The sequence below is a fragment of the Pseudomonas sp. RA_5y_Pfl1_P24 genome (assembly GCF_963970945.1).
In the GTDB taxonomy this organism is placed as follows: Bacteria; Pseudomonadota; Gammaproteobacteria; order Pseudomonadales; family Pseudomonadaceae; genus Aquipseudomonas; species Aquipseudomonas tritici.
This window is the reverse complement of the sequence record NZ_CAXAOJ010000003.1, coordinates 170,391-227,000: the sequence shown is the minus strand read 5'-3', so window position 1 is coordinate 227,000 and position 56,610 is coordinate 170,391. Positions and strand designations below refer to the sequence as shown.

At 60.1% G+C, this 56,610-nt stretch carries 49 protein-coding genes, 1 other RNA gene, 4 pseudogenes and 1 riboswitch (2 of these 55 running past the window's edge); of the genes and pseudogenes, 32 read left to right on the top strand and 22 right to left on the bottom strand.

Annotated features, from left to right (window positions below; translation table 11 throughout):
- A protein-coding gene (gene mqo, locus AACY30_RS05725; protein ID WP_339468491.1) for a malate dehydrogenase (quinone) crosses the window boundary here: on the bottom strand, nt 1-547 show its 5' portion. It extends 962 nt beyond the left edge of the window; only the first 547 of its 1,509 coding nucleotides appear in the window; its start codon is at nt 545-547; the stop codon falls past the left edge of the window.
- Nucleotides 548-1,273: 726 nt separating this feature from the next.
- Entirely contained in the window at nt 1,274-1,507 is a 234-nt protein-coding gene (locus AACY30_RS05720; protein WP_339468492.1) for a hypothetical protein, read from the bottom strand.
- A 194-nt stretch (nt 1,508-1,701) separates the two neighbouring features.
- Between AACY30_RS05720 and AACY30_RS05715 the strand changes: the two genes are divergently transcribed.
- Nucleotides 1,702-2,289, top strand: a complete 588-nt coding sequence (locus tag AACY30_RS05715) for a YajG family lipoprotein (protein ID WP_065875075.1) — start codon at nt 1,702-1,704, stop codon at nt 2,287-2,289.
- A 54-nt stretch (nt 2,290-2,343) separates the two neighbouring features.
- On the opposite strand, the gene AACY30_RS05710 is transcribed toward AACY30_RS05715, so the two are convergent.
- Nucleotides 2,344-2,553, bottom strand: coding sequence for a hypothetical protein (locus tag AACY30_RS05710; protein WP_049709958.1), 210 nt, complete (start codon nt 2,551-2,553; stop codon nt 2,344-2,346).
- A gap of 183 nt (nt 2,554-2,736) precedes the next feature.
- Here AACY30_RS05710 and AACY30_RS05705 point away from each other — a divergent pair, with 183 nt between their 5' ends.
- Nucleotides 2,737-2,994 carry a hypothetical protein gene (locus AACY30_RS05705; protein WP_339468494.1) on the top strand — a complete coding sequence of 86 codons (258 nt, stop codon included), beginning with the start codon at nt 2,737-2,739 and terminating at the stop codon, nt 2,992-2,994.
- Nucleotides 2,995-3,113: 119 nt separating this feature from the next.
- Here the strand turns inward: AACY30_RS05705 and AACY30_RS05700 are convergent, their stop codons facing one another.
- Nucleotides 3,114-4,277: a 1-acyl-sn-glycerol-3-phosphate acyltransferase gene (locus AACY30_RS05700; RefSeq protein WP_339539988.1), complete on the bottom strand. Its 1,164-nt coding sequence runs from the start codon at nt 4,275-4,277 to the stop codon at nt 3,114-3,116.
- 133 nt (nt 4,278-4,410) lie between these two features.
- On the opposite strand from AACY30_RS05700, the gene AACY30_RS05695 reads away from it, so the two are divergent.
- Genes AACY30_RS05695 through AACY30_RS05685 form a run of 3 tightly spaced genes read left to right on the top strand, consistent with a single transcriptional unit; the run spans nt 4,411 to nt 5,522 of the window.
- Nucleotides 4,411-4,593, top strand: coding sequence for a CPXCG motif-containing cysteine-rich protein (locus AACY30_RS05695; RefSeq protein ID WP_339468496.1), 183 nt, complete (start codon nt 4,411-4,413; stop codon nt 4,591-4,593).
- Between the two features lie 11 nt (nt 4,594-4,604).
- The gene (locus tag AACY30_RS05690; RefSeq protein WP_003171843.1) at nt 4,605-4,865 is read left to right on the top strand and encodes a putative signal transducing protein; all 261 of its coding nucleotides are present in this window, start codon (nt 4,605-4,607) and stop codon (nt 4,863-4,865) included.
- A 36-nt stretch (nt 4,866-4,901) separates the two neighbouring features.
- Nucleotides 4,902-5,522, top strand: coding sequence for an SOS response-associated peptidase (locus AACY30_RS05685; protein WP_339468498.1), 621 nt, complete (start codon nt 4,902-4,904; stop codon nt 5,520-5,522).
- 59 nt (nt 5,523-5,581) lie between these two features.
- Here the strand turns inward: AACY30_RS05685 and AACY30_RS27345 are convergent, their stop codons facing one another.
- Nucleotides 5,582-6,325, bottom strand: coding sequence for a methyl-accepting chemotaxis protein (locus AACY30_RS27345; protein ID WP_445261418.1), 744 nt, complete (start codon nt 6,323-6,325; stop codon nt 5,582-5,584).
- 114 nt (nt 6,326-6,439) lie between these two features.
- Nucleotides 6,440-6,640: pseudogene (locus tag AACY30_RS27340) on the bottom strand (HAMP domain-containing protein); the annotation flags it as partial.
- A 1,322-nt stretch (nt 6,641-7,962) separates the two neighbouring features.
- On the opposite strand from AACY30_RS27340, the gene AACY30_RS05675 reads away from it, so the two are divergent.
- Nucleotides 7,963-8,781, top strand: coding sequence for a M48 family metallopeptidase (locus AACY30_RS05675; RefSeq protein ID WP_339468501.1), 819 nt, complete (start codon nt 7,963-7,965; stop codon nt 8,779-8,781).
- Nucleotides 8,782-8,856: 75 nt separating this feature from the next.
- On the opposite strand, the gene AACY30_RS05670 is transcribed toward AACY30_RS05675, so the two are convergent.
- The 3 genes from AACY30_RS05670 to AACY30_RS05660 all read right to left on the bottom strand — a co-directional run bounded on the left by AACY30_RS05670 (nt 8,857) and on the right by AACY30_RS05660 (nt 11,697).
- Entirely contained in the window at nt 8,857-9,441 is a 585-nt protein-coding gene (locus AACY30_RS05670; RefSeq protein WP_339468672.1) for a TMEM165/GDT1 family protein, read from the bottom strand.
- An 88-nt stretch (nt 9,442-9,529) separates the two neighbouring features.
- Nucleotides 9,530-9,651, bottom strand: a riboswitch (yybP-ykoY riboswitch).
- Nucleotides 9,652-9,702: 51 nt separating this feature from the next.
- Nucleotides 9,703-10,701: a class I SAM-dependent methyltransferase gene (locus AACY30_RS05665; RefSeq protein WP_339468502.1), complete on the bottom strand. Its 999-nt coding sequence runs from the start codon at nt 10,699-10,701 to the stop codon at nt 9,703-9,705.
- A 30-nt stretch (nt 10,702-10,731) separates the two neighbouring features.
- Nucleotides 10,732-11,697 (bottom strand): 2-hydroxyacid dehydrogenase, encoded by a 966-nt coding sequence (locus AACY30_RS05660; protein ID WP_339468503.1) that lies wholly within the window; start codon nt 11,695-11,697, stop codon nt 10,732-10,734.
- A gap of 84 nt (nt 11,698-11,781) precedes the next feature.
- Between AACY30_RS05660 and AACY30_RS05655 the strand changes: the two genes are divergently transcribed.
- The 5 genes from AACY30_RS05655 to AACY30_RS05635 all read left to right on the top strand — a co-directional run bounded on the left by AACY30_RS05655 (nt 11,782) and on the right by AACY30_RS05635 (nt 20,773).
- Nucleotides 11,782-12,414, top strand: a complete 633-nt coding sequence (locus tag AACY30_RS05655) for a LysE family translocator (RefSeq protein WP_339468504.1) — start codon at nt 11,782-11,784, stop codon at nt 12,412-12,414.
- A 175-nt stretch (nt 12,415-12,589) separates the two neighbouring features.
- Complete coding sequence (locus AACY30_RS05650) at nt 12,590-14,272, top strand: fatty acid--CoA ligase (protein WP_339417557.1); 1,683 nt, start codon at nt 12,590-12,592, stop codon at nt 14,270-14,272.
- A gap of 331 nt (nt 14,273-14,603) precedes the next feature.
- Nucleotides 14,604-16,463 (top strand): DUF1302 domain-containing protein, encoded by a 1,860-nt coding sequence (locus tag AACY30_RS05645; RefSeq protein ID WP_339539987.1) that lies wholly within the window; start codon nt 14,604-14,606, stop codon nt 16,461-16,463.
- A gap of 29 nt (nt 16,464-16,492) precedes the next feature.
- Entirely contained in the window at nt 16,493-17,857 is a 1,365-nt protein-coding gene (locus AACY30_RS05640) for a DUF1329 domain-containing protein (protein ID WP_339417560.1), read from the top strand.
- A gap of 186 nt (nt 17,858-18,043) precedes the next feature.
- On the top strand, nt 18,044-20,773 hold the full coding sequence (locus AACY30_RS05635; RefSeq protein WP_339539986.1) for a LuxR C-terminal-related transcriptional regulator: 2,730 nt from the start codon (nt 18,044-18,046) through the stop codon (nt 20,771-20,773).
- Nucleotides 20,774-20,785: 12 nt separating this feature from the next.
- On the opposite strand, the gene AACY30_RS05630 is transcribed toward AACY30_RS05635, so the two are convergent.
- The 4 genes from AACY30_RS05630 to AACY30_RS05615 are packed head-to-tail and all read right to left on the bottom strand — an operon-like array spanning nt 20,786 to nt 24,231.
- On the bottom strand, nt 20,786-21,346 hold the full coding sequence (locus tag AACY30_RS05630; protein WP_339468508.1) for a PqiC family protein: 561 nt from the start codon (nt 21,344-21,346) through the stop codon (nt 20,786-20,788).
- 17 nt (nt 21,347-21,363) lie between these two features.
- Nucleotides 21,364-23,019, bottom strand: a complete 1,656-nt coding sequence (locus AACY30_RS05625) for a PqiB family protein (protein WP_339539985.1) — start codon at nt 23,017-23,019, stop codon at nt 21,364-21,366.
- Nucleotides 23,000-23,644, bottom strand: coding sequence for a paraquat-inducible protein A (locus AACY30_RS05620; RefSeq protein ID WP_339468511.1), 645 nt, complete (start codon nt 23,642-23,644; stop codon nt 23,000-23,002). Before AACY30_RS05620 ends, AACY30_RS05625 begins: the two co-directional genes overlap by 20 nt.
- On the bottom strand, nt 23,641-24,231 hold the full coding sequence (locus AACY30_RS05615) for a paraquat-inducible protein A (protein ID WP_012722281.1): 591 nt from the start codon (nt 24,229-24,231) through the stop codon (nt 23,641-23,643). The genes AACY30_RS05620 and AACY30_RS05615 overlap by 4 nt, the downstream gene beginning before the upstream one ends.
- Nucleotides 24,232-24,393: 162 nt before the next feature.
- Between AACY30_RS05615 and AACY30_RS05610 the strand changes: the two genes are divergently transcribed.
- The 3 genes and pseudogenes from AACY30_RS05610 to AACY30_RS05600 all read left to right on the top strand — a co-directional run.
- Nucleotides 24,394-25,008, top strand: coding sequence for an MBL fold metallo-hydrolase (locus AACY30_RS05610; RefSeq protein WP_339539984.1), 615 nt, complete (start codon nt 24,394-24,396; stop codon nt 25,006-25,008).
- A gap of 191 nt (nt 25,009-25,199) precedes the next feature.
- Nucleotides 25,200-25,973, top strand: a complete 774-nt coding sequence (locus AACY30_RS05605; protein WP_339417569.1) for an OmpA family protein — start codon at nt 25,200-25,202, stop codon at nt 25,971-25,973.
- Between the two features lie 188 nt (nt 25,974-26,161).
- Nucleotides 26,162-26,797, top strand: a pseudogene (locus AACY30_RS05600) (IS4 family transposase); the annotation flags it as partial.
- A 126-nt stretch (nt 26,798-26,923) separates the two neighbouring features.
- Here AACY30_RS05600 and AACY30_RS05595 read toward each other — a convergent pair.
- The 4 genes from AACY30_RS05595 to AACY30_RS05580 all read right to left on the bottom strand — a co-directional run bounded on the left by AACY30_RS05595 (nt 26,924) and on the right by AACY30_RS05580 (nt 30,370).
- Nucleotides 26,924-27,505 (bottom strand): BON domain-containing protein, encoded by a 582-nt coding sequence (locus AACY30_RS05595; RefSeq protein WP_065875057.1) that lies wholly within the window; start codon nt 27,503-27,505, stop codon nt 26,924-26,926.
- Nucleotides 27,502-28,095, bottom strand: coding sequence for a phosphoheptose isomerase (locus AACY30_RS05590; RefSeq protein ID WP_007904374.1), 594 nt, complete (start codon nt 28,093-28,095; stop codon nt 27,502-27,504). Before AACY30_RS05590 ends, AACY30_RS05595 begins: the two co-directional genes overlap by 4 nt.
- Before the next feature lie 92 nt (nt 28,096-28,187).
- Entirely contained in the window at nt 28,188-28,559 is a 372-nt protein-coding gene (locus AACY30_RS05585; RefSeq protein ID WP_339468512.1) for a YraN family protein, read from the bottom strand.
- On the bottom strand, nt 28,559-30,370 hold the full coding sequence (locus tag AACY30_RS05580; protein ID WP_339539983.1) for a penicillin-binding protein activator: 1,812 nt from the start codon (nt 30,368-30,370) through the stop codon (nt 28,559-28,561). Before AACY30_RS05580 ends, AACY30_RS05585 begins: the two co-directional genes overlap by 1 nt.
- Before the next feature lie 176 nt (nt 30,371-30,546).
- Between AACY30_RS05580 and rsmI the strand changes: the two genes are divergently transcribed.
- From rsmI to lpxC, 18 genes are all read left to right on the top strand, one after another.
- Nucleotides 30,547-31,452 carry a 16S rRNA (cytidine(1402)-2'-O)-methyltransferase gene (gene rsmI, locus AACY30_RS05575; protein ID WP_339539982.1) on the top strand — a complete coding sequence of 302 codons (906 nt, stop codon included), beginning with the start codon at nt 30,547-30,549 and terminating at the stop codon, nt 31,450-31,452.
- Between the two features lie 96 nt (nt 31,453-31,548).
- Nucleotides 31,549-31,902: RNase P RNA component class A (rnpB, locus tag AACY30_RS05570), an RNA gene on the top strand.
- A 354-nt stretch (nt 31,903-32,256) separates the two neighbouring features.
- Nucleotides 32,257-32,712, top strand: a complete 456-nt coding sequence (gene mraZ, locus AACY30_RS05565; protein ID WP_003171868.1) for a division/cell wall cluster transcriptional repressor MraZ — start codon at nt 32,257-32,259, stop codon at nt 32,710-32,712.
- Complete coding sequence (gene rsmH, locus AACY30_RS05560) at nt 32,709-33,656, top strand: 16S rRNA (cytosine(1402)-N(4))-methyltransferase RsmH (protein WP_445261416.1); 948 nt, start codon at nt 32,709-32,711, stop codon at nt 33,654-33,656. The genes mraZ and rsmH overlap by 4 nt, the downstream gene beginning before the upstream one ends.
- Entirely contained in the window at nt 33,653-33,946 is a 294-nt protein-coding gene (gene ftsL / locus AACY30_RS05555) for a cell division protein FtsL (protein ID WP_339417576.1), read from the top strand. Before rsmH ends, ftsL begins: the two co-directional genes overlap by 4 nt.
- Nucleotides 33,946-35,688, top strand: coding sequence for a peptidoglycan D,D-transpeptidase FtsI family protein (locus AACY30_RS05550; protein ID WP_339468674.1), 1,743 nt, complete (start codon nt 33,946-33,948; stop codon nt 35,686-35,688). The genes ftsL and AACY30_RS05550 overlap by 1 nt, the downstream gene beginning before the upstream one ends.
- Complete coding sequence (locus AACY30_RS05545; protein ID WP_339539981.1) at nt 35,688-37,151, top strand: UDP-N-acetylmuramoyl-L-alanyl-D-glutamate--2,6-diaminopimelate ligase; 1,464 nt, start codon at nt 35,688-35,690, stop codon at nt 37,149-37,151. The genes AACY30_RS05550 and AACY30_RS05545 overlap by 1 nt, the downstream gene beginning before the upstream one ends.
- Entirely contained in the window at nt 37,144-38,517 is a 1,374-nt protein-coding gene (locus tag AACY30_RS05540) for a UDP-N-acetylmuramoyl-tripeptide--D-alanyl-D-alanine ligase (RefSeq protein ID WP_339539980.1), read from the top strand. The genes AACY30_RS05545 and AACY30_RS05540 overlap by 8 nt, the downstream gene beginning before the upstream one ends.
- On the top strand, nt 38,517-39,599 hold the full coding sequence (mraY, locus tag AACY30_RS05535; RefSeq protein WP_065875052.1) for a phospho-N-acetylmuramoyl-pentapeptide-transferase: 1,083 nt from the start codon (nt 38,517-38,519) through the stop codon (nt 39,597-39,599). The genes AACY30_RS05540 and mraY overlap by 1 nt, the downstream gene beginning before the upstream one ends.
- 6 nt (nt 39,600-39,605) lie before the next feature.
- Nucleotides 39,606-40,952, top strand: coding sequence for a UDP-N-acetylmuramoyl-L-alanine--D-glutamate ligase (murD, locus tag AACY30_RS05530; protein ID WP_339539979.1), 1,347 nt, complete (start codon nt 39,606-39,608; stop codon nt 40,950-40,952).
- Nucleotides 40,949-42,172, top strand: a complete 1,224-nt coding sequence (gene ftsW, locus AACY30_RS05525; RefSeq protein WP_339417582.1) for a putative lipid II flippase FtsW — start codon at nt 40,949-40,951, stop codon at nt 42,170-42,172. Before murD ends, ftsW begins: the two co-directional genes overlap by 4 nt.
- Nucleotides 42,162-43,232 (top strand): undecaprenyldiphospho-muramoylpentapeptide beta-N-acetylglucosaminyltransferase, encoded by a 1,071-nt coding sequence (murG, locus tag AACY30_RS05520; RefSeq protein ID WP_339468519.1) that lies wholly within the window; start codon nt 42,162-42,164, stop codon nt 43,230-43,232. The genes ftsW and murG overlap by 11 nt, the downstream gene beginning before the upstream one ends.
- A complete protein-coding gene (gene murC, locus AACY30_RS05515; RefSeq protein WP_339468520.1) occupies nt 43,225-44,685 on the top strand; it encodes a UDP-N-acetylmuramate--L-alanine ligase in 1,461 nt (486 codons plus the stop codon). Before murG ends, murC begins: the two co-directional genes overlap by 8 nt.
- The gene (locus AACY30_RS05510; RefSeq protein WP_339539978.1) at nt 44,682-45,638 is read left to right on the top strand and encodes a D-alanine--D-alanine ligase; all 957 of its coding nucleotides are present in this window, start codon (nt 44,682-44,684) and stop codon (nt 45,636-45,638) included. Before murC ends, AACY30_RS05510 begins: the two co-directional genes overlap by 4 nt.
- Nucleotides 45,639-45,641: 3 nt before the next feature.
- Entirely contained in the window at nt 45,642-46,511 is an 870-nt protein-coding gene (locus tag AACY30_RS05505; protein ID WP_339468522.1) for a cell division protein FtsQ/DivIB, read from the top strand.
- Between the two features lie 15 nt (nt 46,512-46,526).
- Nucleotides 46,527-47,789 (top strand): cell division protein FtsA, encoded by a 1,263-nt coding sequence (ftsA, locus tag AACY30_RS05500; RefSeq protein WP_339468524.1) that lies wholly within the window; start codon nt 46,527-46,529, stop codon nt 47,787-47,789.
- Nucleotides 47,790-47,919: 130 nt separating this feature from the next.
- A complete protein-coding gene (gene ftsZ, locus AACY30_RS05495) occupies nt 47,920-49,116 on the top strand; it encodes a cell division protein FtsZ (RefSeq protein ID WP_339468525.1) in 1,197 nt (398 codons plus the stop codon).
- A gap of 112 nt (nt 49,117-49,228) precedes the next feature.
- The gene (gene lpxC, locus AACY30_RS05490; protein ID WP_003171886.1) at nt 49,229-50,140 is read left to right on the top strand and encodes a UDP-3-O-acyl-N-acetylglucosamine deacetylase; all 912 of its coding nucleotides are present in this window, start codon (nt 49,229-49,231) and stop codon (nt 50,138-50,140) included.
- Nucleotides 50,141-50,334: 194 nt separating this feature from the next.
- Here lpxC and AACY30_RS05485 read toward each other — a convergent pair whose 3' ends face one another.
- The 5 genes and pseudogenes from AACY30_RS05485 to AACY30_RS05465 form a co-directional block, all read right to left on the bottom strand.
- Complete coding sequence (locus tag AACY30_RS05485; protein WP_339539977.1) at nt 50,335-51,837, bottom strand: GGDEF domain-containing protein; 1,503 nt, start codon at nt 51,835-51,837, stop codon at nt 50,335-50,337.
- An 84-nt stretch (nt 51,838-51,921) separates the two neighbouring features.
- Entirely contained in the window at nt 51,922-53,244 is a 1,323-nt protein-coding gene (locus AACY30_RS05480; RefSeq protein WP_339539976.1) for an OprD family porin, read from the bottom strand.
- 312 nt (nt 53,245-53,556) lie between these two features.
- Nucleotides 53,557-53,904 (bottom strand): annotated as a pseudogene (locus AACY30_RS05475) (histidine kinase dimerization/phospho-acceptor domain-containing protein); the annotation flags it as partial.
- Nucleotides 53,904-53,993 (bottom strand): annotated as a pseudogene (locus AACY30_RS05470) (DNA-binding response regulator); the annotation flags it as partial. The pseudogenes AACY30_RS05470 and AACY30_RS05475, both read right to left, overlap by 1 nt.
- Nucleotides 53,994-54,024: 31 nt before the next feature.
- Nucleotides 54,025-56,610, bottom strand: the 3' portion of a protein-coding gene (locus AACY30_RS05465) for a multidrug efflux RND transporter permease subunit (protein WP_339539975.1). The gene runs 513 nt beyond the window's last position; only the last 2,586 of its 3,099 coding nucleotides appear in the window; its start codon lies off the right edge, out of view; the stop codon is at nt 54,025-54,027.

Genomic DNA, 56,610 nt, shown 5'->3' with positions numbered 1-56,610 from the left:
AGTTGACGTCGGTGCCGTTCATGACACGGGTCGCCGCGATTTTTTCGTCGAGCGGGCGGCCTGGCATCATCAGCGGCATCCACTCGGCCATCTCGCTACGGTCTTCGGTGTAGTGCATGTCCGAAAACGCGTGGTGCTGGCTGAGGGTTTCAAAGCGCTTCTTGAGGAAGGACACGCCTTTTTCGCCCTGTACGAAGCTCAGGTGCGGCACCGGACTGATAAAAGACTTGGACGAGCCAAAGGTGCCCTTTTTGGTCAAGTACGCCCAGAACTGCTTCGACACCTCGAACTGGGTATTGATGTGCACGGCTTTCTTGATGTCGATGGAGCCATCGCCAGCCTGCGGTGTGTAGTTCAGCTCACACAGCCCGGCGTGGCCGGTACCGGCGTTGTTCCACGGGTTGGAACTCTCCGCGGCACCCGAATCCATCAGCTCAACGACTTCCAGCTTGAGGCCGGGGTCGAGCTCTTTGAGCAGTACGGCCAGGGTGGCACTCATGATGCCGGCCCCTACCAGTACTACGTCGACTGTTTCGTTATGCGCCATTTAACGCGTCTCCAAAATCTGCAGCACCAAATTGACGGCATGGCTGCCAGGAGTGACGGGGCGGTTCACGTGTTGCCCCAGGTTACCCATGGCCAGGATCGCCATGTCCGTTTCGCAATTCTTTGCAACTTCAGCACACGCTTCTTACCGGGCTAATCTGCCTATGAACGCATTCATGGGCGCCTGTGGCAATTCGACTTATGGTCAAAGCGTGTGATTCGTGCAATCAATCCGTAGCGGACAGGCTCAAGCTCCGATTTTTAAGGCGTACTCGGTCCTGTGTGGTTGGGCTGTTCCAGACGCTGATGGTGCTTGTACAAACGCCAAACTATTCATTTGCTCGCCACACTCTTGTGAAGTTGTGAAAACCCGTTTTTTCACGCTCTTTTGAAGACGTGAACCTCAAAAAAGGGCTGCCCCAGCCTGGCACCTGGCCCGGAAAACCTTGCCGACATGCGGCAAAACGGGCAAACAACTCAAGTGGCCGAGCGCAATGGCAGCTCTGGCAGATTCGGTAAAGACGGGTGGTTTGCAAAGAAAACAGCAAGCGCGCCAGCTTCACTCGATCTGTGTGGGCGGCTCTCTGTGGGCGATTCTTGGGGTTAATACCGAGGCATTAACGATGCTGCGAGGCCCGATCAGGAGACGTCCTTATAATCGGGGGGAGATTGTAGCGAAGAACGCTGGGGAAATGGGCGTGTTTTATGACTTTTATTAGGCGTTCGGTCAGGCAGCCAACGGCTGATGCCGTGACGACCGCGCTGGGCGTGGGCTGACGCGGGCGCGAGCGGGCAGTGGGTGATGCATCCAGCTCAGGCGAATCTCATCGATTTCCACCCAGCCGTCGCCTACGGGCGGCTCGCAGCACTCTTTGAAGGCCTGGCAACGACCTTGTGCATCGAGCAGGGCGAACTGACGAAGGGCCGGCTTGCGCGTAAACAATGACCAAAGAAACTGCATGACGATTGACCTCCTGAGATTGAGGCCAAGCATGCCTGCGCTGGATGACGAGCCCATGTAACGGGTGTGACATCTCGGTGACAGCGAACCGCGCTCCACACGTGGGGTCACAGGTTGTAACTGATGCTAGTTCCCCGCAGTGGCGCCCCGCTATACTGCCGGCCTGTCGGATCCTGATTTCTGGAGAGAAGCGCATGTTGCAACGCCTGTTGTTCGGTTTGATCACTGTGACCAGTTTGACCCTGGTGGGCTGCGCCAACAGCCCGCAACAACTGACCCCGGAACCGAAACTCACCACGCAGCTGGCCCCGGTGGGCCACGGCCAGGCGGTGTCGGTGCGGGTGGTGGATGGTCGTCCATCGCCTACGCTCGGCTCACGCGGCGGCCTGTACCCGGAAACCGCTCTGATCTCGGTGAACGCTCAAGACGTACTGCCCAAGCTGCAGGCCCAGGCTGAAGCCGCCGTGCGCTTGCTGGGTTTCACCCCGAGCGCCAATGCACCGGGTGCTCCGCAATTGACGATCACCCTGGCTGAATTGAAGTATCAATCGCCTAAGGACGGGCTGTACGTGACCGAAGCTTCCATCGGTGCGACGTTCAAGTCTGACGTCACCGCCGGTACCCGTCGCTACAGCGGTCGCTACGGCGCCTCCCTGAACCAGCGTTTCGGCATGTCGCCGAACCAGGAAACCAATACCAAGTTGGTCAGCGACGTCCTGAGTGACGCCTTGACCCGACTGTTCAAAGACCCAAGCATCGGTTCGTTGCTCAGCGCGCAATAAACGATTGTTAAAAAACCGGGCTCAGTTGAGTCCGGTTTTTTTTCGCCTCCTGTTTCACGCGGCGGTGTCGATGCAGAAGTCCAGCAGGCTCACCCCCGTTAACAGATCGGTCTCCGGAAGGTCCGCATGCTGGTGCCCGCCAAGGGCGCAATACACCAGCCAGTGGCGATCCTGGACGTTGAAAGCCAGGCCGCCGATCAGCGCTTCCTGCTCATCGCTTTGGGCGACCAGATACAGCCGATCCTGGTTTTGCGCGTGCAACATGACAAGCTCCTGAGGCGTCAAAGGGCAACAGAGTGGACTGTTAAGGTGACGTTCAGGTGACGCCGTAAATTACTGGATACATTAGACGTCAATGGGGGAGGGAGCATTTCAGGCGCCGGACGCCACTATCGTTCAGGTTGGTAACTGAGCTGATACCAAGACACTGTTCCACTGAGGTTCGCCATGGCGCTGTCCGCACTACTGATCAATGTTGTAGCGTTAGCGGTAGCGTGCCCGGGAGCGGCACTGTTGTTCATCACCCGCCTGCGCGAACAACGCGCGATGGCCGACCTGACCGCGAAAAGCGAAGACCGCACCATCGACCAGCCGATGCTGTTTCTGGATGTGCGCACCGAGCGCGCGCATCGGGTGGCTTACCGTGTTGGGTTTGCCTGCCTGGGGATGGCGCTGGCTATTTCCTGGCTCAGTACCCATTTGTAATTACGGCGCAGAACACATGTGGGGGTGGGTTTGCTCGCGGAGGCGGAGTGTCAGTCAACACATGATTGACTGACTAACCGCCTTCGCGAGCTAGTCTACCCCCACATTTTTGGTCTGTATTACAAAGGTATGCCGGCCTTGACCCGATACTGATTACGCACCGGCGTAGCGTATTGCACCAACAGGAACGGTCGGTGCTCGGCGGGGCACTCGTTCAAGCGCCGCTCCCATTCTGCTTTCGCCTTGGCCAGTTCGTCGGCCGGGAATACCTCGGCCGCCGTCGGCACCTGCAATTGCGGGTCGGCGTCGCTCCATTGGGCATACGCCAGGTAATGCACCGGGAACAGCCGGTAACCGCCGAGAATCTGCCGGTCCATTTCCACGGCCAGCAGCTTGGTGTCTTCGAAACGCTCGGTGATCGGCGGTGCGAAGTTGATGTGCACCCGCCCCTTGTAGCCCGTGATGCCAAGGGCGATGCTCACGTCATCCTCGCCCGGCGCCTTGCTGTAGGTGCCGGTGGTGGCGCGGATGTACAGCTCGCGAGCCTTGGCGGTATCGCACGGGTCGTATTCATAACTGATCGACACCGGCGTCAGGTTCAACGACTGGATGACCTCGGCAAACGGCTCATCCTTGCGGCTGACGTGGAACATCTTGAGGATCGCCGACTCGGTGCGGTCATCCCCATCCTTGGCGCGCCCTTCGGCCTGGGCAATCCAGATCGATTGGCAGTCGTTGCGGATCGAATGGTTGATGTAGGCTGACAGCAGGTTGAATGCCGCCATCTTTTCCTTTCGCCCGGTGATCGAGCGGTGCACGATAAAGCTCTTGTTCAGGCGCATCAGGTCGCTGACAAACGGCTTTTGCAGCAGGTTGTCGCCGATGGCGATGCGCGGCGTCGGCAGGCCGGCGTGGTACACGGCGTAGTTGACGAAGGCCGGGTCCATCACGATATCGCGGTGGTTGGCGAGGAACAGGTAGGCGGTGCCGGACTTGAGCTGCTCGACGCCGGTGTAGGTCACGCCGTCGGTCGCCCGGTCAATAGTGTGGTCGACGTAGTACTCGACTTTGTCCTGCAGCGTAGCAACGGTGGTGACGCCGGCGAATTCACGGCGCAGTTTGCGGGCGATCATCGGCTTGAGCAGCCAGCCCAGGGCGCCGGCAAAGCGCGGGAAGCGGAAGTGGGTCAGGATGTCCAGAAAGGCCTTGTCACTGAACAGGCGTGCCAGCACTGCCGGGACTTCGCTGTCGTTGTAAGGTCGGATGGTATCGAATTCGCCCATCATGCTCTCTTGTTAGAAACGGCTAGGGTAAGTAAAGGAAATACCAGGGTGCGGCCTGAGTAATGGGCTCAGCCGAAATATAACCCTGTAAATAGACCGGCGATTATACGCACAAGTCACCTTGGAGGCTGCGATGCTGGAAACTGCGACGTACGATTGTCCTTATTGTGGTGAAGAGGTCGAGACAACGGTGGATTTGTCCGGCGGCGATCAGACGTATATAGAAGACTGTCAGGTGTGTTGCCGGCCAATCAGTTTCAATCTACAGGTGCATGGTGGCGAGTGGATGCTCGAAACCCGTAGCGAAAACGAATGACAGGTACGCCCATGCAGCGAATCTACGAACCGGAAAACCTGATGGAAGGCGAGTTGCTGCAACAGATGCTCGCCAGTGAAGGTATCGAGGCCCACTTGGTGGGCCGGCATTTGCTCGGCGGCACTGGCGAACTGCCCATCTTCGGTCTGCTGGGCCTGGAGGTGGACAACGACCGGGCCGTTGACGCGCGTGAGCTGATCACCGCCTACATCGGCGCGCAACCCCTGCCGGGTGACGAACCTGACAGCTTCCCCGACGTGCTGGTCTGTTAGGCTGTCGGTCGGTTTACCCAAGAGTCATGTTGCCCCATGTGTGGACGTTATGCCCTGTTTCGCTGGAACCCCGCTTTTGCTGCCTTGCCGGGTTTCCCGGCCGACCAGCAGGCCCAGTGGAACATCTCCCCGAACGATTCGGTGCTGATCCAGCGCACCGCCGAAGGCCAGCTCACCCTGGCGCGGGCCCGCTGGGGCCTGACACCGCCCTGGCTGACCGACCTTTCGCGCACGCCGGCCCATGCCCGCGCCGAAACCCTGGCCGAACAACCGATGTTTCGCGAAGCGTTCCGCCTGCGCCGTTGCCTGCTGCCGGCCAATGGGTTCTACGAATGGCGCGGCACCCAGCGCAAGCGTCCGTACTGGCTGACGCCAGGAGAGGGTTCCACCTTGTTTTTTGCCGCGATCTGGGAAGCGTATCCGGTACAGGAACAGGTGTGGCTGAGCACCGCGGTGGTGACCCAGGCTGCGCAGAGCCAGCGTCGGCCGCTGATCCTGGATGCGGCGGGGCAGGCGGCCTGGCTCAATCCCGAAACACCGCTGCCGGTGTTGCAGGCTTTACTGGCCAGTGAGCCCACCGCGTTGCGCGAGCGGGTGTTGGCCAACATGGTCAATGATCCGAAGCTCAATGGGCCGGAGTGCTTGACCCCGGCTTGAGCCTATTGGCTATCTGTTGCCTTCACTGGTCTCTTCGCGAGCAAGCCTGCCGCAAATCCCTAAACCTTGAACTGATTGATCAAGCGCCGCTGCTGCTCCGCCAGCTTGGTCAAATCCGCACTGGCCGCGCTGGATTCATCCGCGCCGCCCGCCACTTCATTGGCCACCTGGCCGATGTTGATCACGTTACGATTGATGTCCTCTGCCACTGCGCTCTGCTCTTCGGCCGCACTGGCGATCTGGGTGTTCATGTCGTTGATCACCGACACCGCCTGGGTGATGGTTTCCAGCGCTTCGCCCGCCTTCGCCGCGTGTTGCACGCTTTCATCGGTGCGGCTTTGGCTGTCCTCCATCACCCGTACCACGTCCCGCGTGCCTTGTTGCAACTGCTGGATCATGGTCTGGATTTCTTCAGTGGCTTTTTGAGTCTTCTGCGCCAAGTTGCGCACTTCGTCAGCGACTACGGCGAAACCTCGGCCTTGCTCGCCAGCACGTGCCGCCTCGATTGCAGCATTGAGCGCCAGCAGGTTGGTCTGCTCGGCGATACCGCGAATCGCGGTGAGGATGGCGTTGATGTTCTCGCTGTCCTTGGCCAGGGTTTGCACCACGCCCACTGCCTTGCCAATTTCTGCGGCCAGCGCGCCAATCGAGATCGACGTGTCGCGCACAATGCGCATGCCCTGGCTCGCGGCCTGATCGGCATGGCTGGCGGCTTGCGCGGCCTGGGTGGCATTGCGCGCAACGTCTTGCGCAGTGGCAGTCATCTCATGCACGGCGGTGGCCACCTGGTCGATTTCCACCATTTGTTTATGCACGCCCTGGTTGGTGCGAATCGCAATGTCAGCGGTGTGCTCCGACGAGTCACTGACCTTCTGCACTGAACTCACCACCTGGGTGATCATGCCTTGCAGCTTGATCAGGAAGGTGTTGAAGCCGTTGGCGATCGCGCCCAGTTCATCGGCGCGATCGCTGGTCAGGCGCCGCGTCAGGTCGCCTTCGCCCTGGGCGATGTCATTGAGCATGGCCACCATCTGCTTGAGGGGGCGGGCGATGCCGTGGCCCACCAACCAGATCACCAGCAAGCCGGCACCGGCGATCAATAGGCCGGCAATGGTCATGCCGAAGATATCGGTCTCGCGCTGGGCTTCCAGGTCGCTTTGCAATTTCTGCGAGTCGGCCATCACTGCGCCCAGTGGCAACTGCATCATCAAGGTCCAGCGCGCGTCGGTCTGGCCGATGCTGAAGGGCAGGAACAGCTCGATATGCCCGTGTTCCCGGTCGATGTCGTAGCGTACTTCACCGGCTTTGAGTTGGCCGAGGTTGGCCAGTTCGTTGCCGTCGAGCAGGTCGCTGGCTTTTTCACCGAGTTTGCTGGCGTCCTTGGTATAGGCCACAAGGCGTCCGTTACTGGAGATCAGTGCCAGTTCACCGGCACCGTCGTAGAGTTTCTGATCGGCGCTGGTGAGCATGTCCTGGATGAAATTGACTGAGAGATCGGCACCGACGATGCCCTGGAAGCTGCCGTCGATCAGGATCGGCTCGATAAAAGAAGCCAGCATCACCATCGCATTGCCCACCTTGTAAGGGGCCGGGTCGATGGCGCAGGCTTTTTTGCTTTCCCTGGAGCACAGGTAGTACTCGCTGGCACGTACCCCGGTGGAGAGGATTTTCTGGTCGGCCACGTCAGCGAGTTTATCCAGCCCCAGGCTGCCATCCGCGTTGCGGTACCACCACGGCAGGAAACGTCCGTCTGCGCCCATACCGAGAATGGGGCTGTTCACGTAGGCCGTGTCGTTGTGATCAATGGCATTGGGCTCCCAGCCAATATAGGCACCGAGGATCTTCGGGTTGCGCACCACGGTTTCATGCAGCAGGTTGATCAATTGTTCGCGGCCGACCTGCAGGGCAGGTTCGCCCTTGGTGTCTTTCATGCCGAGCAGGGCGTTGGCGGTGGCCAGGCTCTTGGCGGTCACCAGCGGGGCTTCAAGCTCACGCTGGATCAACGTGGCCTGGGTGTGCGCCAGGGCGGTGAGGCGTTGCTCGACGATCTGTTCGAACTGAGCCTGGGTGCGCTCCTGCACCATCGCCTGGGTTCGTGCGCCGGCAAACAAGGCGTAAAGCACCAGCACTGCGACCACACTCAGGACAATAGCGCCAGCCAGTGCCGCGACAGAAAATTGAATCGACTTGAATTTCATGAAAACTCCGGGCACTGAGGGGAGGGACCGCCTTTTTGTATCGGCCACGGCCGCGGTGGGCATGAGCATTTTTCCGACAAAAATGTCAGGGGTGTCGCGAATGGAATGCCCGCCGCCGTTGATGGGATAGGTGAGATGTATCCGAAAATCGTTAGTTACACGTCTGGTGTATCTGGCGCAGATACAAATGTGCGCCTACGATACGCGCCATGTTTCAGGGCGTATTTTCAGGGAGAGTGTTCATGAAGAAGTCATTGGTGATAAGTGGTTTGGTTGCAGCGATGCTGCTGGCCGGGTGTCAGTCGGTCAATACCACCAGCGGCGGCGCCGTTGGGGTGGAGCGCAAGCAGTACATGTTCAGCATGCTGTCGAGCCAGGAAGTCGACCAGATGTATGCCCAGTCCTACCAGCAGACGTTGGGCGAAGCCAGCAGCAAAGGCCAGTTGGACAAGACCAGTGCCAACGCCAAGCGCGTGCAGGCCATTGCCAAGCGTTTGATCGCCCAGGCGCCGACCTTCCGCCCCGATGCTGCGCAGTGGCAGTGGGAAGTGAATCTGATCAAGAGCGACGAGATGAACGCCAACTGTGGGCCTGGCGGCAAGATCTTCGTGTACAGCGGGTTGATCGATAACCTCAAGCTCACGGATGACGAACTGGCCGCCGTCATGGGCCATGAAATCGCCCACGCCTTGCGTGAGCATGGCCGCGAAGCCATGTCCAAGGCCTACGGGATCGAGATTGCCAAGCAGGGCGCCGGTGCGTTGTTCGGTCTCGGCCAGGACAGCCTGGCACTGGCCGACACGGTAGCCAACTACGGCATGACCTTACCCAACAGCCGCAGCAATGAAAACGAAGCGGACTTGATCGGCCTGGAACTGTCGGCCCGCGCCGGCTACAACCCGAACGCGGCCATCACGCTGTGGAACAAAATGGCCAAGGCCTCGGAAGGCGCACCGCCGGAGTTCATGAGTACTCACCCGGCTTCCGACAGCCGGATTGCCTCGTTGCAGGCGGCGATTCCGAAGGTGATGCCGCTTTACCAGCAGGCCAGGAAGTCTTAGGGTTTTAGCGGCAAGCTTCAAGCTGCAAGAAAAGGTACTGCTACCGTCTTGCAGCTTGCAGCTTGCAGCTTGTAGTCAGACCCATCCGCTGCTTTGCATGGCCTTGTACACTGCCACGATAGCCAGGATGAAAAACGCCGTAGCTGCTAACCGGCGAATCAAGGTCAACGGCAGTTTCTCCGCCGCAAAATTACCCGCCAATACCACCGGCACGTTGGCAATCAGCATGCCCACGGTCGTCCCGATAATCACCAGCCAGAGTTCCGGATACTGCGCCGCCAGCATGACCGTGGCGATCTGCGTCTTGTCTCCGATCTCGGCGAGGAAGAACGCAATCAGCGTGGTCAGGAACGGCCCGAATTTGCGCGTGGTGCTGGCTTCGTCATCGTCGAGTTTGTCCGGCACCAGGGTCCACAGGGCCGTGGCGCAGAAGCTTGCCGCCAGGATCCAGTGCAATACCGCGTCCGAGAAGAAACTCCCGAACCAGGCGCCAACGGCACCGGCGGCCGCGTGGTTGGCCAGGGTCGCGGCAACGATGCCGGCGATGATCGGCCAGGGCTTGCGAAAGCGAGCAGCAAGGATGAGCGCGAGCAGTTGCGTCTTGTCGCCGATTTCGGCCAAGGCAACGATTGCAGTAGGAACGAGTAATGAATCCAGCATCAGGTAGGTTTCCAGGGGCGGGTCGACACGGCTATGACACGTACAGCCTTCCCGCCCCGGGTAAGGTGTGCGTGTCATAGGTCTTGTCAAACCCCGGTCCGTCTGTGCGGACTCCTGGGTCGCATACGCCATGGTCTGTTGACCAAGTATGTTGACGTATGCCGGACGAGCGTGGCGCTCGTGGGAGACTACTCCCCTAGGACGGAGCGGATTCTGCCTAGGCAAAATCCATTCGGCAAGTCTTCTTTTTCCAAACGCCCGTCAGCCGCGCTTGGCACGGTAGATGCGAAAACCATTACCTTCGGCCTTGACCGCACAGATACCCAAGTGCTCTTCAATCAAGGGTTGGTACTTGAGGAAGCTGTTCGCGACTACGCGCAGTTCGCCGCCTTTTGCCAGATGTTTGCCGGCTTTTCGCAGCAGGTTCTCTGTGGCGAAGTAATCGGTGTGCACCCCGACATGGAACGGCGGGTTGGTCAGGATCGCGTTCAAGCCCATCGGCGCTGCGTCAATGCCATCACCGGTCAGCACCTCGGCTTCCAGGCCATTGGCGGCCAGGGTCAGACGACTGCTGGCGGCGGCAAACGCATCCACGTCGAGCATCGTTACGGTGTTGTGCGGGTAGCGGCGTTTTACCGCAGCACCCAGCACACCGGCACCGCAACCGAAGTCCAGCAGATGGCCGCTCGGCAGTTTATCCAGGTGCTCCAGCAACAGCTCGGTGCCGCGATCCAGGCGACCATGGCTGAACACACCGGGCAAGCTCACCACCTTGAGTGGCCCTTCAGCCAAAGGCACGTCGAACACCTGAGCCAGGCTCTCCAGCTCGACCGCTTGTGGGGCATTGGCCACGGTGACTTGCCACAGTTGGCAATGCCGCGCGTTGTCGAGCTTGCGCGGTTTGCCAAAGGGAATCATCTGCTTGGCGGCGCTTTCGATACCGCCTTTTTTCTCCCCCACCAGATACACCTCGGCGCCGGGCAGGCGCGCGGCCACGGCGTTAAGCAGGTAGTCGGTGAGGTCCTTTGACTTGGGCAGGAAGATCACCGCCGCGTCGAATTCGCGCTCAGGCACATTCACGCCAAATTGGCAGCGCTCGGGGAAGCGTGCGTCCAGCGCCGCTTGGTCGCCGGCATGCCAGCACCAGCCGTGCGCGTTGGGCAGGCGACCGAGCAGGTCGTCGGCGGGCAAACCTACCAACAGCAGGTTGCCTTGAAAAAGTTCGGCCTGACGAAGCAGTACTTCACTGCGCGGATCCATGGTCTGCTCCTCGAAAAGGGGCGCAGTTTATCAACTCACGACGCGCAGCGGGGCGCCGCTGAAAAAGCCCCGGGCGTTTTCCGCCAACTGGCCGACAATGCGCTGGCGCGCCTCGCGACTGCCCCAGGCATTGTGCGGGGTCACGATCAGCCGGGGAATATCGCCGGCCAGCAGCGGGTTGCCGTTCACCGGCGGCTCTACGCTCAGCACATCGGTCGCCGCGCCGCCCAGGTGGCCGTTACGTAACGCATCGGCCAAGGCTTGCTCGTTGATCAAGCCACCGCGCGCGGTGTTGACCACAAACGCGCCGGGCTTGAGCAGCGCCAGCTCGCGGGCGCCGATAACGTCACGGGTGTGGTCGTTGAGGGGGCAGTGCAAGGTGAGCGCGTCAACCTGCGCCAACAGCTCATCCAGGGGGACGCGATCAGCGCGGGCCGGGCGGCCCGGAATGGCTCCCAGTAACACGCGCATGCCAAAGGCTTCAGCCAGGCGCGCGACCGCGCTGCCCAATTCACCGTGACCGAGCAAGCCAAGGGTTTTACCTTCCAGCTCGACAATCGGATGGTCCAGCAGGCAGAACTGTTTGGCTTGCTGCCACTGACCGGCGCCCACATCCCGTTGATAATCCTTCAAGCGCGTCGCCAGGTTGAGCAACAGCATGATCGTGTGCTGCGCCACGGACGGCGTGCCGTAGCCCTGGCAGTTGCTCACGGTAATGCCATGCGCGCGGGCGGCCTCGAGGTCGACGTTATTGGTGCCGGTGGCGGACACCAGGATCAGCTTGAGCGCCGGGCAGGCCGCCAGGGTTTCGCTGTTGAGGGCGATCTTGTTACTGATCGCAACCTGAGCGCCTTGCAGGTGTTCGATCACGTTCAGCGGCGTGGTGTCGCTGAACAAGTGCAGGTCGCTGAAGCTGTTGCGCAGTTCGCTGAGGTCGAGGTCCCCCAAGTCAAGGGACGGGTGATCAAGGAAGACGGCGCGGCGATTGTTCGTCATCAACTGTACCTTTTGCGACAGGGTTTGAAGGCGTAATCTGCCGAGACTATCAGATGAAATAATCCGTTACTTAATGGAGTGAGTATGTACGCCACCGAGTTTTTAACCGTAGCGCTGATTCACTTATTGGCGGTGGCTAGCCCCGGCCCGGATTTCGCGGTGGTGGTGCGTGAGAGCGTGACCCACGGCCGTCGCGCCGGGACCTGGACTGCGCTGGGCGTGGGGTCGGCTATTTTCCTGCATGTGGGTTATTCGTTGCTCGGTATCGGCTTGATCGTGTCCCAATCCATCGTGCTGTTCAACGCGCTGAAATGGGCCGCGGCCGCCTACTTGCTGTACATCGGCTTCAAGGCCTTGCGCGCGCAGCCAGCCAAGCCCGCGGCCGAGGGTGAATTGCATCGCGAAGCGGGCGAACGCACGCCCCGTGGCGCGTTTACCGCAGGTTTTGTGACCAATGGCTTGAACCCCAAGGCCACGTTGTTCTTCTTATCGTTGTTCACCGTGGTGATCAACCCGCACACGCCACTGGCGGTCCAGGCCGGTTACGGCGTGTACCTGGCGGTGGCCACGGCGCTGTGGTTCTGCCTGGTGGCGATGTTGTTCAGCCAGCAGCGGGTGCGTGCAGGTTTTGCGCGGATGGGGCATTGGTTTGATCGGACCATGGGTGCGGTGTTGATTGCGATTGGGGTGAAGCTGGCGTTTACCAGCATGAAGTAAACGACATTCTCGAGTGAGCACCGCCACATTGGATCTTAGTAAGGCTTCAGTGCTGGCGCAAAGCTAGCATTCATTGGGCGCTGCAAATCATTCCTTTGGCTGATTTGGCTGAAACATAAGGTCTCTAAAGTGCAGGTCTTCAAGCCAAGACCGTACAGTCATAAAAGGGATTCGTATGTTGCAGACCCGTGTCATTCCGCCCGCCGAAGGTGCGTACCAATACCCGCTGCTGATCAAGCGCCTGCTGATGTCCGGGACCCGCTACGAAAAAACCCGGGAAATCGTCTACCGCGATAAATTGCGCTACACCTATCCAACCCTGATCGAGCGGGTCGCGCGCCTGGCCAATGTGCTGACAGAAGCCGGGGTCAAGGCCGGTGACACGGTGGCGGTGATGGACTGGGACAGCCATCGCTACCTGGAATGCATGTTCGCCATTCCGATGATTGGTGCGGTGATCCACACCATCAACGTGCGCCTGTCGCCGGAGCAGATCCTCTACACCATGAACCACGCCGAGGACCGCTTTGTATTGGTCAACAGCGAGTTCGTGGGGCTTTACCAGGCCATTGCCGGGCAACTCACTACCGTCGACAAGACGTTGCTGCTCACCGATGGCGAGGCCAAGACCGCCGAGCTGCCAGACCTGGTGGGCGAGTACGAAACCCTGCTCGCCGCCGCCAGCCCGAAGTACGACTTCCAGGACTTCGACGAACACTCCGTCGCCACCACCTTCTACACCACCGGTACCACCGGCAATCCCAAGGGCGTGTATTTCACCCATCGCCAACTGGTGCTGCACACCATCGGCGTGGCCACCATCATGGGCAGCGTCGACAGCGTGCGGCTATTGGGCACGAATGATGTGTACATGCCGATCACGCCGATGTTCCACGTACACGCCTGGGGCCTGCCGTATGTGGCGACCATGCTTGGCCTGAAGCAGGTCTACCCCGGCCGCTACGAACCGGAATACCTGGTGGAGCTGTGGCGCAAGGAAAAGGTCACTTTCTCCCATTGCGTGCCGACCATCCTGCAAATGGTGCTCAATGCCAAAGCCGCCCAGGACGTGGATTTTGGCGGTTGGAAAATCGTCATTGGCGGCAGCGCGCTCAACCGCACTTTGTATGAAGCGTCCAAGGCCCGTGGCATTCAACTGACCGCCGCCTATGGCATGTCCGAGACCGGGCCGCTGGTGTCCTGCGCGCACCTCAACGAAGAGCTGATGGCGGGCACCGAGGATGAGCGCACCACCTATCGCATCAAGGCCGGCGTGCCCGGGCCGTTGGTGGAAGCCGCGATCATCGACGGCGACGGCCATTTCCTGCCCGCCGACGGCGAGTCCCAGGGCGAACTGGTATTGCGTGCACCGTGGCTGACCGAAGGTTATTACAACGAGCCGCAGAAAGGCGCCGAGCTGTGGGCGGGCGGTTGGATGCACACCGGCGACGTGGCGACGCTTGACGCCTTTGGCGTGATCGATATCCGCGACCGCATCAAGGATGTGATCAAGACCGGCGGCGAGTGGATCTCTTCTCTGGCCCTCGAAGACCTGGTCAGCCGTCACCCTGCGGTACGCGAAGTAGCGGTGGTGGGCATCGCCGATCCGCAATGGGGGGAGCGTCCGTTTGCGTTGTTGGTGGTGCATGATGGCCATGTGATAGGGGCCCGCGAGCTCAAGGAACACCTCAAGCCGTTCGTGGAGTTGGGCCACTTGAGTAAGTGGGCGATCCCAAGCCAGATCGCTGTTGTTACTGAAATTCCCAAGACCAGCGTCGGCAAGCTCGACAAAAAACGTATCCGCATTGACATCATCGAATGGCAGGCCAACAACAGCACGTTCCTGTCCACCCTCTGAAGCCCCTCGCCGTGCCCGTCCGGGCACGGCAATGCTCTATCTGGCGCCTTTACTTGTGATTTGCCAATTTTCAGCCATCCTTCCTGCGTCGGCCTTCGCCGACATGGCGAAAGGGTCGTGGCAGACGGGTTGGTGATGCAAATCACACTTTAGAGGGATCAAGCACTACCCCCTGCTGGCTATAGTCCCTCCCAGAGTTTTTCAAGGATGCGGTGCTTCGGACCATGGAGGTTCAGTTGCAGTCCGGCATTGGAATCGTTGTATTCCGGCCGTTACAAGCATCAAAGAACGAACTCACTGCCATAACAATAATGCACATGGAGTAGCGTCGATGACCTCAGTAAACCAGTTCTGGCGCCGGGCAAAACTGCCCCTGGCCGTCAGTCTCGCCTCTACGCTCGCCGGGCCCGCATTCGGCGTCAGTTTCAACATCGGTGAAATCGAAGGGAGTTTTGACTCGTCTCTTTCCGTGGGTGCGAGCTGGTCGACAGCCAAGCCCAATCAGGATCTGATCGGCGTCAACAATGGTGGCAATGGTCTGTCCCAGACGTCCGATGACGGCCACCTGAACTTCAAGCGTGGTGAGACGTTCTCGAAAATCTTCAAGGGCATCCATGATCTGGAGCTGAAATACGGCGACACCGGCGTATTTGTGCGTGGCAAGTACTGGTATGACTTCGAACTCCAGGACGAGAGCCGCGAGTTCAAGGACATCAGCAACAGCAACCGCAAAGAGGGCGCCAAGTCCTCGGGCGGGCAAATTCTCGATGCGTTCATCTACCACAACTACAGCATTGCCGATCAGCCGGGTAACGTGCGATTCGGTAAGCAGGTAGTGAGCTGGGGTGAAAGTACCTTCATCGGCGGCGGCATCAACTCCATCAACCCGATCGACGTGTCTGCGTTTCGTCGTCCGGGGGCTGAAATCAAGGAGGGCTTGATTCCGGTCAACATGTTCTATGTGTCGCAGACGCTGACCGATAACTTGTCGGCGGAAGCGTTCTACCAGTTGGAGTGGGACCAGACGGTTACCGATAACTGCGGTACGTTCTTCTCGCAGCCGGACGTCATCTCTGATGGGTGCGACAACAACCTCCGGGTCTTGAACAAGCGCTCTCGCATCTCGCCTCTTGCTTATCCAACCCTCAATACGTTGGGTGTTGATGTGAACGAAGAGGGTGTGCTGGTGCGCCGTGGCCCTGACCGTGATGCTCGGGACAGCGGCCAGTTTGGTGTTGCCATGCACTACAACTTCGAGCCGTTGGACACCGAGTTCGGCGCTTACTTCATGAACTATCACAGCCGTGCGCCGATTTTCAGTGCACAAGGTGCGCCAGCGTCAGCGTACAACCGTCCTCTGGGTGGGCTGGCGGCGCTACGCCCGGTGATTGTGGCGGGTAGCTCCAACTACTTCGTCGAATACCCAGAAGACATCCGTCTTTACGGCTTGAGCTTTTCCACCACGCTGCCTACCGGTACTGCATGGAGCGGTGAGTTGAGCTACCGGCCAAATGCACCGGTGCAACTGAGCACCACCGACATACTCTATGCGGGCGTCACGCCTATTATCGGCTTTGGCAACGCTTCGGTGCTCAAAGGCTCGCCTGGTCAAGACCTGCATGGTTACAACCGCAAGGAAGTCACGCAGTTCCAGACCACATTCACGCACTTCTTTGATCAAGTGATGGGCGCCAGCCGCTTGACCACGGTGGGTGAGATTGGGGTGACTCATGTAGGCGGCCTGGAGAGCAAATCAGAGGCCCGTTATGGCCGCGACCCGGTATTTGGTCCAGGTACATTGCCCGGTGGTTTCTGCAATACGCTTAATAACTCGACCGCCGTGGGTGCCGGCCTGGGTAATGCTAATGGGCTGAATACCAACTGCAATAACGATGGTTTTACCACGGCCACTTCCTGGGGCTATCGCGCTCGGGCTATCTGGGAATACCCGGATGCCTTCGCGGGTGTGAACCTCAAGCCGAACGTGGCCTGGTCTCATGACGTCAAGGGTTATTCCCCTGGCCCAGGCGCTAACTTCGAAGAAGGTCGCAAAGCCGTCAGCCTCGGCCTGGACGCCGAATACCAGAACACCTACACCGCCAGCCTGAACTACACCAACTTCTTCGGCGGCGATTTCAGCACAGTGAATGATCGCGACTTTGTCGCTTTGAGCTTCGGCGCGAACTTCTAAGCACACTGTATTTTCAGGAAGACCAGAACATGAAAATAACCAAAAGTCTGTTGCACGTAGGTGTGCTTGGGCTGTCGATCCTGGCGAGCAACGTCATGGCGGCAGTCTCGGCGGATGAAGCCGCGAAGCTGGGCACGAGTCTTACCCCGATGGGCGCTGAAATGGCCGGTAACGCCGCAGGCACCATTCCTAAATGGTCGCCGCTGCCAACCAACGCTGGCGCTGTCGACGCCCGCGGATTCCTGGCCAACCCTTACGCCAGTGAACAGCCGCAATTCACTATCACCGCGCAAAATGTCGAGCAGTACAAAGACAAGCTGGCGCCGGGGCAGTACGCGATGTTCAAGCGTTACCCGGACACCTTCAAGATGCCGGTCTACCCAACCCATCGCGGCGCTACGGTGCCAGCGGATGTGTTCGCGGCCATCAAGAAGAACGCCACCACCACTAACCTGGTATCTGGCGGTAACGGCCTGGAAAATTTCGAAACCGCCGTGCCGTTCCCTATTCCGAAAAGCGGCGTGGAGGTGATCTGGAACCACATCACTCGCTATCGCGGGGGCAGCGTGACCCGCTTGGTAACCCAGGCTACGCCGCAAACCAACGGCTCTTTCAGCCTGGTGTATTTCAAAGACCAGTTCGTGTTCCGCGACAAAATGAAAGACTTCGACCCGAAAAATCCGGGCAACGTGCTGTTCTACTTCAAGCAGCAAGTGACCGCGCCGGCCCGTCTGGCCGGTGGTGTGCTGCTGGTGCACGAAACCCTGGACCAAGTGAAGGAGCCACGTTCGGCGTGGGTCTACAACGCCGGCCAACGCCGTGTGCGCCGGGCACCGCAAGTGTCCTATGACGGTCCGGGTACCGCGGCCGATGGCCTGCGTACCTCCGATAACCTCGACATGTACAACGGCGCACCGGACCGCTACGACTGGAAGCTGGAAGGCAAGAAAGAAATCTACATCGCCTCCAACAGCTACAAGATCGACGATCCGAAGCTCAAGTATGCAGACATCATCAAGGCCGGCCACATCAACCAGGACCTGGCTCGCTACGAGCTGCGCCGCGTCTGGCATGTAGTCGCCACCTTGAAAGAAGGTCAGCGCCACATCTACGCCAAGCGTGATTTCTTCATCGACGAAGACACCTGGCAAGCAGCCGTCATCGACCACTACGATGGCCGTGGCCAACTGTGGCGCGTGGCTGAAGCGCATGCCGAGAACTACTACGACAAGCAAGTGCCGTGGTACGCCCTGGAAACCCTCTACGACCTGCAGTCCGGCCGCTACCTTGCACTGGGCATGAAGAACGAAGAGAAGCAGGCGTATGACTTCGGCTTCACCGCCACCACCAGCGACTTCACCCCAGCGGCGCTGCGCCAGGACGGCGTGCGCTAAGCTGAGTTAACCGAGGCAGCCTCCTTGGAAAGAAGCCCCGACCCGTTCGGGGCTTTTTTGTATGGCGAATTTTTTTGTCGCAGTTCTTTTCAGGCAAATGTTGCAAAGATCTACAAACCTGCTGCTTTTACCGCTAGTCTGCGGACATCTGCAATGCCGACAACAGCCTTCTACAAGAGCCCGGCGATGACTGATCTGTCCCGAATCCAAGGGCCTGCCAGTGCGGTAATCCCCACCCTGGAGGGTCGCTTCTACAGGCCACCGCTGCCTGACGGCTATGTGCTGCGTCCGTGCCTGTGCGAACGCCTGAGTGCTGGCCTGGAAGGGCGGCTGCTGCTGGTGAGTGCACCCGCAGGGTTCGGCAAGAGTTCGTTGGCGGTGGAGTTCTGCCAGAGCCTGCCGGCCCATTGGCAAAGCCTGTGGCTGGGCCTGAGCCCACGGGATAACGACCCCGGCCGTTTCCTTGAGCGCCTGCTCGAGGGGCTGCAGCAATTTTTCCCGCAACTCGGCGCCCAATCCCTGGGGCTGCTGAAAATGCGCCAGCGTCACCAACCCTTTGCCTTTGAAGAATGGCTGGACGGCCTGCTCGATGAGCTGACCGTGCACCTGTCCCCGCGCGCGCCGTTGTTATTGGTACTGGATGACTACCATCTGGCCCAGGGGCCCGTGCTCGACCGTTGCCTGCAGTTTTTCCTCAACCATTTGCCCGATGGCCTGGTCGTGCTGGTCACCAGCCGTCAGCGCCCGGACTGGCATCTGGCGCGGCTGCGTTTATCGCGCCACCTGCTGGAGTTGCACGAACAGGATTTGCGCCTGACGCACAGCGAATCCCTGGCGGTGCTGGATCGCCACAGCAGTTCCTTGCGCGGCGAAGCCCTCGACAACCTGATCCGCCGCAGCGAAGGCTGGGTTGCCGGGCTGCGCTTCTGGTTGCTCGCCGCTTCCGAGGCCGGCAACGACGGTGCATTGCCGCAGAGCTTGCATGGCGGCGAAGGGCTGATCCGTGATTACCTGCTGGAAGAGGTGATCGACTGCCTCCCGGCCGAGGTACAGGCGTTTTTGTACGACACTGCCCCTCAGGATCGGTTTTGCAGCGAACTCTGCGACGCGGTGCGCGAAGCCCATGACAGCGCTGAAATCCTGCGTTACCTGCAAGCCCACCAAGTGTTCCTGGTGCCCCTGGACGAGCAGGGCCACTGGTACCGTTATCACCATTTGTTTTCAGACCTGCTGCGCACCCGCCGTGCCAGCAGCAATGTGCTGCCGCCGGCCAGCCTGCACCTACGCGCGTGCCGCTGGTTCAATGCCCAGGGCTTGATCGATGAGGCAGTGGAGCAAGCGTTGCGCGCCGGCCATCTGGATGTCGCCGCCAACCTGGTTCAGAACCTGTCCGAAGAGCAACTGCTGGCCGAGCAGAATGTGGGCATGCTGCTGCGTTGGAAAATGGACTTGCCCGACAGCTTGCTGATCAGCACGCCGCGCCTGATCGTGCTCTACAGCTGGGCCTTGGGCCTGGCCTGCCAGTTGGATGCGGCGGAAGAATTATCCAGCTACCTCAGCCGCTTCCTGCCAGCACCGTCGGCCACCGCACAAAAATCGATGCTGGCACAGTGGCTGGCGCTGAGCGGGATCATCGCCCGGGGCCGTGGTGATCGCGAGCTGACCCAGCGCTATTGCAGCGAGGCGCTGGAAAGCCTGCCGCAACGGCGTTACGGCCAGCGGTTGATGTGTCTGTCGACCCTTTCCAACCTGGCCATTGTCGATGCCGACCTGTGGCGTGCGCGTGGCTTGAATCGCGAATCCCTGGAGTTGGCGCAGCGCGTCGGCAACCCATTGTTCGAGGCCCTGGCCCATTACGATCGTGCGCGGGTGTTGCAGGCCCGCGGTGAAATCCTGCGCTCCCTGGATGAAGTGCATCAGGGCCTGCAACGCCTGCAGGGCTTAGCGCCGCAGCGGTTGTACGCGGTGCGCGCGCGGTTGTCACTCTACGAAGGTTTTTTGCTGCTGGTGCGGCTACAACCCGAAGCCGGACTCGCCCGCTTGCGCGCCGGGCTCGTCGAAGCCCGTGCCTGCCGCGACATCAGTGTGTTGATCGGGCATTGCGTGATCGCCAATTTCGAAGGCCGCCGTGGTGACTTCGCCAAAGCCTTTGCCGAACTCGCCGAGGCCGAGCGCCTGATGCATATCTGGGACGTGCCGCCGATCTACTACCTGGCAATGATCACCCTGATTAAATGCGAGCTGTGGCTGGCCCAGGGCCGCACCGATTTGGCCGACGCCTGGCTGATGCGCCTGGGGCAAACCTACAACGGCGAGCAGGCCGCCGCCGCGCCGGAATTTCACCCACACCTGCCACAACATATCGAGCTTCAACAAGCGGCGCTGGATGCCACTCGCCATCAACCCGTTGCGGCATTGCAGCGGCTTGAAGCGTTGGCGCAGCAGGCGCACAACAGCGGCCGCCAGATGATTGCACTGATGGCGCTGACGCAGCAGGCCCAGTTGCTCTTGGAAAGTGGCCAGGAAGCCAAGGCTCGCGCGGTTCTGGTCCAGGCCCTTGAGGCCGGCGCCGGAGGGGCATTGCAACCTTTCCAGCGGTTGCTGGAAAGGCACCCTGGCTGGATGCGCGAGCAACTGGGCAAGGATGCGCTGGGGCCGCTGAACCAGAGTTTGCTGGTGCGTCTACCGACGATCGTGACACCTGAGATAGCGCCGGCTCACGAAACCTTGAGCGCGCGTGAGTTGGCGGTGCTGAAACTAATTGCCCAAGGCTGCTCGAATCAGGAAATCAGTAACCAGCTGTTCATCTCACTGCACACCGTGAAGACCCACGCCAGCCACATCAACAGCAAGTTGGGGGTGGAGCGGCGGACCCAGGCGGTGGCCCGTGCCAAGGCAATGGGCCTGCTGGCGTAGACCCTCCGACGGCTATGGCGCGCTTGGGCACTGGTTGGACGACCTGTCGACTGCCTGAAGAATCTGCGCCGCGAAGCGTTTGAGATTGTTCTGGTGGGCGAGCACCAGGTCGTCAATGCTCGCGCCGGCCGGCGACTGCAAAGTGGTGCGGCAGGTCAGTGGCGCGCGATCACTGCCGCTGGCTGACCGCAGACGCCATTTGACGTCGAGCAGTGCGTACTGGCCGGGCACGGAGTCAAAGCGCTGCACCTCAAGGCGCAACAGCATGGGTTGCCGAGGGTTGCTGTTAGCCAATTGATCCACCAGCGCGCTCCTCAACTCATCCACCAAGCTGGCAGCCCACCACTGGGTGTCCAGGATCGCCACGCCACTGTTGCCTTGGCGAATCACTATCTGCGGACGGTCGACTTGTGGCGGCACACTGATACTTTCGATTTTTATCCCACCCGCGGCGGCCCCGGTGGTATTGCTCCACTGCGCCGGGGTCAGGGTATGAAAGGTGATCGGTGTACTGCTGCATGCCCCCAGCGCGAGCAATGCGCTGAGCAGGGTGATTTTCAACGTTAACGTCATGGCGCTTGCTCCACGGTTCATTTGCGCGGCGGTCCTTGCAGGTCCAACGGGGCGGCGTTGTCGGGGCGGCCGCGAATCAGTGATTCCGGGTGTCGGCCCAGGTAGTCCGACAGCTCGCGCAAGGAACGCGACATGCGACCCAGTTCATCCAGGGTCTGGGTCAGTTGCTCACGTTGCGGTGAGTCTTCGGCCAGGGTCGAGTTGGCCGATTGCAACGTCTTGCTCACGTCAGCCAGGGTGTTCTGGACGCTGGGCAAGGTCTTGGCGTTGAACTGGGTCAGTCCTTTGCGCAATTCCACGAGGTTGCTGTCGACGTTGCCGGCGATACGTTCGATCGGCAACTGGTTGATTTTGTTGACGATGTTTTCGAGTTTTTCCTGCAACTGTTCCAGGTTGCCAGGAATCGTGGGAATGCTGACCGGACGGGCTTTGGGATCAAACGCCACCTTCTCGGCTTTCGGGTAGAAGTCCAGGGCGATATACAACTGGCCGGTCAGCAAATTGCCGCTGCGCGCCTGGGCCCTCAGGCCGTTTTCGATAAACGAACCGATCAGGCGCACACCGGCGGCTTCGTCATTGGGGTCATGGTTCATCGTCTTGAGCAACTTGGTATGGGCCTGACCGAGCAATTGCGGGTAGATCACGATGCCGACGTTGAGCGGAAAGCTGCGCTTCTTCGCGTCGAAATCCAGGTTGATCGACACCACCTTGCCAAACTCGACGCCTAGGAATTCCACCGGTGCGCCGATCTTGAGCCCGCGCAGCGCCTGGTCGAAGCGCAGGCTCATGTATTGCCCCTGGCCATTGGGCGGGGCGAGGGCGGCGAACTGATCGTCGAACAGTTCAAACGTGCGCTCTTCACCGGCCGGCTTGTCATTGGGGCTGTAAGGCGGTGCCAGGAAAGCGATACCGCCGACCAGCATGGACGACAGTGATTCGGTTTTCAGCGCGAAGCCATTGGCGCCCACACTCAGGTCAATGCCGCTGGCGTTCCAGAACCGCGTATTTTCGGTGACGTAGACATCGTTGGGCGCGTGCACGAACACCTCTATATCGACGCCCTTGCCTTCGGCATCCAGCTTGTACGCCACGACCTGGCCGACCTCGATTTTGCGGTAATACACCGGCGAGCCGATATCCAGCGAACCCAGGTTCTGCGTGTGCAGGGTGAAGCGCTTGCCCGGTTCGCCGTAAGTGATGGGCGGCGGGTTTTCCAGGCCGGTGAACTGTTTGGCGCGGGTGTCGGACTGGCCAATGTCGGCGCCGATGTAGTCGCCGGAGAGCAGGGTGTCGATGCCGGACACGCCGCCGGCGCCGATGCGCGGGCGTACCACCCAGAACTGCGAGTCGGCGCGGGTAAAACTGTCGGCCTGCTTGGCCAGCTTTACGGTGGCGTTGACGCTTTTCTGGTCGTCACTCAAGGCCACTTCGGTCACTTGGCCGATCACCACGTTGCGGTATTTGACCTCGGTTTTATTCGCGGTCAGGCCACTGCCGGTCTTGAAGTTAAGGATGATAGTCGGGCCTTGCTGGAGCACGCTGTGAATCACCAGTGAAATCCCCACTAACACCGCAACGATCGGTACGATCCAAACCAGCGAAACGCTGAAACGCCGAGTCTTGACGGCCGGCGAGCCAGGGGATTGCGGGGTTTCAGCGATGGGGGACGTCATCCGGGGTATCCTTGGTGTGTGGGGTTTCCCAGATCAGCCTCGGGTCGAAGCTCATGGCGGCCAGCATGGTAAACACCACCACCAGGCCGAAAAACAGAATGCCCAGGCGTGGCTCGATGGTGCCCAGGGCCTGGAACTTGACGAGCGCGGCCACCAGCGCAACCACGATCACGTCGAGCATGGACCAGTAGCCGATCAGTTCGACAAACCGAAACAGCTTCGAACGTTCCTTGCGCGCCCAGCGGCTGTTGCGCTGCACGGTAACCAGCAGCAGCGTCAATGACGCAAACTTGATGCCGGGCACCGCGATGCTGGCGATGAAAATAATCAGCGCAATGTCCCACGCACCATGCTGCCAGAACTCCAGCACGCCGCTCATGATAGTGCTGTCCGCGCCTGAACCGAGCATGGTGGTGTTCATCACAGGCAGCAGGTTGGCCGGTACATAAAACACCAGCGCCGTCAGCATATAGGCCCAGGTACGGGTCAGCGAGTTGACTTTGCGCCGGTGCAGGGGGGCGTCACAGCGCTGGCATTCCGGCGCGCCGGTGCTGATGTCGGCAGACAGGCCGCAACTGTGGCACAGGCACAGGTTAAGCTCGCTGGCAGTCGGTGGCGGGTTCATACGGCGTCCCACAGATCGCGCACGTCACGACCGGCAATGCGGATCAGCAACAGGCTCAGCGCCGCCAGGGCAAATAGCCCAGTGCCGGGGATCACATCCAGCATACCGGCCAGCTTGAACACGGCCACCATCGCACCGAGCAGGCACACTTCCAGCATGCTCCAGGGTCTGAGCGCTTCCAGCCAGCGCATGCATAGCTTGAAGGCGGGCGAACGTCTGCCCGAGAGGGCGAAACTCAGCACCCAGGTCAGCAGCAATAGCTGAAACACCGGTGCGATGATGATGGAAATAGCGGCCACCAAGGCGATAAAGGTAATCGGCCCCAGGCTCAGCGCAACCACTGAATCCCACAGGGTGGCGCTGTTTTTCAGGCCTTGCAGGCTGATGCTCATCACCGGATAGAAATTGGCGAAAGTCCATAACACGGCGGCGGTCAGGGTCAGGGCGAGACGTTGTTGTACTGACAGACCGTTGTAACGCTGGAGTACGCCCGCGCAGCGCACACAATGGGCTTTTTGATGTTTGGCGAGCGTGACTTTTTCGTACACACAGTCGCAGTGCTCGCAGATGATCAGCTGATTCGCCATGGGGCTCGCTCCAGCGCGGCGCGGTTGCGGTCTTGGATGGTTCTTCAATGGCGCTTGGAAAGCTTAGCCGTTGGTACTCGGGACGCAATGCTCCCTTTCGGGTCAGGGGTGTCGTCAACCATACTCCGTGCCGAATATGCCATAGAGCCTGCTGGAGCACTGATGAATATTGAACACGCCGCAGTCATCCGCGAGACCTTTCCCGTCGGCCCGCTGCAGTGCAACTGCACCATCATCGGCGACCCGGGTGGCAACCATGAGCTGATCCTGGCGCGCCTTGATGCATTGGGCCTCAAGGTCGTGAGCATTATCCACACCCATGCCCATCTCGATCACTTCCTGGCGTCCGGTCAGTTGAAAGAGAAGACCGGCGCCACGTTGCACTTGCACAAGGAGGATCAATTCCTCTGGGACAATCTGGAAATGCAATGCCAGATGTTTCGCGTTCCCTACACCCCGGTGCCTTCGCCTGATCGCTGGCTGGAAGATGATGAAGAATTGGCCTGCGGCTGCGGTGTGGCGTTGCACGCACCGGGGCATACGCCGGGGTCGATGAGCTTCTGGTTTGCCGATGCCAAGCTGCTGATTGCGGGTGACACGCTATTTCGTCGCGGTATCGGGCGTACAGATTTGTGGGGCGGGGACCAGGCGACCATTGTGCGTTCGATCAAGCAGCGCTTGTATACCTTGGATGAGGGCGCGACGGTGGTGACCGGTCACGGCCCCGATACCCGGCTGGGTGATGAAATGCGCGAGAACCCTTTTGTGCGGGCGTAACGCAATAATTGCCAGGCAGGTGCTGTTCTATAGCAGGCACGCCTTGTCGCAAAAACTCAGGTCGTGTTCAGCGTGCGTCTGCTACGGTTTCTGTAGCCACGGAATTTTTACCGTTTGTCGCGTTCCAAACTCGGCACAGGTCCATTGCCAATGTCCTTTGCACCTTAGAATGCAAAAGTAGGAGCTCCCCCATGTTCACTTCGCGTCGTCTGCTTGTTGTTGCTACCGCCGTAGCCTTGTTGTCCGGCTGCGCATCACCTAACCCTTATGACGGCAGCAGCCAGGGACAGGCGAGTAACCAGTCCGGCGGTATGAGCAAGACCGCCAAGTACGGTGGCCTGGGTGCCCTGGCGGGTGCATTGGCGGGGGCGGCCATCGACCATAACAACCGTGGCAAGGGCGCACTGATCGGTGCAGTGGTTGCGGGTGCCGGTGCTGCGGGCTATGGCTACTACGCCGACCAGCAGGAAAAGAAACTGCGTGAAAGCATGGCCAATACCGGTGTTGAAGTTCAGCGCCAGGGCGACCAGATCAAGCTGATCATGCCGGGCAACATCACCTTCGCGACCAACTCGGATGCGATCTCCAGCAGCTTCTACCAGCCTCTGAACAACCTGGCCAACTCGCTCAAGCAGTTCAACCAGAATACCATTCAGATCGTTGGTTACACCGACAGCACCGGCAGCCGCCAGTTGAACATGGACCTGTCCCAGCGTCGTGCGCAGAGCGTGGCCAACTACCTGACGTCCCAGGGTGTCAATGGTGCCAACCTGACTGCACGCGGTGCCGGCCCGGATAACCCGATTGCCAGTAACGCAGACGTTAACGGCCGTGCCCAGAACCGTCGCGTTGAAGTGAACCTCGGTCCAATCCCAGGCCAGCAGTATGGCCAGCCAGGTGCCCAGCAACAGGCGCCACAGCAGAACAACCAGTTCCAGGGTAATCCGTACTCTCAATACCAATAAACGTTAATAAAAAAGGGCGCCATGCGGCTAATGCCGATCAGTTAAGCCTCATTGCTTGACCTTTGGCCGCAAGAAATCAAAATCCGATGCCTGAATAGGCATCGGATTTTTTTACGCGTCTGGCTCGGGCATTGGAACTAGCCCACAACGTCGTCTCGACTCCCGATTCCCTCAAGGGATTGGATTCGTTGCTTGATCCCTCTCTGGTCGAGCAGGCATTGCAACAGGCCGTGTCGCCACCTTGCGCAAGCGGCGCTTATCGCAGCAACGAAATGAAGCTGGCAGAGCAACTGATCGACACCACGCCGGATCACTCGTTGACGCTGTTCGATCGCGGCTTTTACTCCCTGGGGTTGCTGCATCAGTGGCAGCAGGCCGGCACCGAGCGGCATTGGTTTATGCCGTTACGCAAAGGGGCGCAGTACGAAGTCATTCAGCGATTGGGCCGTCAGGATGCGGTGGTCTCGTTAAGCACTTCGCCGCAGGCCCGCAAGCAATGGCCGGGATTGCCGGAGCGCCTTACCGCAAGGCTCCTGAGCAAAACCGTCAAGGGCAAGGTCTGTCAGACTTTGACGTCGATGGCCGACTCGCTGCGCTTCCCACCTGATGAAATCGTCGACCTGTACAGCCATCGCCGGGAGATCGAATTAGGGTTCCGGGATGAAACAGACACTGCTCAACAGCAGCTACACGCTGGGTAGCAAGACGCCCGAGATGATCGACCAAGAGTTGTGGGGGAGGTGCTGGGCTACAACCTGTTGCGTTATCAGATGGTGGGAATGAGCCGCCATTGTCCGGGCATCCATCTGTGCGAACTGAGCTTCACCGCGTGTACTTGGGCTATCCGGCTGAAATCGCCGAAGTACCCGATCGAAAAATAAAAATGCCAGTCAGCTTAACTGACTGGCATTACGCCATGCGGCGGCCTTTTTTGTGGCTGCGTGTTCAGGTCAATCGATGTACTCGAAGACCTTGACGATTTTTTGCACGCCGGACACACCCTGCACCAGATTGGATGCACGGGTTGCTTCCGCCTGGGTCAGCAGACCCATCAGGTAAACGATGCCGTTGTCGGTGACGACCTTGATGCGCGAACCAGGGATCGCGTTATCAGTGAGCATCTGCGCCTTGATCTTGGTGGTCAGCAGGGCGTCATTACTGATGGCCAGCAGAGTGATCGGTTCCATCACCTGCAACTCGTTGTGCACCTTCTTCACGCGCTGCACAGCGGCAGCGGCTTGCTCGGCCTGGGCCTTGAGGTCGGCGCGTGGCGTCTGGCCTGCTAGCAGCACGACGCCGTTGAAGCTGGTGACAACAATGCGTGATGCGCCGTTGCCCAGGTCGGTCGCGGCCTTGGCGACGTTGACTTCGACCTTGGTTTCGATCAGCGAGTCATCGATCTTGCTGCCGAAGGTACGGGTGCCCTTGTCGTCCTGAATAGGGGTGTCACGTGTTGCGGTGATGGCCGTGCTGCAGCCGCTGATAGCGAGGCACAGGGTAATGGCCAAAAGGCTGAGGCGGTTAACGGTCATTCTTCACTCCCAAACAGTTGGCTGTCGATCAGATCGCACAGGCAGTGGATCGCCAGCAGGTGGACTTCCTGAATACGTGCGGTGACATTGGCCGGGACGCGAATCTCCACGTCTTCCGGCAACAGCAGCGAGGCCATGCCGCCACCATCGCGTCCGGTCAATGCTACGACAATCATTTCGCGATCATGTGCGGCCTGGATCGCTTGAATAATATTCGCCGAGTTGCCGCTGGTGGAAATCGCCAGCAGCACGTCACCCGGTTGGCCCAGGGCGCGGATCTGCTTGGAGAAGATTTCGTTGTAGCTGTAGTCGTTGGCGATCGAGGTGATCGTCGACGAGTCGGTGGTCAAGGCAATGGCCGGCAGGCTCGGGCGCTCACGTTCGAAACGGTTGAGCAGCTCCGACGAAAAATGCTGGGCATCGCCGGCCGAACCGCCGTTGCCGCACGAGAGCATTTTGCCCTCGTTGAGCAGGGCATTGACCATGACCTGACTGGCTTGCTCGATGTGCGGTGCAAGTACGTCCATCGCCTGTTGCTTGGTGTCGATGCTGGCCTGGAAAAGCTGGCGAATTCGGGATTGCATGTCCATCTGTGTGACCTTAAGTAGCGCGGCTGTTTGGCACAGGAATGTGTAGCCCGCAAAGCAAAGAGCAAAAGTGTGTGGTGAAGATGTCCGGCGAATCAGCTGTCGAAGGCATTTTTAAGCCAGTTCAGATCAGCCTGACCAGACGGTGTGCTTTCTATGGCAACCACATCGAAACGGCAGGGGGCGTCGGCCCAGCGATGCTCTTTTTGCAGGAAAAACTGCGCCGCGAGTATCAGTTTCTGACGCTTGCGCCCGTCGATACTGGCGAGCGCGCCACCCCATTGTGCGTGTTTTCTGTAGCGGACCTCGACGAATACTACTGTATCGCCGTCAAGCATGACCAGATCAAGCTCGCCGCGTTTGCACAACCAGTTCTGCGCCAGTAGGCGCAGACCCTGCTGTTGCAAGTGTTTCAGTGCTTGAAGTTCGGCGTCCTTGCCGCTTTGTGCGTTGGACCGCTCGGGCATCAGCGCGGGGTGTCCGGCAGGCGCTGGATCCCGCCACCGACGAACTTGGCCCATGGCAGCTGGCGATCAACGCGCTGGTTGGTGCTGATGCCCAGGTTGCCCGAAAGGCCGTCAACACGGGTATCCGGCAATGCCTTGAGTTGGCCCAGGCGCGGCGCCAGGCGGTAGGCATCGACGCCCATCGCATACAGGCGACCCAGGCTGCCATTGGCTTGCGGCCATTGGGCAGCAACCTGGTTGCGCAGAGGATCGGTGGTGTTGAGCAGCCAAGGGGTTTCGCAGAACATCACGTTAGTCATGTCCAGGTACTGGTTCTTGTCGCCGCTGGCGCTGAACACGTGGGACGTGGCGTACACCGGCAAATCACCGGCGTATTGGAAGTTCAGGGTCGGCTTGATCTGCTGGGCCAGCTGCGGGGTCACGGCCAGGAAGATGAACTCAATGTCCTGGCGACGCGAGGGTTGCGCGGCTACGTCGGTGCCGACGGTGCTTTGCAGGCTCTTGGCGCGGCCTTCGCTTTTACGCAGTTGGAGCAGTTCGGCAATTTGCTGGGCGAGGGCGACTGGCTGGTCGACATACTCGACACCCATCACCGTGCCGCCATTGGCTTCCCAATCCTGGCGGAAGGCCTTGTAGACACGCTCGCCCCACTCACCACGTGGCACCATCGCCGCAGCGCGATGCAGGCCGTCGGCACGTGCGCGGCGCGACACTTCGCGGGCTTCGTCTTCAGCAGCCAGGCCGAACTGGAACAGCTGCGGCGGGCCTTGGTCAGTCTCGCTGTAGTTCAGCGCCAGGGTGGTAATCGGCAACTGAGGCCGTGCGCTGAGCTGTTTGACCAGTGGTTTTTCCAGCGGACCGACCACTAGTTGCACGCCTGCGGCCTGGGCCTTGGCGTAGAACTCATCAATGGACGTCAGGCGCGAGCTGTCATAGAACTCGATGACCGGCGGCTTTTGCCCGGCTTGTTCAGCCTGGTAGTGCGCAGCCATGAAACCCTCGCGCAGTGCTTTGCCGACGGCGGCCAGCGGGCCGCCTTGGGGCAGCAGCAGGGCAATCTTGGTCAGGGGCTGGCTGGCCAGCTCCTTGAGTTTGATCAGCGGCGACGGCAGTTGCACGGCGGCTGGGTGGCCCGGGTTCTGTGCACGCCAGGTGTCGATCGCGGCTTGTTGTTGCTCCAGCGTACCGGCGCCCTTGACCGACTGGGCGAGGGTGATCCAGCCGTCCAGCACTGGGTTCCCGCTGGCTTGCAGCTGTTCGGCCGGCAGGGCGCCAATCAGTGCCCAGATGGCTTCGTGGTTGCTGTTGGCGGCATCGCCAGTGAGCAGCGGGGCCATGGCAACACGCTCACGCGCAGCCGCCAGGGTCTGGCCATCGGCTTCATAAGCACGGGCGTGCACGCTGCCTGTGCGGATCTGCTGTTCAGGCGGCAGGTCCTTCAGGTTTTGCAGGCTCGGGTGGCTCAGGGCGGTCAAGGCGGCCTTGGGCTGGTTGCGTGCCATGGCCAATTCGGCGGCCAGGGTGCTCGCAAAAACCTGCGGGGCTGGCTTGAGGATATCCAGGGGCACCTGCGCCAGAATCTGCGCTGAGCGGCCTGAGTTGTGCTGTTTGTACGCCATGTCTGCCGCACTCAGGCGTAGCATGGCGGCCTTTTCTGGCGTGTTGGCAGTCGTGGCCTGTTCGAGCAGTTGCTCGATACTGGCGTCCGGAGTCCGTGGAAGGTCGCCAAGGCTGGAAGAGGGCGAGCTGGCGCAAGCGGCCAGCAAGGCAGCGAGGCAGAGGGCGGAGAGCAGCCGCAGGCAAGCGATCATGTAAGTGTTCCTGATACCGATCAAATTAGCGTGGAATTGTACCCAAGCACTGGCCCAGGCGCGATGTTAGTGGCGTGAAACTGTCGATTTAGGTCGTGTAAATGTTGCTACCAGCGACTAACGGCTGAAACGGCATCAACCTTGATGGCATATTTTCAAGGCGCCTACGCGCTACAATGTCGCTTTTGCCAACCAACGAGGTGTGCGTTTTGACTGCTCCAGGTCCTTTGAATTCCACTGCAGGCTCGCTTTTTGTCGTGGCGACGCCCATTGGCAACCTGGACGACATCAGTGCGCGGGCGCTTAAGGTGTTGCGCGACGTCAAATTGGTCGCGGCTGAAGACACGCGGCACTCCCAGCGATTAATGCAGCATTTTGGTATCAGCACCCCACTTGCGGCCTGCCATGAACATAATGAGCGCGAAGAGGGCAGTCGTTTTATCGTGCGCCTGCTGGCCGGCGACGATGTGGCGCTGATCTCCGACGCGGGCACGCCGCTGATTTCCGACCCAGGCTACCATCTGGTGCGCCAGGCTCGGGCTGCGGGTATCAATGTAGTGCCTGTTCCGGGGGCGTGCGCGCTGATCGCCGCATTGTCGGCGGCAGGTTTGCCCTCCGACCGTTTTATCTTCGAAGGTTTTCTGCCGGCCAAGGCCGTGGGCCGTCGCGCGCGTCTTCAGGCGTTGAAGGAAGAGCCGCGCACCCTGATCTTTTACGAGGCCCCGCACCGCATCCTTGAATGCCTGCAAGACATGGAGCTGGTGTTTGGCGGCGAACGCCTGGCACTGCTGGCCCGTGAGCTGACCAAGACCTTTGAAACACTAAAGGGCCTGCCTTTGGAAGCGCTGCGCGGGTTTGTCGAGGGCGACAGCAATCAACAGCGCGGCGAGTGCGTGGTGCTGGTGGCGGGCTGGACGGCGCCGGAGGATGAAGACGCCGTGGGCAGCGAGACGATGCGCATCCTTGACCTGCTGCTCAAGGAAATGCCCCTCAAGCGTGCTGCGGCCCTGGCGGCGGAAATTACCGGCGTTCGCAAGAACCTCTTGTACCAGGCTGCGCTGGATAAACAGAAAGCCGAATAGTTTTTGGCTAAAACCTGTATTCCGTCTGAACGTGATGGCAATTCTGAACTTTTATTACTTGTCCTAAGTCCGCCGTGCCGTTAACCTTCGCGGCGGAGAGTCGATTGGACAGTCGCTGCCTTCTATGAAAATTAGGAGGGGGAGGAAAGTCCGGGCTCCATAGGGCGAAGTGCCAGGTAATGCCTGGGAGGCGTGAGCCTACGGAAAGTGCCACAGAAAATAACCGCCTAAGCGCTTCGGTGCCGGTAAGGGTGAAAAGGTGCGGTAAGAGCGCACCGCACGACTGGCAACAGTTCGTGGCTAGGTAAACCCCACTTGGAGCAAGACCAAATAGGGTCCCAAGGCGTGGCCCGCGCTGGGACCGGGTAGGTTGCTAAAGGTGTCCAGTGATGGCCATCGTAGACGAATGACTGTTCAAGACAGAACCCGGCTTACAGATCGACTCTCCACCTTTTTTCTTCTGTCTGAATCTCGGGCAGAAAACCGGTAGTAGCGCAAGAATCCCTCCCTGCCAAATCATTGGCAGATGCATCTTCGTAATACCAAAAAAATCTTACTCTTAATAAATCACTTTAACTTTAAGCCATAGCTCTTTGAGCTATCTGTGCTTGTTGAGCCAAAAATACCGACGAACTCTGGTTTCTCCTCCGTTTACGCTCCTAAATCTCCGTTCTGTAAGGCTTTTCCTTGAATCCGTGCCTTGACGGTGTGGTGGGCGCATTCCTATAGTGTGCGCAAGTGGCGGAAAGTGGCACAAAGTGGGTTTTTTGAACGTAAAACGCTAAAATTTGGAGAAACGCATCTGTGTTTCGCGGAGCTAATGCAATCAGTCTCGATGCAAAAGGCCGTCTCGCTATGCCGAGCCGGTATCGCGACGAGCTGATTTCGCGAAGTTCCGGGCAGTTAATCATCACCATCGATGCCGTTGACCCTTGTTTATGTGTTTACCCGCTCGATGAGTGGGAGTTGATTGAAACCAAACTGCGCGCCCTGCCTTCATTGCGTGAAGAAAACCGCCGCCTGCAGCGTTTGCTGATTGGTAATGCCGTCGACCTCGAACTCGATGGCAGCGGTCGCTTCCTGGTGCCTCCGCGTTTGCGCGAGTACGCCAAGCTGGATAAGCGCGCAATGCTGGTCGGCCAACTGAACAAGTTCCAATTGTGGGACGAAGATGCCTGGGATGCTGTTTCTGCAGCAGACCTGGCTGCTATTCAACAACCGGGCGCTATGCCTGATGAACTGCGTGATTTGATCCTGTGACTATTGATAGCGGCTTTAACCACATCACCGTACTGCTTGACGAAGCTGTTGAGGCTCTCGCCGTACGCGCGGATGGCTGCTATTTGGATGGCACTTTCGGCAGGGGTGGGCATAGCCGGTTGATCCTCAGCCAGCTTGGGTCGGACGGTAAACTCCTCGGGTTCGACAAAGACCCCCAAGCGATTGCCACCGGGCAAGCGCTAGCGGCCGAAGACGGCCGCTTTGTCGTTGTGCAGCGTAGCTTTGCCGAACTGGGCGCTGAAGTCGCCGAGCGCGGCATGGCGGGCAAGGTGGCCGGGGTTTTGCTCGACTTGGGCGTGTCTTCGCCACAGCTCGACGACCCGGAGCGCGGCTTCAGTTTCATGAATGACGGCCCGCTCGACATGCGCATGGACCCTACGCGTGGCGTCAGTGCTGCCCAGTTCATCGCCACCGCACCCGTGGAAGAAATCGCCCGTGTGTTCAAGGAATACGGTGAAGAACGCTTCGCCGGTCGCATGGCCCGTGCCGTGGTCGAGCGCCGCGAAATCCAGCCATTCGAGCGCACCGCTGATCTCGCCGAAGTGCTGAAAGTCGCCAACCCCGCGTGGGAAAAAGGCAAGAACCCGGCGACCCGTGCGTTCCAAGGCTTGCGTATTCACGTCAATAACGAATTGGGCGACCTGGAGGCCGGCCTCGAAGCTGCCCTCGAGGCGCTGGAAGTGGGCGGTCGACTTGTTGTGATCAGCTTCCACTCCCTGGAAGACCGTATCGTCAAACTGTTCATGCGTCGCCTGGTCAAGGGTGAGTCCGACAACCTGCCGCGCAACCTGCCGGTACGTTTCGACGCCTTTGTGCCGAAAATCAAAATCCATGGCAAACCGCAGTTCGCTTCCGAGGCCGAACTCAAGGCTAACCCACGTTCCCGCAGTGCCGTCATGCGCGTCGCGGAGAAGTTGCGGTGAGCAAGCTTTTTGCCAAGCCTCTTCCGGGCGGCAGCTTCTTCATGATGCTGTTGTACGTTGGCGTGCTGGTGTCCGCGATTGCGGTGTCCTACAGCGCGCACTACAACCGTCAATTGCTCAATACCCTGTACGGGGAATTGAGTGTGCGGGACAAGGCGCAAGCCGAGTGGGGCCGGCTCATCCTGGAGCAAAGCACCTGGACCGCCCATAGTCGCATCGAAGTGCTGGCCACCGAACAGTTGAAAATGCACATCCCCGGCGCGGCCGAAGTTCGCATGGTGACGCCATGATGAAGCTCGAAGGCGCACTCTACCCATGGCGCTTCCGCCTGGTGGTGGGGTTGCTGGCATTGATGGTGGGTGCGATCGCCTGGCGGATCATTGATCTGCAAGTGATCGACCGTGAGTTCCTGATCAGCCAGGGCGATGCACGCAGTCTGCGGCATATTCCGATTCCTGCGCACCGCGGCCTGATCACCGACCGTAATGGCGAGCCTTTGGCCGTCAGCACCCCGGTGACTACCCTGTGGGCAAACCCCAAGGAACTGCAGGTGGCCAAGGACCGTTGGCCAGCGCTTGCCGCTGCCCTCGGCCAAGACCCGAAAGCCTTGGCCGAGCGTCTGGAAGCGCAAGCCAACAAAGAATTCATCTACCTGGTTCGCGGCCTCACCCCCGAACAGGGCCAGCAAGTGCTCGATCTTAAAGTCCCCGGTGTCTACGGCATCGAGGAATTCCGTCGTTTCTACCCGGCGGGTGAAACCACCGCGCACATGGTCGGCTTTACCGACATCGATGACCACGGCCGAGAAGGTGTGGAGCTCGCCTACGATGAATGGCTCGCCGGAGTTCCCGGCAAGCGACAAGTCATCAAGGATCGGCGCGGGAGGTTGATCAAGGATGTCCAGGTCACCAAAAACGCCAAGGCCGGTAAGCCCTTGGCGTTGTCGATTGACCTGCGCCTGCAATACCTGGCCAACCGCGAGCTGCGTAACGCGATCATCGAGAACGGCGCCAAGGCCGGCAGCCTGGTGATCATGGACGTGAAGACCGGCGAGATTCTTGCCATGGTCAACCAGCCGACCTACAACCCCAACAACCGTCGCAACCTGCAACCGGCGATGATGCGCAACCGCGCGATGATCGACGTGTTCGAACCAGGTTCGACCATGAAAGCCATCTCGATGAGTGCCGCCTTGGAAACCGGACGCTGGAAACCCAGCGACAAGGTCGAGGTGTACCCAGGCACCTTGCAGCTGGGAAAATACACCATTCGCGACGTATCTCGCTCCGAAGGTCCTGTGCTGGATTTGACAGGTATCCTGATCAACTCCAGTAACGTGGGCATGAGTAAGGTCGCCTTCGATATCGGCGGCGAAACCATTTACCACCTGGCGCAGAAGCTCGGTTTGGGCCAACCCACCGGCCTGGATTTCCCTGGCGAACGTGTGGGCAACCTGCCTAACTATCGCGACTGGAAAAAGGCCGAGACCGCCACACTTTCCTACGGCTACGGCCTGTCGGTGACGGCGATCCAACTGGCCCATGCTTTCTCTGTATTGGCAAATAATGGCCGGATGGTTCCGCTGAGCCTGATCCACATCGACGAAGCGCCGAAAGCCACCCAGGTCATCCCGGAAAACGTCGCCAAGACCATCCAAGGCATGCTGCAACAAGTGATCGAAGCACCGCGCGGTGTATTCCGTGCCCAAGTGCCGGCGTATCACGTGGCCGGCAAGTCGGGTACCGCGCGCAAGACATCGGTCGGCACCAGGGGCTACGCCGAAAACTCCTACCGTTCGTTGTTCGCCGGCTTCGGTCCGATGAGCGACCCACGCTACGCCATCGTCGTCGTGATCGATGAGCCGAGCAAAGCGGGCTACTTCGGCGGCCTGGTATCGGCGCCGGTGTTCAGCAAAGTAATGTCCGGCACCCTGCGCCTGATGAACATCACGCCGGACAACCTGCCGCCGACTCAACAAGCGAACGCCGGACCACCGACCGCTGCTGTAAAAGCCAATGGAGGGCGCGGCTGATGTCTCTTAGCCTGAACAAGATTTTTGCCCACGCTGGTCGCGATTTGTTGATTCGCGAGTTGAGCCTGGACAGTCGTAGTGTGCGTGCCGGTGACCTGTTCCTGGCCGTGCCTGGCGGTAAATTCGATGGCCGCGCGCATATCGCAGACGCGTTGCAGCGTGGTGCAGCCGCCGTGGCTTACGAAGTGGAAGGCGCTACCGTGCTGCCGATCACTGACGTGCCATTGATTCCGGTCAAAGGCCTGGCTGCGCAATTGTCCGACATTGCCGGCCGCTTCTATGGCGACCCGAGCCGCCAGCTCAATCTGGTCGGCGTGACCGGTACCAACGGCAAGACCAGCGTGACCCAATTGGTCGCCCAGGCCCTTGACCTGCTCGGCCAGCATTGCGGCATTGTTGGCACCTTGGGCACCGGTTTCTACGGCGCGCTGCACAGCGGCCTGCACACCACGCCAAACCCGATCGCTGTGCAAGCGACCCTGGCCGACCTGAAAAAGGCCGGTGCCAAGGCGGTTGCGATGGAAGTGTCGTCCCATGGCCTGGACCAGGGGCGCGTAACCGCGCTGGCGTTTGATGTGGCGGTGATGACCAACCTGTCCCGTGATCACTTGGACTACCACGGCACCATGGAAGCCTACGCGGCAGCCAAGGCCAAGCTGTTTGCCTGGAATGACCTCAAGTGCCGGGTCGTGAACCTGGACGACGCGTTCGGTCGCCAACTGGCAGCCGAAGACCGTGAATCGCGCCTGATCAGCTACAGCCTGGAAGACTCCAGCGCTTACCTGTATTGCCGCGAAGCCCAATTCAATGACGAAGGCGTGCGCGCCACCTTGGTTACACCGCAAGGCGAACACCATTTACGCAGCACCTTGCTCGGTCGCTTCAACCTGAGCAACGTACTCGCCGCTATCGGCGCGTTGCTCGGCCTGGACTACGCCCTGGACGAAATCCTGCGCGTACTGCCCAAGCTGGAGGGGCCGGCCGGTCGCATGCAGCGCCTGGGTGGCGGCACGCAGCCGTTGGTGGTGGTCGATTACGCCCACACGCCAGACGCTTTGGAAAAAGTACTGATGGCCCTGCGTCCGCACGCCAAGGGCAAATTGCTATGCCTGTTTGGTTGCGGCGGCGATCGCGATCGCGGCAAACGCCCGCTGATGGCCGACATTGTCGAACGCCTGGCTGATGGCGTGCTCGTCACCGACGACAACCCACGCAGCGAAGACCCGAGCCAGATTTTTGACGACATTCGTGTTGGCTTCAAAGAGGCGTCCAAGGCCACGTTCGTTGCCGGTCGCGGCGCCGCTATCGCCCAACTGATCGCCAGCGCCAGCGCTGACGACGTGGTCGTGCTGGCCGGCAAAGGTCACGAGGACTACCAGGAAATCAACGGCGAGCGGCATGCCTTCTCCGATCTGCTCGAGGCTGAGCATGCCTTGACGGCCTGGGAGGTCGCTCATGCTTAAAGCGATGACGTTCAGCGAACTTGCCCAGGCGCTGTCGGCCCGTGTGTTGTCGGGCGATTGCAGTTTCGACGGCGTCAGTATCGACAGCCGCGCCATCACGCCGGGGCAACTGTTTGTTGCCCTGACCGGTCCGCGTTTCGACGGTCATGACTACCTGAATGACGTCGCCGCCAAAGGCGCCGTCGGCGCGTTGGTGCAGTACGAAGTCGCCGATTCCACCTTGCCGCAATTGCTGGTCGCCGATACCCGTCTGGCCTTGGGCCAGCTGGGCGCGTTGAACCGCGCCGCCTTTGTTGATAAGCCGGTTGCAGCCATCACCGGCTCCAGCGGTAAGACCACGGTCAAGGAACTGCTTGCCGGTGTGCTGCGCACGCGCGGGCCGGTCCTTGCCACACGTGGCAACCTGAACAATGACTTCGGCGCTCCGCTGACCCTGCTTGAACTCGCCCCGGAACACACCGCGGCTGTGATCGAACTGGGCGCTTCGCGCGTCGGTGAAATTGCCTACACCGTGACCTTGACCAAGCCTCACGTGGCAATCATCAACAATGCCGGTACCGCCCATGTCGGCGAGTTCGGTGGCCCGGAAAACATCGTCCAAGCCAAAGGTGAAATCCTTGAGGGCCTGGATGCGTCGGGCACTGCTGTTCTGAATCTTGACGACAAGGCTTTCGAAACCTGGCGGGTACGCGCTGCCGGGCGCAAGGTCCTGACGTTTGCCGTGCTGAATGCAGCGGCCGATTTCCATGCCTCCAACATCACGGTCGATGCGCGTGGATGCCCGTCCTTTACCTTGCACACTCCGCAAGGCAGTGAGCACGTGCAGTTGAACCTGCTGGGCAACCACAACGTCGCCAACGCCTTGGCCGCCGCCGCTGCTGCTTACGCCTTGGGCGTATCGTTGTTCGGTATCGCCACCGGGTTGGGCGCGGTGCAGCCGGTCAAGGGCCGCACTGTGGCGCAGTTGGCCACCAACGGCATGCGCGTGATTGATGACACGTACAACGCCAACCAGTCCTCGGTCTGCGCCGCCATTGACCTGCTCAAAGGCTTTGACGGTCGCAAGGTACTGGTGCTGGGTGATATCGCCGAACTGGGCAAGTGGGCCGAACAGTCGCACCGAGAAGTCGGTGCGTATGCCGCAGGCAACGTTGACGCGCTCTACGCCGTCGGCCCGAACATGGCTCACGCGGTAAACAGCTTTGGTTCCGGCGCGCGGCATTTCGCGACCCAGGCCGAGCTGATCCAGGCGCTGACGGCGGCTGAACAAGACAAACACACAACCATTTTGATCAAGGGATCGCGCAGCGCGGTGATGGAAAACGTCGTCGCGGCCTTGTGTGGCTCAAGTACGGAGAAACATTAATGCTGCTGCTGCTGGCTGAGTATCTGCAACAGTTCCACAAAGGCTTCGCGGTCTTTCAGTACCTGACCCTGCGCGGGATCCTGGGTGTGCTGACCGCGCTGTCTCTGTCGCTGTTTTTGGGGCCGTGGATGATCCGCACCCTGCAGAACCTGCAAATTGGTCAATCGGTTCGCAATGACGGCCCGCAGTCGCACCTGTCCAAATCCGGCACGCCGACCATGGGCGGCGCGCTGATCCTCTCGTCCATCGGCATCAGCACCTTGCTGTGGGCTGACCTGCACAACCGTTATGTCTGGACGGTGCTGCTGGTGACCTTGTTGTTCGGCGCCATCGGCTGGGTGGATGACTACCGCAAGGTGATCGAGAAAAACTCCAAGGGGCTGCCAAGCCGCTGGAAGTATTTCTGGCAATCGGTGTTCGGCCTGGGCGCAGCGATTTTCCTGTTCATGACGGCGCCGAGCGCAGTCGAGACCACTTTGATCATCCCAATGCTCAAGGACGCCAGCATTCCACTGGGCATCGGCTTTGTGGTGCTGACCTATTTCGTGATCGTTGGCTCAAGCAACGCGGTCAACCTGACTGACGGCCTCGACGGCCTGGCGATCATGCCGACGGTGATGGTCGGCGGTGCGCTCGGCATCTTCTGCTACCTGTCGGGTAACGTGAAATTCGCTGAATACCTGCTGATCCCTTACGTACCAGGCGCGGGTGAGTTGATCGTGTTCTGCGGCGCGCTGATCGGTGCTGGCCTGGGGTTCCTGTGGTTCAACACCTACCCGGCACAAGTCTTCATGGGCGACGTCGGCGCACTGGCACTGGGCGCGGCCCTGGGCACCATCGCGGTGATCGTTCGCCAGGAAATCGTGTTGTTCATCATGGGCGGTGTGTTCGTGATGGAAACCCTGTCGGTGGTCATCCAGGTGGCCTCCTTCAAATTGACCGGGCGTCGTGTGTTCCGCATGGCGCCGATTCACCACCACTTTGAACTCAAGGGCTGGCCCGAGCCGCGCGTGATTGTCCGTTTCTGGATCATCACCGTGATTCTGGTCCTGGTCGGCCTTGCCACCCTGAAACTGAGGTAGAAACGAGTGTCCCTGATCGCTTCAGACCACTTCCGCATCGTTGTCGGCCTCGGCAAGAGCGGCATGTCCCTGGTTCGCTTCCTGGCGAACCGGGGCACGTCGTTTGCCGTGGCGGACACGCGGGAAAATCCACCGGAGCTGGTCACGCTGCGCCGTGACTACCCGCACGTGGAAGTGCGTTGTGGCGAGTTGGATGTCGAGTTTCTGTGCCGTGCCGACGAGCTCTACGTGAGCCCCGGCCTGGCAATCGCGACACCGGCCCTGCAAGCCGCAGCAGCGCGGGGCGTCAAGCTGTCCGGCGACATTGATCTGTTCGCACGTAACGCGAAGGCACCGATCATCGCCATCAGCGGCTCGAACGCGAAAAGCACCGTGACCACTCTGGTTGGCGAGATGGCGGCGGCGGCCGGCAAGCGCGTGGCCGTGGGCGGCAACCTCGGCACGCCGGCGCTGGACCTGCTGAGCGACGACGTCGAGCTTTACGTGATGGAGTTGTCGAGCTTCCAGCTGGAAACGACTCACGACCTCGGTGCTGAAGTCGCCACCGTATTGAACGTCAGCGAAGATCACATGGACCGCTATAGCGGCCTGCCTGCGTACCATCTGGCCAAGCACCGGATCTTCCGTGGCGCCAGGCAAGTGGTGGTCAATCGCCAAGATGCATTGAGCCGCCCGCTGATGGGCGAGGGCCTGCCGTGCTGGACCTTCGGCCTCGGCAAGCCGGATTTCAAAACCTTCGGCATTCGCGAAGAGGACGGCGAGAAATACCTGGCCTTCGAATTCCAGAACCTGATGCCGGTGCGCGAGCTGAAAATCCGTGGCGCACATAACCAGTCCAACGCCCTGGCGGCCTTGGCGCTCGGCCATGCCGTGGGCCTGCCGTTCGACGCTATGTTATCGGCCCTGCGCACCTTCGGCGGTCTTGAGCATCGCTGCCAGTGGGTCCGCGACCTGGATGGCGTGAGCTATTACAACGATTCCAAGGCCACCAACGTCGGTGCGGCGCTGGCTGCCATCGAGGGCCTTGGTGCCGATATCGAAGGCAAGCTGGTGCTGATCGCTGGCGGTGACGGCAAAGGTGCCGACTTCAAGGACCTTAAAGGTCCGGTCGCTGCACATTGCCGTGCCGTGGTGCTGATGGGGCGCGATGCTGACTTGATCGCTGCTGCGTTGGGCGAAGGCGTGCAACACATACGCGCCACGTCCCTGGACGACGCCATCGCCCAGTGCAAAGCCCTTGCCCAGCCGGGCGATGCGGTGCTGCTGTCGCCGGCATGCGCCAGTTTCGACATGTTCAAGAACTACGAAGAGCGCGGCCAGCTGTTCGCCCGCGCCGTGGAGGCCTTGGCATGAGTATCGACTTCAGAAACATCATCAAGCCGTACCCGTCGCCGATTATTACCGGGCGCGGTATCGACCTGGATTTCCCAATGCTCGCCGGTTGCCTGGCCCTGCTTGGCCTGGGCCTGGTGATGATCACGTCGGCGTCCTCCGAGGTGGCCGCCGTGCAGTCGGGCAACACCCTGTACATGATGATCCGTCACTTGGTGTACCTGGTGATCGGCCTCGGTGCCTGCGTCGTAACCATGATGATCCCGATCGCTACCTGGCAACGCCTGGGTTGGCTGATGCTGATCGGTGCGTTTGGCTTGCTGGTCATGGTGATCCTGCCCGGCATCGGCCGCGAGGTGAACGGTTCGATGCGCTGGATCGGTTTCGGTGCGTTCAACGTGCAGCCGTCCGAAATCGCCAAGGTATTCGTGGTGATCTACCTCGCCGGCTATCTGGTGCGGCGCCAGAAAGAGGTGCGCGAAAGCTGGATGGGTTTCTTCAAGCCATTCATCGTGCTGCTGCCTATGGCCGGCCTGTTGCTGATGGAGCCCGACTTCGGTGCCACCGTCGTCATGATGGGCGCGGCGGCGGCGATGCTATTCCTCGGTGGCGTCGGGCTCGTACGCTTCGCCTTGATGGTCGTGCTGGCGGTGGTCGCGGTCTACCTTCTGGTCCTGGCGCAACCCTATCGGATGGCCCGCCTGATTACCTTTACCGACCCATGGTCCGATCAGTTTGGCGCGGGTTACCAGTTGACCCAGGCGCTGATCGCCTTTGGCCGCGGCGGGTGGTTTGGCGTGGGGTTGGGGAACAGTGTGCAGAAACAGTTTTACCTGCCGGAAGCCCACACCGACTTCGTGTTCTCGGTACTGGCGGAAGAGCTTGGTGTCGTGGGTTCGCTGTGCACTGTTGCGCTGTTTGTATTTGTCTGTGTGCGCGCCATGTACATAGGCCTGTGGGCAGAGAAAGCCAAGCAGTACTTTGCCGCCTACGTTGCGTATGGGTTGGCTTTCCTATGGATCGGCCAATTCCTGATTAACGTCGGGGTAAATATCGGGCGGCTGCCGACCAAGGGCCTGACCCTGCCGTTCCTCAGCTACGGCGGCAGTTCGTTGGTGATTTGCTGCATCTGTCTGGGCTTGTTGTTGCGTATCGAGTGGGAGAGTCGAACCCACTTGGGCAGTGAGGAGATGGAGTTCAGCGAAAGTGACTTCGCCGAGGAGCCGACCCATGGGCGCTAACGTGCTGATCATGGCGGGCGGCACCGGGGGCCACGTGTTCCCGGCCCTGGCCTGCGCGCGCGAATTCCAGAACCGTGGCTACACCGTGCACTGGTTGGGAACACCGCGTGGCATTGAAAACGAATTGGTACCCAATGCCGGCTTGCCCCTGCACCTGATCAACGTCACCGGCCTGCGTGGCAAAGGCAAATTGTCCTTGCTCAAGGCGCCGTTTGTGTTGCTCAAGGCGGTATGGCAAGCGCGCAAGGTCATTCGCGAATTGAAACCGGTGTGCGTGCTCGGCTTTGGCGGTTACGTGACCGGCCCGGGTGGCGTCGCCGCCAAGCTTGCCGGCGTGCCGGTGATCGTGCACGAACAGAACGCCGTCGCCGGTACTGCCAACCGCCTGCTGGTGCCCTTGGCTGCACGGGTGTGTGAAGCGTTCCCGAATACGTTTGCAGCATCGGACAAGCGTCGCACCACCGGCAACCCGGTGCGCACTGAACTGTTTATGGACATCGCTCGCGAAGCATTGGGCGGGCGCAAGGCGCACCTGCTGATCCTGGGTGGAAGCCTCGGCGCCGAGCCGCTGAACAAACTGCTGCCGGAAGCCGTGGCGCAACTCCCTGTGGAAGTGCGCCCGGAGGTCTTCCATCAGGCCGGCAAGCATCACGATGAAGTCACCGCGACGCGCTACCGCGAAGCCGGTGTAGAGGCGAACGTACAGCCCTTCATCAAAGACATGGCCCAAGCCTATGGCTGGGCCGACCTGGTGGTTTGTCGCGCTGGTGCGCTGACCGTCAGTGAACTGGCCGCCGCCGGTCTGCCGTCCTTGCTGGTGCCTCTGCCCCACGCGATTGACGATCACCAGACCCGCAACGCCGAATATTTGGCCGGGGAGGGCGCTGCCTTCCTGCTGCCGCAAAGAACGACTGGCGCCGCCGATTTGGCCGCACGCCTGACCGAGGTTTTGATGCAACCGGAACGACTCAATAACATGGCGAGCACCGCAAGCCGCCTGGCCAAACCTGACGCAACCCGTACTGTGGTCGATATCTGCCTGGAGGTGGCCCATGGTTGAGAATCAGAAAGCCATGCCGCAACCGGAAATGCGCCGCATCCGTCGCATCCACTTCGTCGGTATCGGCGGAGTGGGCATGTGCGGCATTGCCGAAGTATTGCTGAACCTGGGCTACCAGGTGTCTGGCTCTGACTTGAAAGAGTCGCCGGTCACCGAGCGCCTGAAAACCTTTGGCGCGCAGATCTTCATCGGCCACCGTTCCGAGAACGCCGCCGAAGCCGACGTGCTGGTAGTGTCCAGCGCTGTGAACACCTCCAACCCGGAGGTGGCCACGGCCCTTGAGCGCCGTATTCCCGTGGTGCCACGCGCCGAGATGCTCGCCGAGCTGATGCGCTATCGCCACGGCATTGCCGTTGCGGGTACCCATGGCAAAACCACCACGACCAGCCTGATCGCCTCGGTGTTCGCGGCCGGTGGCCTAGACCCAACGTTCGTGATCGGCGGCCGCCTGAATGCAGCCGGCACCAACGCCCAGCTCGGCACCAGCCGCTACTTGATCGCCGAAGCCGATGAAAGTGATGCGAGCTTCCTGCACCTGCAGCCGATGGTCGCCGTCGTCACCAACATCGACGAAGACCACATGGCGACGTACGACGGCGACTTCAACAAGTTGAAGAAAACCTTCGTCGAGTTCCTGCACAACCTGCCGTTCTACGGTCTGGCGGTGGTGTGCCTGGATGATCCGGTGGTGCGTGAAATCCTCCCATCGGTCAAGCGCCCAACCGTGACCTACGGCTTCAGCGAAGACGCCGACGTGCGCGCGATCAATGTGCGCCAGGAAGGCATGCAGACCTATTTCACCGTGCTGCGCCCGGACCGTGAACCGCTGGATGTCTCGGTGAACATGCCGGGCAACCACAACGTCTTGAACTCGCTCGCGACTATCTGCATTGCGAGCGACGAGGGCGTCAGCGATGAAGCCATCGTCGAAGGTCTGTCGCGCTTTGCCGGCGTGGGCCGTCGCTTCCAGGTCTACGGCCAACTGCCGGTAGAAGGCGGCGACGTGATGCTGGTGGACGACTATGGTCACCACCCCACCGAAGTGGCCGCCGTGATCAAGGCCGTGCGTGGTGGCTGGCCGGAGCGCCGCCTGGTGATGGTCTACCAGCCGCACCGTTACAGCCGTACCCGGGATTTGTACGACGATTTCGTCAATGTATTGGCCGATGCCAACGTGCTGTTGTTGATGGAAGTCTACCCGGCCGGTGAAGAACCGATCCCGGGTGCCGACAGCCGCAAGCTGTGTAACAGCATCCGTCAGCGTGGCCAGTTGGACCCGATCTACATCGAGCGCGGTGTGGACCTGGCCCCTATCGTCAAGCCACTGCTGCGTGCCGGCGACATTCTGCTGTGCCAGGGGGCCGGTGACATTGGCGGCCTTGCCCCGAAACTGTTGGCGAGCCCATTGTTTGTAAAAGAAGTGTTTGCGGCCGCGAAGGGGGGGGCGAAATGACCACTGACTACGCCTCCCTGTTCTCCACTATCACGCCTGACGACTTCGGTCGCGTGGCGGTGTTGTTCGGCGGCAAAAGCGCTGAACGCGACGTGTCGCTCAAGTCCGGCAACGCCGTGCTTGAAGCCCTGCAAAGCGCTGGTGTGAACGCGTTTGGTATCGACGTAGGCGACGACTTCCTCGCCCGCCTGCAGGCCGAGAAAATTGACCGCGCCTTCATCATCCTGCACGGCCGTGGCGGTGAAGACGGCAGTATGCAAGGCCTGCTGGAGTGCGCTGGCATTCCTTATACCGGCAGCGGCATCCTCGCTTCGGCATTGGCCATGGATAAGCTGCGCACCAAGCAGGTGTGGCACAGCCTGGGCATTCCGACCCCGCGTCACAGCGTGCTGTGCAGCGAAGACGATTGTATTTCTGCAGCCAAGGAACTGGGCCTGCCTTTGATCGTCAAACCAGCCCATGAAGGCTCCAGTATCGGCATGGCCAAAGTGAACTCGGCCGCCGAATTGATTGACGCATGGAAAGCGGCAAGCACCTACGATTCGCAAGTATTGGTTGAACAGTGGATCCAGGGTCCCGAGTACACCATCGCCACCCTGCGTGGCCAGGTATTGCCGCCCATCGCATTGGGCACGCCCCACACCTTTTACGACTACGACGCCAAGTACGTGGCTTCCGATACCCAGTACCGGATCCCGTGCGGCCTTGATGCAACCAAAGAACAGGAATTGATGGACCTCACGGCGAGAGCCTGTGAGGCACTGGGTATCGCCGGTTGGGCGCGGGCAGACGTGATGCAGGATGACCAAGGGAATTTCTGGTTCCTTGAAGTCAACACCGCTCCGGGCATGACCGATCACAGCCTGGTGCCCATGGCCGCTCGCGCAGCCGGTCTGGATTTTCAGCAGTTGGTGCTGGCGATCCTCGCGGCAAGCATTGAGCCCAGAGGCTAAGACATGAAAGGCGCATCGCTTCGTCATCAGCCCCCACAAGCACCGAACCGCAAGCCGGTGCCTCGGGGTGCCAGCCGAATGGTGGCTAAAGAGCCGATGTCGGCGCGCCTGCCGAAAGCCAATTTTGGTTTCCTCAAGGCGCTGTTCTGGCCGGTGCTGCTGGTGGTGTTGGGTTTTGGCACTTACGAGGGCGCACAGCGTCTACTGCCGTACGCCGACCGGCCGATCACCAAGATCAGTGTGCAGGGCGACTTGAGCTACATCAGCCAGCAAGCGGTACAGCAGCGTATTGGCCCGTACCTGGCGGCGAGCTTCTTTACCATCGACCTGGCCGGAATGCGCGCGGAGCTGGAACAGATGCCGTGGATCGCCCACGCCGAAGTCCGCCGTGTATGGCCGGACCAGGTAACGATCCGCCTGGAAGAACAACTGCCCGTGGCCCGTTGGGGTGATGAAGCACTGTTGAACAACCAGGGCCAGGCGTTCACCCCGCGAGAGCTGGCCAACTACGAGCACCTGCCGCAGTTGTTCGGGCCGCAGCGGGCGCAGCAGCAAGTGATGCAGCAGTACCAGGCCTTGAGCCAGATGCTGCGGCCACTGGGCTTCTCCATTGCACGCCTGGAACTGCGTGAACGGGGCAGCTGGTTTTTGACGACCGGGGCTGGCAGTTCCGGCCCGGGCATCCAGTTGTTGCTGGGACGCGACCACTTGGTGGAAAAGATGCGCCGCTTCATTGCCATCTATGACAAGACCTTGAAAGAACAGATTACGAACATTGCGAGCGTCGACCTGCGTTACGCCAACGGCCTTGCCGTCGGCTGGCGTGAACCGGCTGCGCCCACGGCAGCGCAACCCGCTGTCGCGAAGAATTAAGAAGAGGCAGGACCCATGGCAAACGTGCAAAGCGGCAAAATGATCGTCGGTCTCGATATCGGCACCTCCAAAGTGGTGGCGCTGGTGGGCGAGGTCGGGGAAGACGGCACGATCGAAATCGTCGGTATTGGCACGCATCCGTCCCGTGGCCTGAAGAAGGGCGTGGTGGTGAACATCGAGTCCACCGTGCAATCGATCCAGCGCGCTATCGAAGAAGCGCAGCTGATGGCCGGTTGCCGGATCCATTCGGCGTTTGTCGGCGTGGCGGGCAACCATATCCGCAGCTTGAACTCCCACGGCATCGTGGCGATTCGCGACCGCGAAGTCAGCTCGGCTGACCTTGAGCGTGTACTCGACGCTGCCCAGGCCGTGGCGATTCCGGCTGACCAGCGCGTGCTGCACACCCTGCCGCAGGACTACGTGATCGATAACCAGGAAGGCGTTCGTGAGCCTCTGGGCATGTCGGGCGTGCGCCTGGAAGCCAAGGTCCACGTGGTGACCTGCGCCGTCAACGCTGCACAAAACATTGAGAAATGCGTGCGCCGCTGTGGCCTGGAAATCGACGACATCATTCTCGAGCAACTGGCCTCGGCCTACTCGGTACTGACCGACGATGAAAAAGAACTGGGCGTATGCCTGGTCGACATCGGCGGCGGCACCACCGACATCGCGATCTTCACCGAGGGTGCGATCCGTCACACCGCCGTGATCCCGATTGCCGGCGACCAGGTGACCAACGACATCGCCATGGCGCTGCGTACACCGACCCAGTACGCCGAAGAAATCAAGATCCGCTACGCCTGCGCCCTGGCCAAGCTGGCCGGTGCCGGCGAGACCATCAAAGTGCCAAGCGTGGGCGACCGTCCACCGCGCGAATTGTCGCGTCAGGCCCTGGCCGAAGTGGTCGAGCCGCGCTACGACGAGCTGTTCACCCTGATCCAGGCTGAACTGCGTCGCAGCGGCTACGAAGATTTGATCCCGGCCGGCATCGTGCTGACCGGTGGTACCTCGAAGATGGAAGGCGCGGTCGAACTGGCCGAGGAAATCTTCCACATGCCCGTCCGCCTGGGCTTGCCCCATGGCGTCAAAGGCCTGGGCGACGTGGTACGCAACCCGATTTATTCCACCGGTGTGGGCTTGCTGTTGTACGGGCTGCAAAAGCAGGCCGACGGCATTTCCTTGTCGGGCCCGAGCAACCGTGACAGTTACCGCGGCGACGACGAGGCGAAAGCGCCGTTGTTCGAGCGTTTGCAGGCATGGGTCAAGGGCAACTTCTAAAGAAGTAGCTTCAAGCGGCAAGTTACAAGCTTCAAGTAACACGCTTCAAGCTTGCAGCTAATAGCTTGCAACTTGTAGCTGATGTAAAGCAGTAGGCGAAAAAACTAGAGAAAATGAAAGGAGAGGGAACATGTTCGAACTCGTAGACAACATCCCCGCTAGCCCGGTCATCAAAGTGATCGGTGTCGGCGGTGGCGGCGGTAACGCTGTGAACCATATGGTCAAGAGCAACATTGAAGGCGTTGAATTCATCTGCGCCAACACTGATGCCCAGGCGCTGAAAAGCATCGGCGCGCGGACCATCCTGCAATTGGGCACAGCCGTGACCAAAGGCCTCGGCGCTGGCGCCAATCCGGAAGTCGGCCGTCAAGCCGCGCTGGAAGACCGTGAGCGTATTGCTGAAGTGCTGCAAGGCACCAACATGGTGTTCATCACCACCGGCATGGGCGGCGGTACCGGTACCGGTGCTGCGCCGATCATTGCCGAAGTGGCCAAGGAAATGGGCATTCTGACGGTGGCTGTCGTCACCCGTCCGTTCCCGTTCGAAGGTCGCAAGCGCATGCAGATCGCCGACGAAGGCATCCGTCTGCTGTCTGAAAGCGTCGACTCGTTGATCACCATTCCCAACGAGAAGCTGCTGACCATCCTGGGCAAGGACGCAAGCCTGCTGTCCGCGTTCGCCAAGGCTGACGATGTACTGGCCGGTGCCGTTCGCGGTATCTCCGACATCATCAAGCGCCCAGGCATGATCAACGTCGACTTTGCCGACGTACGCACTGTCATGAGCGAAATGGGCATGGCGATGATGGGCACTGGCTGCGCCAGCGGTCCGAACCGTGCACGTGAAGCGACTGAGGCGGCCATCCGCAACCCGTTGCTCGAAGACGTGAACCTGCAAGGCGCACGCGGCATTCTGGTGAACATCACCGCCGGTCCTGACCTGTCCCTGGGTGAGTACTCCGACGTGGGTAGCATCATCGAAGCCTTCGCTTCCGAGCACGCGATGGTCAAAGTCGGTACCGTTATCGATCCAGACATGCGTGATGAATTGCACGTGACCGTGGTTGCGACCGGCCTGGGCGCTAAAATCGAGAAGCCTGTAAAGGTGATCGACAATACCGTTCATACCAGCCACAACAGCCAAGCGGCTGCTGCTCCAGCGCCTTCGCGCCAGGAACTGCCGTCGGTGAACTACCGTGATCTGGACCGTCCGACCGTGATGCGCAACCAGGCTCAGGCCGGTGCTGCTGCGTCCCGTAGCCCGAATCCGCAAGATGATCTGGACTATCTGGACATCCCGGCATTTTTGCGTCGTCAGGCCGATTGATGGAATGTATCAGGGCTATGAAGGTGATTGGTGTTCAGCAAAGGTCTGGTCTGCTATTATCGCCAGCCTTTGTTGATACCAGTTCGCAATTTGCGCTCAAGCGGTCCAAGCCATGATTAAACAACGCACCCTGAAGAATATTATCCGTGCCACAGGTGTAGGTCTGCACTCCGGGGAGAAGGTATACCTGACCCTCAAACCTGCACCTGTCGACACCGGCATCGTGTTTGTTCGTGCCGACCTGGACCCTGTGGTGCAGATTCCTGCTCGCGCGGAAAACGTTGGCGAAACCACGATGTCGACCACATTGGTCAACGGTGACGTCAAAGTGGACACGGTGGAGCACTTGCTCTCGGCCATGGCTGGCCTGGGCATCGATAACGCCTACGTCGAGCTCTCCGCGTCCGAAGTCCCGATCATGGATGGCAGCGCTGGACCCTTCGTATTCTTGATTCAATCTGCCGGCCTGGAAGAACAGGACGCAGCCAAGAAGTTCATTCGCATTCTGCGGGAAGTGACAGTAGAAGACGGCGACAAGCGCGCCACCTTCGTCCCGTTCGAAGGCTTTAAAGTGAGCTTTGAGATCGATTTCGATCACCCGGTATTCCGTGACCGCACACAAAGTGCAAGCGTGGATTTTTCCAGCACTTCGTTCGTAAAAGAAGTCAGCCGCGCCCGTACCTTTGGTTTCATGAGTGACATCGAGTACCTGCGCAAGCACAACCTCGCACTCGGCGGCAGCGTTGAAAACGCCATTGTGGTCGACGCGGATGGTGTACTGAACGAAGACGGCCTTCGCTACGAAGACGAATTTGTGAAGCACAAGATCCTCGATGCAATCGGTGACCTCTACCTGCTGGGCAATAGCCTGATAGGCGAGTTCAAAGGCTTCAAGTCGGGCCATGCCCTTAACAACCAGCTGCTGCGCAAGTTGATTGAGCAGACAGATGCTTGGGAAGTTGTGACCTTCGAAGATGCCAGCACCGCACCGATCTCTTACATGCGTCCCGTCGCGGCGGTGTAAGTAACAACTCTCTTTCTTTAGTTTTGAAAGGCTGCCTTTGGGTAGCCTTTTTTTATGTGCGCTGTTTCTGAGAGCAAAGCAACTCGAATGTGGGGCTGTCGAGCCCCAGCGGGGCTGCGGTGGGATCACCTCAGTGTGCCTGCAGTAACGAGTCGTCTGCATCCCAGGCGAGCCAGCTCCCACATTGACCGGGCTCACACATCCCGCAGGGATGCAGCATCCACAATTCTATTGCGCCCACTGTGCTTGGCCTCATACAGCGCCCGATCCGCACTCAACAACAACGCCTCCAGCGACATGTGACTGCGCTTGTCCCAAGTGCTCACGCCGATACTCACGGTAATCGGCCGCTCATCCCCTGCCACCCGTGGCAAATGCTCGATGCTGCTGCGGATGTGCTCGGCAATCACCCTGGCGCCCTTGGCATCGGTATGCGGCAGCACCACTGCAAACTCTTCTCCACCATAGCGCGCGGCCAGGTCGCCAGGGCGACGGATGTTGCTGACGATCACTTGGGCCACGGTGCGCAACGCTTCGTCCCCACCGTGATGGCCGTGGCGGTCGTTGAAGGCTTTGAAGTGGTCTACGTCAATCATCAGCACCGTCAGTGGCTCGGCCGAGCGCTGGGCGCGCTCCCATTCCAGGCGCAGGCGTTCGTCGAGGATACGGCGGTTGGCCAGGCCGGTCAGGGCATCGGTGGCTGCCAGTTCTGACAGTACACGTTCAGCGCGATAACGGCGCCGCAGTTCCCGGCGCAGCATCCAGGTCAGCCATAACACGCCAATACAAAGGATGCCGGTGGCCCCACTGGTGAGCAGCGCGGCGCGCTTCCATGGCGCGAGCACGTCTTGGCTGGACAGCGCCACCACCACGATCAGCGGCAATGCCCCGACATTAGTGAACGTATACAGGCGCTCCTTGCCGTTGATGGTCGAGATGGCCTGAAAACTCCCGCTGCCTTCATCGAGCATGCGTTTGAAGTTCGGACGATCGCTCAGGTCCTTGTCAATCATGTCGCGCTCCAGCAGTGGTTGCTGGGCTAACAGAATGCCGCGGTTGTTGAGCAGGTTGACCGAGCTGCCGTTGCCGATCGTCAGGCGACTGAACAGTTGGTCGAAATAAGCCAGGCGCATGGTCGCTACCGCTACGCCGGCAAACTCGCCATTGGGGCCGGATACGCGCCGGCTGAATGCAATGCGCCACACTTGATCGCAGTGACAGTGGATGCGGAATGGACGACTGATGGACAACCCCGTTTGCTCAGCGTTTTTGTGTGCCAGGAAATAGTCACGGCTGGCGAAATTACGCGGTGTCGGCGTGAGTGTCGATGAGTCTGCGATCACTGAACCATTGGCATCCAACAGCAGGACCTCGCCTTTGAAAGGCGCGGCGATGGATTGATCAAACTGCACCAGGTGCTGAATGACCGCCGATGCCTGGGACAAGTCCTGACGCTGCCTGGCAGTGATCAATCCCTGCAAGGCAAAGTCATAGAGTTCGACGTTACGCAACACGTCGGCGTTGATCAGTTGTGTGATGTTGCTCGTCGAGCGTTGAGCGGCCTGCAAGGTGCTGGCGTGTTCACGAATCAACAGCGCCGCGACAATGATCACAATCAGGGTCACGGTGAAACCGCTGCCCAGAATCAGTAACAGCTCCGGGCGCGCAGGCAGGGTACGAGTGCGGCGTTGGCTCATCGCGCAGGCTTCAGCAGGGAAAATACTGGCAGTTTAGCTCTACCCGATGAAAATCAAATAATCGCCGCGAAAGAAATGAGAGTGTCAGAACACGTTGATCGGATAGTCGACGATCACCCGATATTCATCCACATCCCGATCCACCGCTGAGTAACCGTTGCTGCCCCGGTTGACCGCCCATTGCAGGCGCAATGCCAAGTCCTTGGCCTTGCCGCCCTGTACCACGTATTTCACATCGATATCCCGTTCCCAATGCTTGGCGTTCTTACCGTCAGCGCTGTACCAGGCGCTGTAGCCACGGCTTTGCGGATCGACCTTGGTCAGGTCGGTCTTGCCGCTGATATAGGACACGGCCGTGCTCAGGCCGGGTAGGCCCAGGCCGCCGAAGTCATAGGCGTACTTGAGCTTCCACGAGCGTTCGTTGGGGCCGTTGAAGTCGGAGTATTGCTGGGAGTTGTCCAGGTACACACTATCGCCCTGGGCAATGTAGTCGAACGGCGTGTTGCCATTGACTCGCTGGTAGGCGGCGGTGACGCTGTGATGACCCGCGTTCACGGTGAAATGCAGGCTGTAAGTATTGTTATCAATATCTCCCAGCAGCGACTGCCCGGTGTCCTGAGTGTGATAGTAGTGCAGGCCGGGGTTGAGACTGATCATCTCGTTCACCACGTAGGTGTAATCCAGGTCGTAGTAGTACTGGTTCCACACGTCCTTGAGTTCTGAGGCGTAGAGGTTGCTGGTCAGCCCATCGATGCCGCTGAACGACATGCCTGCCCAGTTCATGTGCTGGCTGTCCGCGTTGTTCGGCAGAGCGCCGTAGCTGGTGCCGATGCGCCGGTGGCCGCTCTGGTTATAAAGCTTGGTGAAGCTGGCCTGGCCACCTTCGAACATCCAGCCATCCAGGCTGTGGTTGGCCAGGCTCACACCGCGGAAGGTCTGTGGCAGCATGCGCGTCATGCCGCCGGCGATCACCGGGTTATTCAGAAACAGGTCGCCGGCTTTCAGCTCGGTATCGAACGCACGCATTTTCAAGGTGCCACCGGCTGTGGAAAACGAGCCGGGTGCCTTGCCGTTGCCGCTGCCGTAGGGAAGGATGCTGGAGCCATCAGTGCCGCCACCGCCGTCGAGCTTGAGGCCAAGCATGGCCTGAGCGTCCAGGCCGAAGCCGACAGTGCCCTGGGTGTAGCCGGATTCAAAAGTGCCAATGAAACCCTGGCCCCATTCTTTGCTGTCATCGGTGTGGATGTCGCGCCGGTCGCGGTTCATGTAGTAATTGCGGGCGTTTAGCGTGAGGCTGGAACCTTCGACAAAGCCATCGGCAGGGGGAGTGTCTGCCGCATGGGCGAGAGGGGCAATCGTTGCTGCAATCGCGAGGAATAACGGGGTGAACGTCAGCGAGTTCTTCACCGGTGGAGCTCCTTTGGTCAATCTGGAACGGCCAATGTCGTGGGGGTGTGCCTGGCCTTTTTTACGGCAAAAAAAAGCCGCTGAAGTCAGCGGCTTTAAGACAGATTCCCAGTATAGAGCCCTGGAAATAAGTCGAGGGAAATTCGGGTAAGCGCAAGCTGCCTTTGCCGTCGCGCTCATCGATGCGTCAAATTAACGCAGGTGAGCGGTACGATACAGAGTGTAACAAGATAATGACTGTTGCCCAAACTGCAACAGTCGGGCTGCCTGATCTCTCTCTCTGATGTACATCGAACAAACTGTGGGAGCGGGCTACACGGGAAGGGTGATGCCGAAGGTATTGCCACCGTGCTTGCTGCGCACAAACACATCGCCGCCGTGCATCAGCGCAATCGCCTTGACGATGGCCAGGCCCAGTCCATGATTCGCGCCGCTGTTGCTGCGTGACGCATCCACCCGATAAAAGCTTTCGATCAGCTTGGTGGCCTTGCTGCTCTGGTCTGCGCTGGCGAGGAAGAGCATGTCATTGATGATCGAGCGCAGGCGCTCCAGCTCTTCGAGGTTGGATTGCAGTACCTCGAAATAATGCTCGGTCGAACGCCCTCGGGTCAGCGCCACCTGGGTCTGGCCGATAAGATTGGTCAGTGGCGAACGCAGCTCGCGGCATCGACGGTGTAGCGCTGTTCTGTCAGGCCGCGGTGCAGGTAGTCCGCGGTTTTTTCTTCGTCTTCAATAATCAGGACGCGCATGAGCCTTTTGCTCTAGGGCGGGGCCCCAGCCTCAATGTGTGGTCGCCAACGCAGGTGTTGGTTTGGGCCTGTGAAAAAACTTCTCAAGGTACAAGTATATGACCGGCGTGGTGAACAGCGTCAGCGCCTGGCTGACCAGCAGCCCGCCGACCACCGAGATGCCCAGCGGCTGGCGCAGCTCCGCACCGGCGCCATAGCCGAGCATCAGCGGCAGGGCGCCGAGCAGCGCGGCCAAGGACGTCATGATGATCGGTCGGAACCGTGTGATGCAGGCTTCGAAGATCGCATCCTGCGGTGACAACCCACGCGTGCGCTGGGCGTCCAGCGCGAAGTCGATCAGCAGGATACCGTTCTTCTTGACGATGCCGATCAACAGCACCAGGCCGATCAGCGCCATGATCGAGAAATCCTGGCCCAACAGCCACAGCATGACCAGCGCACCCAGGCCTGCCGAGGGCAACGTCGAGATGATCGTCAGCGGGTGCACGAAGCTCTCATACAGCACGCCGAGAATGATATAGACCGCCACCAATGCCGCAAGGATCAGCCACGGCTGGCTGGCCAGCGAACTCTGAAAGGCCTGCGCCGCACCCTGGAAATTGCCGATGATCGAAGCCGGCATGCCGATCTCGTTTTTAGCCTGGTTGAGCAGAATCACCGCATCACCCAACGCAATACCGGGCGCCAGGTTGAACGACAGGTTGGCGGCCGGGAACATGCCGTGGTGGCTGATGGAAAGCGGCCCAACAGTGGGCGCTTCGACGCGCGCCAATGCCGACAGCGGCACCATTTCATTGGTCAGCGGCGAACGCAGGTAGAAGTAATTCAGGCTTTCGGCCTTGCCGCGCTGTTGGGTGTCCAATTCCAGTACCACTTGGTATTGGTTGATTTCGGTCTGGAACTCATTGACCTGGCGTTGGCCGAAGGCGTCATACAGCGCCTGATCGACGTCGGTGGCGGTGAGCCCGAACCGTGCGGCAGCGCGGCGATCGATCGTGATGTGGGTGATGCTGCCGCCCAGTTGCAGGTCATTGGATATGTCGCGGAACGCCGGAATGGAACGCAGTTTTTCGGTCAGGCGTTGGGTCCAGGTATTCAGCGTCGCGCCGTCGCTACTTTTGAGCACGTACTGATATTGACTACGACTTGGGCCGGAGCTGAGGTTGATGTCCTGGCCCGCGCGCAGGTACAACACGATGCCAGGCACCTTGGCCAGCTTGGGTCGGATGCGGTCGATGAATTGGCTGGCGGACACATCCCGATCACCTCGGGGTACGAGGGAAATCCAGAAGCGCCCGTTGGCGATGGTCTGGTTGCTACCGGTTACACCGACGGAGTGGGAGAACGCTCGCACAGCCGGATCATTCTTCATGATTTGCGCCAGCGCCTTGTGCTTGGCGACTATGTCCGGGTAAGACACGTCCGCCGCCGCCTCGCTGGTGCCGAGGATAAAACCGGTGTCCTGCACCGGAAAGAAACCCTTGGGGATAAACACATAGCCGGCCACGGCCAGCGCCAGGGTCAGCATGAAGATGCCAGCCATGGTGCGCTGGTGGGCCAGGGCGCGGCGCAAGGTTCTTTCGTAGGCTGCCAGCAGTCTTTCACCAAAGCCGGGTTTGTCATGCGCGCGGTGGTTCGGTGCATTCATGAACAATGCCGCCAGGGTCGGCGCCAGCGTCAGGGACACCACGACGGAAATCAGGACGGTCGACGTGGCAGTCAAGGCAAACTCCTTGAACAGCCTGCCGACTACGCCGCCCATGAACAGCAGCGGAATAAAGGCGGCCACCAGGGACACACTGATAGACACCACGGTAAAGCCAATTTCACTGGCCCCCTTGATCGCCGCCTCGCGCTTGTCCATACCGGTCTCAAGATGGCGATGGATGTTCTCCACCACCACAATCGCATCGTCCACCACAAAGCCTACGGCCACCACGATGGCTACGAGGGTCAGGTTGTTCAGGCTGAAGCCCAGCACGTACATCAGTGCAAAACTCGCGATCAACGATACGCCCAGCACGCTGGAGACAATCATGGTTGCCGACCATTGGCGCAGGAAAATCGCCATCACCCCGACCACCAGCAATACGGCGATCAACAAGGTCATTTCCACTTCGTGCAGCGAGGCACGGATGGTGGTGGTACGGTCCATCAGCACGCTGACCTGCACCGATGCCGGCAGCATGGCCTCCAGCCGTGGTAATTCGGCCTGGATGCGCTCCACGGTCTCGACGATGTTGGCGCCGGGCTGGCGGGTAATTACCAGGTTAACGCCAGGCGTGTCGACGGCCCACGCCTGAACGTAGGCGTTTTCCGATCCGCTGACGACTTTGGCGACGTCGCGCAGTTGAACAGGGGCGCCATCCTTGTAGGAGACGATCAAGTCGCCGTATTCATCTGGGTGAAATAGCTGATCGTTGGTTGCCAGGGTCGAGACGCTGTTTTTGCCGTATAGCGCCCCTTTGGCCAGGTTGAGGCTGGATCGCTGGATCGCCAGGCGGATGTCGGCCAAGGTCAGGCCGATGGCGGCGAGCTTATCGGGAGAAGCCTGCACGCGAATCGCCGGGCGCTGCTGGCCGGTGATGTTGATCTGGCCTACGCCGTCGAGCTGGCT

Coding starts and splice junctions, on each gene's coding strand:
- AACY30_RS05720 (WP_339468492.1), bottom strand. CDS start 1,507: ATGCAGTTTCTTTGGTCATTGTTTACGCGCAAGCCGGCCCTTCGTCAG.
- AACY30_RS05715 (WP_065875075.1), top strand. CDS start 1,702: ATGTTGCAACGCCTGTTGTTCGGTTTGATCACTGTGACCAGTTTGACC.
- AACY30_RS05710 (WP_049709958.1), bottom strand. CDS start 2,553: ATGTTGCACGCGCAAAACCAGGATCGGCTGTATCTGGTCGCCCAAAGC.
- AACY30_RS05705 (WP_339468494.1), top strand. CDS start 2,737: ATGGCGCTGTCCGCACTACTGATCAATGTTGTAGCGTTAGCGGTAGCG.
- AACY30_RS05700 (WP_339539988.1), bottom strand. CDS start 4,277: ATGGGCGAATTCGATACCATCCGACCTTACAACGACAGCGAAGTCCCG.
- AACY30_RS05695 (WP_339468496.1), top strand. CDS start 4,411: ATGCTGGAAACTGCGACGTACGATTGTCCTTATTGTGGTGAAGAGGTC.
- AACY30_RS05690 (WP_003171843.1), top strand. CDS start 4,605: ATGCAGCGAATCTACGAACCGGAAAACCTGATGGAAGGCGAGTTGCTG.
- AACY30_RS05685 (WP_339468498.1), top strand. CDS start 4,902: ATGTGTGGACGTTATGCCCTGTTTCGCTGGAACCCCGCTTTTGCTGCC.
- AACY30_RS27345 (WP_445261418.1), bottom strand. CDS start 6,325: ATGGTGGAAATCGACCAGGTGGCCACCGCCGTGCATGAGATGACTGCC.
- AACY30_RS05675 (WP_339468501.1), top strand. CDS start 7,963: ATGAAGAAGTCATTGGTGATAAGTGGTTTGGTTGCAGCGATGCTGCTG.
- AACY30_RS05670 (WP_339468672.1), bottom strand. CDS start 9,441: ATGCTGGATTCATTACTCGTTCCTACTGCAATCGTTGCCTTGGCCGAA.
- AACY30_RS05665 (WP_339468502.1), bottom strand. CDS start 10,701: ATGGATCCGCGCAGTGAAGTACTGCTTCGTCAGGCCGAACTTTTTCAA.
- AACY30_RS05660 (WP_339468503.1), bottom strand. CDS start 11,697: ATGACGAACAATCGCCGCGCCGTCTTCCTTGATCACCCGTCCCTTGAC.
- AACY30_RS05655 (WP_339468504.1), top strand. CDS start 11,782: ATGTACGCCACCGAGTTTTTAACCGTAGCGCTGATTCACTTATTGGCG.
- AACY30_RS05650 (WP_339417557.1), top strand. CDS start 12,590: ATGTTGCAGACCCGTGTCATTCCGCCCGCCGAAGGTGCGTACCAATAC.
- AACY30_RS05645 (WP_339539987.1), top strand. CDS start 14,604: ATGACCTCAGTAAACCAGTTCTGGCGCCGGGCAAAACTGCCCCTGGCC.
- AACY30_RS05640 (WP_339417560.1), top strand. CDS start 16,493: ATGAAAATAACCAAAAGTCTGTTGCACGTAGGTGTGCTTGGGCTGTCG.
- AACY30_RS05635 (WP_339539986.1), top strand. CDS start 18,044: ATGACTGATCTGTCCCGAATCCAAGGGCCTGCCAGTGCGGTAATCCCC.
- AACY30_RS05630 (WP_339468508.1), bottom strand. CDS start 21,346: ATGACGTTAACGTTGAAAATCACCCTGCTCAGCGCATTGCTCGCGCTG.
- AACY30_RS05625 (WP_339539985.1), bottom strand. CDS start 23,019: ATGACGTCCCCCATCGCTGAAACCCCGCAATCCCCTGGCTCGCCGGCC.
- AACY30_RS05620 (WP_339468511.1), bottom strand. CDS start 23,644: ATGAACCCGCCACCGACTGCCAGCGAGCTTAACCTGTGCCTGTGCCAC.
- AACY30_RS05615 (WP_012722281.1), bottom strand. CDS start 24,231: ATGGCGAATCAGCTGATCATCTGCGAGCACTGCGACTGTGTGTACGAA.
- AACY30_RS05610 (WP_339539984.1), top strand. CDS start 24,394: ATGAATATTGAACACGCCGCAGTCATCCGCGAGACCTTTCCCGTCGGC.
- AACY30_RS05605 (WP_339417569.1), top strand. CDS start 25,200: ATGTTCACTTCGCGTCGTCTGCTTGTTGTTGCTACCGCCGTAGCCTTG.
- AACY30_RS05595 (WP_065875057.1), bottom strand. CDS start 27,505: ATGACCGTTAACCGCCTCAGCCTTTTGGCCATTACCCTGTGCCTCGCT.
- AACY30_RS05590 (WP_007904374.1), bottom strand. CDS start 28,095: ATGGACATGCAATCCCGAATTCGCCAGCTTTTCCAGGCCAGCATCGAC.
- AACY30_RS05585 (WP_339468512.1), bottom strand. CDS start 28,559: ATGCCCGAGCGGTCCAACGCACAAAGCGGCAAGGACGCCGAACTTCAA.
- AACY30_RS05580 (WP_339539983.1), bottom strand. CDS start 30,370: ATGATCGCTTGCCTGCGGCTGCTCTCCGCCCTCTGCCTCGCTGCCTTG.
- rsmI (WP_339539982.1), top strand. CDS start 30,547: ATGTCGCTTTTGCCAACCAACGAGGTGTGCGTTTTGACTGCTCCAGGT.
- AACY30_RS05550 (WP_339468674.1), top strand. CDS start 33,946: ATGAAGCTCGAAGGCGCACTCTACCCATGGCGCTTCCGCCTGGTGGTG.
- AACY30_RS05545 (WP_339539981.1), top strand. CDS start 35,688: ATGTCTCTTAGCCTGAACAAGATTTTTGCCCACGCTGGTCGCGATTTG.
- AACY30_RS05540 (WP_339539980.1), top strand. CDS start 37,144: ATGCTTAAAGCGATGACGTTCAGCGAACTTGCCCAGGCGCTGTCGGCC.
- mraY (WP_065875052.1), top strand. CDS start 38,517: ATGCTGCTGCTGCTGGCTGAGTATCTGCAACAGTTCCACAAAGGCTTC.
- ftsW (WP_339417582.1), top strand. CDS start 40,949: ATGAGTATCGACTTCAGAAACATCATCAAGCCGTACCCGTCGCCGATT.
- murG (WP_339468519.1), top strand. CDS start 42,162: ATGGGCGCTAACGTGCTGATCATGGCGGGCGGCACCGGGGGCCACGTG.
- murC (WP_339468520.1), top strand. CDS start 43,225: ATGGTTGAGAATCAGAAAGCCATGCCGCAACCGGAAATGCGCCGCATC.
- AACY30_RS05510 (WP_339539978.1), top strand. CDS start 44,682: ATGACCACTGACTACGCCTCCCTGTTCTCCACTATCACGCCTGACGAC.
- AACY30_RS05505 (WP_339468522.1), top strand. CDS start 45,642: ATGAAAGGCGCATCGCTTCGTCATCAGCCCCCACAAGCACCGAACCGC.
- ftsA (WP_339468524.1), top strand. CDS start 46,527: ATGGCAAACGTGCAAAGCGGCAAAATGATCGTCGGTCTCGATATCGGC.
- ftsZ (WP_339468525.1), top strand. CDS start 47,920: ATGTTCGAACTCGTAGACAACATCCCCGCTAGCCCGGTCATCAAAGTG.
- lpxC (WP_003171886.1), top strand. CDS start 49,229: ATGATTAAACAACGCACCCTGAAGAATATTATCCGTGCCACAGGTGTA.
- AACY30_RS05485 (WP_339539977.1), bottom strand. CDS start 51,837: ATGAGCCAACGCCGCACTCGTACCCTGCCTGCGCGCCCGGAGCTGTTA.